Source organism: Rickettsia sp. MAE-05, assembly GCF_057319745.1.
In genome coordinates this window covers 57,672-115,342 of sequence record NZ_JBLTIO010000002.1, presented here as the reverse complement: position 1 = coordinate 115,342, position 57,671 = coordinate 57,672, and the positions used below count along the sequence as shown (strand labels likewise).

Sequence of the window (57,671 nt, the reverse complement as noted above, 5' to 3'; positions counted from 1 at the left end):
GCTATATAATATCAGTAATACCAAAAGTAATAATTAATATGCAAAGATACTTAGATCCTACAAATGATAGTTTATTTAAAAAAATCTTTCGTGATTTAGAAAGGTTAAAGGAATTTATCAATGCAGTTCTTGAATTACCTGAGGGGTTTAGAATTAAAGAAATAGAATTTATACCTGTAGAGCAAGTACCTATTATTGATAAAGGGAAAAAAAGCATATTTGATTTAAAGGTTAAAGATGAAGCCGGTAGCTGGTATATAATTGAGATGCAAAAAAGAAATGAAAGCGTTTACTTAAAAAGAGTGCAATATTATTCGGCTCATTCATACGCACAGCAACTGACTAAAGGAATAAAGCATAAAGATTTAGGTCGTGCCTCCGTATTGCAGTTTAGAGTAAATAGTCTATAATCCTCAAACAGTAATAAGAGAGAATTATAGTTAAGGAGTTATGGCAAAAATAGATGTTAAGTGTAGATATTGTAACAACACAGAAGAAGTAATAAAGTCAGGATATTCAATTTCAAAACAACAGAGATATCAATGCAAGCGGTGTAATCGATATTTTCAATTGGAGTATATTAATAATGCATCTAAGCCTGGAGTTAAGGAGCAAATAGTAGAAATGTCAATCAACGGCTCTGGAGTTAGAGATACAGTAAGAGTATTAAAAGTGGGTATCAATACAGTTATCCGTGTTTTAAAAAAATCTAGTATTAAAAACAATAAATCATTCTATCAGTACAACAGAAGTAATTATTGCTCCTGAGATAGATGAACAATGGTCTTATGTACAGAATAAATCCAGACAACGATGGCTTTGGTATGCCTTGGATAAGATTTCGTTAAAAGTAGTTGCTTATACGTTTGGTACAAGATGTGATAGCACATTAGAATCATTACTGAAAAAACTAGAGAATTTCAAGGTGACTTTTTACTATACAGATGGATGGGGGAGTTATGCTAGGTTATTAGACCCTAAAAAGCATATTATCAGTAAAAAATACACTCAACGGATAGAACGAAGTAACTTGAACCTTAGAACGAGATGCAAGAGGCTTGCACGTAAGACAATCTGCTTTTCCAAGTCATTGGATATTCATGATAAGGTTATTGGTACTCTTATTGAACGTATAGCTTTTTAATAGGCGTAACTGCAATATGGAGGCATGACCAAGATTTATTACCGGTAATAGTTATTTCGCTTATTAAGACTAAAATGTTTGACGACGAAGTACCTTGTATAAGTCTTCATAAAATGCTTGAAACTAAAACAAATAAGCAATATTTATTTGATTTTTCCTATGTATTTATAGAGCTTAAAAAGTTTGATAAAGATAAGTTTGATAATACTATAGATGAGTGGCTACATTTATTTAAGTGTGCAGAAAACGAAACTAGTCCACCTGCAAATATAAAGAGCGAGAAAGTATTAGATGCGTATAATGTAATAGAAATGCACAACCTCACGCCCGAAGAATACGACGCCTATATAAGAGCAAAATTAATGGAAGATGCCGAGGAAATAGCTTTAGAAGAAAAGTTTGAAAAAGGTAAAGCAGAGGGTAAAGCAGAATTAATACAAATGATGCTAAAACAAGGTAAAAATGTTCAGCAAATAATAGAGTTCACAGGATTATCTAAAGAAGAAATAGAACAGCTAAAAGCAGAAATAGAAAATTCTAAAGCTAGTTGATTAATTATTTACCGCTTAACTCTGTTAATTCTTTTTTTAGTTTTATTACTAAAGTTTGTAATTTTTCAAATTCTTCGCGAGTGACGTAATTACCTTTAATTATTTTATCCTCAATTATGCCACAGCTTTTATCCGCTATACTATTTAAGGCTTTTTGTGTGACAACGCTAGCTCCAACGGCCACTTTTAAAATATTATTTGTTTTCATATTACCTCTATAGATAAAGCATGTAAGCCGCTATTAAATTCATCGGCAAGTAAGTTATTAATAGTGCGATGATTGGCAATTAGGCTTTTTCCCTGTAATGTTTCTGCAGCAATTCTTATTTTTATATGGCTGTGAATTCCGTCATAATGACTAGCATGTTTATGGCTTTCATCTATTATTTCTTGAAAATGTGGTTTTAACACACTTAATTTTTCTTGTATCCTTTCTATGCGGCTCATATTTTTATTTCATTTACAGTAAAAATGTCCTAATATTCTTAAGTATATAATTTTATGATAAAAATGGCAATGTCGGAATTAATAACGGATTATAAAGATTTACAAGATGAGATAGATAAATTGGAAAAAGGCGTATGTTTTGCTTGTAGATTAGTTAATTATGATGAAATAGAATTTATAGAGCAGGATAAGCATTTTATAATTGAAGATTTAGATCAAATCATTGAAGATGTAAGCAAAGAACTCAATATTTTTTCAAAGTTTAAGAAAATAAAGAAAGATAGAATATTATTTATCCTAAATACTACTGATTCTGACTTAATCAAAAATTTTGCTAGAAAATTATATTTATTTTCACAGCTTTATATTAATGAACAGAAGCCGGCAATTTATATGAATTGTTATATTGCTAGTATTAAATTTCCAAAAGTAAGTAATAATGCTAAAGAAATTGAAAAAACATTAAATATGTTACTTTCACAAAATAATAATTATTATTACCGTGAATATAGCCCTGCAGAACATGATTTGGAAAATATAAGAAAATCTAATCTTCAGCTTAACTTATTACGACAAGCCTTAGCAAAAAAGACTATGCGATTTGCTTATCAGCCTATAATAGATCGCAATACCATGAAAGTTCATTATTATGAATGTCTGCTTCGTATACCTGACGAGAACGGCGTTTATATTTCCGTAGGTCCTATAATCCCTATTGCTGAAAATAAAGGATTAATTTTTATAATTGATCAAATTGTTTTAGAAATGACTGTTAACGAACTTGCCCGTAACCCAAACTTAATGTTAGCCGTTAATATTTCAAATATAGGAACAGGCGATGAAGCTTTATGGGAAATAGCAGAAAACTTATTAAAAGCTCATAATGTTCGGGATCGTTTAATTATTGAAATTACAGAAACTTCTTTCAATGAGAATTATGATAAAATAACTTTATTTATTAATAAGCTACGTAAGTACGGATGTAAATTTGCATTAGACGATTTTGGTTCGGGCTTTACTTCTTTTAAACAACTTCAAAGCTTACCAATTGATATTATCAAAATTGACGGTAAATATGTGCGTAGTATTACAAGTGATGTACAAAGTAGGTATTTTGTAGAAAGATTAATTAAAATTTCAGAAGATTTAGGTATTGAAACAGTAGCTGAATTTGTAGAAAACGGAGAAATAGCTAAATTTTTAATTGATTTAAAAGTCGGTGGGCTACAAGGGAATTTCTATTCCGAAGCAAAATTTGATAGGGCGGATGATGTTTAGAGATGTCATTGCGAGGAGAAACGTAGTTTCGACGTGGCAATCTTGTCAAGCATGCTGAGATTGCTTCGTCGAATTACTACGTAATTCTTCTCGCAATGACGTTTTATAACACTTGACAACCTACATAAAAACCTATATGCAGAACTCAACTTTAAATAATTAAACTTAGATGCTGTTACTTGAATTAAAAAAAACTAATCAAACTTTAGAAACTATACATTTTATAGGTATCGGCGGCGTTGGAATGAGCGGTATTGCCGAGATATTACATAATCTAGGTTATAAAGTACAAGGTTCCGATTTAGTAGAAAATTATAATACTAAAAGGCTTGAGTCGTACGGTATTAAGATATTTTTAGGACATGCCGAGCAGAACATTACCAATGTTTCGTATGTTGTTATTTCATCGGCAATTAATTCAAATAATCCTGAAATAAAAGAGGCATTAGAGCGTAAAATTCCTATCATTAGACGTGCGGAAATGCTCGCTGAGCTTATGAGGTTAAAATGTTCGGTAGCGGTTTCGGGATCGCACGGTAAAACTACTACTACCTCATTAGTTGCTTGTTTATTTGAGGCAGCCGGTTTATGTCCTACGGTTATTAACGGTGGGATCATAAATAATAAATCGACTAATGCATATCTTGGTTCAAGTAATTATTTAATTGCGGAGGCTGATGAATCCGATGCGACGTTTATTCATATTCCATCAACTATTGCGATAATAACTAATATTGATCCTGAACATTTAGATTATTATAAAGATTTTGAAACACTAATAGCTGCTTTTAGAAGTTTTATTACCAATCTGCCGTTTTACGGTTTTGCAGTTTGTTGTATAGATCATAAAATAGTTCGTAAGTTAGTAGATGATATTACTGAAAGGAAGATTGTTACTTATGGAATCGATTCGGAAGATGCTCATATTATAGCGTTTAATATTAATACTGATATTGACTCCTCTACTTTTGACGTAAAAATTAGCTTGCCGAATGTACTAGGTACAACGATTATTGAAAAAATTACTATTCCAACGCCCGGAAGACATAATATTTTAAATAGTCTTGCTGCAATTGCCGTTGGGATAGAATTAGATTTCGGTATTAAAGCTATTAAAAACGGTTTTAATAATTTTAAAGGAGTGAAGAGGAGATTTACTAAAGTAGCGGAATATAATAAGGCGGTGGTTATCGATGATTACGCTCATCATCCTGAGGAAATCAAAGCAACACTTGCGACGGCTAAAAATATAGCCGATAAGCAAAATGGTAAAGTTATAGCTGTTTTTCAGCCTCACAGATATTCAAGAATGCAGCATTTATTTGATGATTTTATGCTTTGCTTCGCTGATGCCGATATACTCTATATTACCGATATATATGCTGCAGGAGAAGAGCCTATAGAAGGGATTACAAGTCAAAATTTAGTTAATAAGATTACTAAAAATAAGCATCATGATCAAGCAAATTTTTTAGCTGAATTAGATGATGCGGTTGAAGTTATTATAGATAACGCATCTTCCGGTGATATGATAATTATGATGGGAGCAGGTAATATTTCAAGTTTTGCTAATGAATTAGATGGAAGATTATCATCCCGCACTTGATGTCATTCCATGGATACCAAGTCGTCATTGCGAGGAGCGAAGAGTGTTGTTGCATGGCTCAAGAAAAGTACTCGATGTCATTCCTGCGAAAGCAGGAATCCACCATAAAGCGAGATAGTTCGAGCTTTTAATTTTAAAAAATTGCTATATTTATATTTTTTTTGGATTCCTGCTTTCGCAGGAATGACATAAAACGAGCCATGCAACAAAGCCGGAGCGAAGCTTTGCTGCAATCTCATGAAGTAGTACAAAATTCTTGAGATTGCCGCGTCGCTTCGCTTCTCGCAATGACGACTTGGTATCCATGCAACAACGTCACAAAAGAAAAAAGATGACAGTAAAAATATGTTAATTTTACCGATAGTAAAAGGCGAGTATAAAAAAGATTATAATTTAAAACATCTGACATGGTTTAAAGTAGGCGGTAATGCCGAAATTTTCTTTAAACCTTTTGATAGCGAAGATTTAGCAAGTTTCTTAATACAAAATAAGCAAAAATTACCTATAACTACTTTTGGTGCAGGCTCAAATATTATTATAAGAGACGGGGGGATAGAAGGAGTTACAATAAAGCTTGGTCAGAATTTTAGTAATATTGAGTTTATAGATGATCATCTAATAGTAGGTAGTAGCTGCCTTAATTATAATTTAGCAAAATTCTGTCAAGCAAATGCTATTTCCGGTTTTGAGTTTTTAGTAGGTATTCCTGGTACTATCGGTGGCGGTGTTGTTATGAATGCCGGTGCTTATGGCTCTGAATTTAAAGATATTATAGTGAAGATTGAAGCGATTGACTTTGCAGGAAATTTTCGAGTATTCACAAATGAAGAAATCGGTTTTAAATATCGCAGTAATAATTTACCGAAAGATTTAATTATTCTCAAAGCCGTTTTTAAAGTAAATAAAGGTGATAGTGAAAATATATTATTACGGATGAATGAAATAAATAACGCAAGATCAGCTACGCAGCCTATTAAAGAGCGTACAGGCGGTAGTACTTTTGCAAATCCTGAGGGGCTTAAATCTTGGGAACTTATTGACAAAGCAGGACTTAGAGGCTATAGAATAGGCACCGCTTCGATGTCAGAACTTCATTGTAATTTTATGATAAATAATGGTGATGCTACCGCTAAGGATTTAGAAGATTTAGGTGATTTCGTCCAGAAGAAAGTATTTGAAGATAGCGGCGTTGAATTAAAGTGGGAAATAAAACGTTTGGGTAGGTATGTTTAAAAATCGTCATTGCGAGGAGATGCGTAGCATCGACGCGGCAATCTTGTCAAGTATGCTGAGATTGCTTCGTCGAAACTTGCAGTTTCTTCTCGCAATGACGTTACCCCTTAAAAAAAGTAAAAAACATGAATAAATATCAAACACATTGGGTGGAACATTCTGAAGTCAAAATATTAAGTACTACCGGTAAAAAACATATAGCGTTAGTAGCGGGCGGTATGTCTGCTGAGCGTGAAGTATCCTTAGTATCAAGCGAAGGAGTTAGTAAAGCCTTAATTGAATTAGGATATAAAGTTACCTTTATTGATATGGGAGCGGATATTGCGGTTAAATTACAGGAAATAAAACCTGATATTGTTTTTAACTGCCTACACGGTACATATGGTGAAGATGGTTGCTTACCTGGATTACTTAATATAATGCGGATTCCTTATACTCATAGCGGCGTGCTCGCTTCAGCTTTAGCATTCGATAAAATACATTCTAGGAGCTGGTTTTTAACGAATAATATTAATATGGCAGAAAGTATTGTTGTAAATAAAAGTGATAATATAAAGATTGACCCTATAAAGCGTCCATACGTGATCAAACCTCTTACGCAAGGTTCAAGTATTGGTGTTGAGGTGATATTTGAGGAAGATGATTTTAACTTTGCCAATTATAATTTCCCTTACGGTGATCAGGTGATAATAGAGCAATATATAAAAGGACGAGAGTTGCAAGTAGCGGTATTAAACGGCAAAGCTCTTGGGGCTTTAGAAATTAAATTACTAAAAAATCGTTTCTATGATTATGAAACTAAATATACCGAAGGATTTGCTGAGCATCTTTATCCTGCTCCGCTACCTACTAATTTATATGAAAAATTACTTGTAGAATCAGAAAAAATTTATAAAACAATGAATTGTAAAGGTCCTGCTAGAGCAGAATTTATTTTAGAAGAGCAGACAAACAAATTATATGCTTTGGAGATAAATACTCACCCAGGTATGACGCCTTTATCAATAGTGCCGGAAATTGCAGTTTATGCAGGGATAAATTTTACTAACTTAATTGAAGAAATTATAAAGACGGCAAGCTTTGAATCATGAGAAAAAAAACAAGCTCAAATAAAAAAAAACAAACAAAAAAAACTAATAATATCTCATTACGCCGAAAATTAGGACTAATTTACAAAAAAGCAATATTAGGGCTTAAGATTGCTTTAATTATCTTTGTATGTCTATTTGTTTTTACAAAATATTTTGCCGGCATAAAAACCTACTTAACAACAAATATATATCAAACAACAACAAAACTCGGGTTTAAACTTGAGAATGTTATCATCGAAGGACAGCAAAATGTCGATGAGCCTACAATATTAAAGGTTTTAAATGCGAATAAGGGTAGTCCTATTTTTGCTCTTAAATTAGACGAAATTAGAAATAATTTAAAGAAAAATAAATGGAACAAAGAAGTATATGTCAGTAGAAGATTACCAAATACGGTATATATAAAATTATTTGAAAGAGAACCTATTGCTATTTGGCAAATTAATAATCAGCTTTTCTTAGTCGATGAAGAAGGTTATGAAATTAGTAAAAATATTCAGCCCTTTCCTCATTTATTACATGTTGTAGGGGAAGGGGCAAATATCTACGCAGGTAAATTAGTACTAGAGCTACAGAAATATCCGGCATTAATGAATAAAACTTCAGCTGCCATAAGACTCGGAGATAGAAGGTGGGATTTAAATCTTAAAGGTAATATAAGTATTAAGTTACCTGAAAAAGAGTTTGAAGAAGCATTAAAATATGTCGATGCACTAAATAAAGCAAACAAGCTATTTAACCAAAATTATAAGGCTTTGGATTTAAGGGATAAGAATAAGTATTATATTGAGAAGTATTGAGAATCGTCATTGCGAGGAGAAACGTAGTTTCGATGCGGCAATCTTGTCAAGCATCCTGAGATTGCTTCGTCGAATTACTTTGTAATTCTTCTCGCAATGACGTTTTTGGAATAACAAACGTAAAAAAATGAAAGAGAAAATATCAAATTTTGTGACACTTGATTTCGGCAGTAGTAAGATTGCCGTAATTGCTGCCTATATTAGTAAAAAAGGTGAAATTAAAGTAGCTAGCCAAAATTTGCATCATTCTAAAGGTATTAAATCAGGAGTTATATCAGATTTAAAAAATGCTGAAACTAGCATTGTTTCGGCAATTTATGCGCTTGAAAAAGATTGCGGTAAAAATATAAAAAAAGTTATATTATCGTTATCAGGTGCCGACACTAAATCTTATTATATTAATTATACCATTAAAGTTAACGGGCAAACCGTAACGCAGCAGGATATTAAAAAGTTACTACAAAAAGCATTACTTGAGTTTAAAGTTAAAAACCAAGAAATTATTCATTATTTTCCTCTTGAATTTACCCTTGATAATAATTCAGTCGAGAATCCTATAGGTATGTATGGTAGAGAGCTTAGTTGTGAATTACATATTATTGCAGCTAGTTCAAATATGTTATCAAATATTGTACAATGCTTCGCTAAATGTCATGTTGAAGTCACAAATATTACTCTAGCAATTTATGCTTCTGCTATTAGCTGTCTTACGAATGATGAAAAAAATCTAGGCTCGCTTATTATAGATATGGGCGATAAAACTACCTCTTTCGGCATTTTTTTTGCCGGTAAATTAATATATACAGGGCATGTAAATATAGGTAGTTTTCATATTAGTTCGGATATTGCTAAAGTCTTTGGTATTGATCTTGTTACGGCAGAGAAATTAAAAATTTTATACGGTAATGCAATTATACCTTTATTTGAGAAAGATAGTATTATAAATATGGATGATTTTCAGGTTGATACTCATCATAATTTAAATACTTCTGTAACAATTTATAAATTAGCCGAGGTAATAAGAGCAAGAGTCGAAGAAATATTATCAATGGTAAAAGCCGAATATGATAAAGCAACAAAAGGGCAGGTTGAAGTTTTTAGAGTTGTAATTACCGGCGGTGGCTCTCAGCTTAGAGGACTTAAAGAGCTTTCAAATAAAATTTTTGAAAAACAGAGTAGAATCGGTAAACCGGAGATTATTGCCGGTTTTACAGAAGATTATAATCCGGCTATGTATTCAGCAACTATAGGAATGCTAAAAATTCATGCTCTAAAGCAGCAAAAAGAATTCGCTCATATTAGACTTGAGGAAAATAGCAGCTTCTTTAAAAAAGCTTTTGATTGGTTCAAAGAGAATGTTTGAATTTGATTATTATTTTTTTCTTGCTATTACTGTCGGAAAAATACCTTGAGAATCATATATAATTTCAAGAATTTGGAATCCTGCTTTTTCTAGCTGTTTACGTGTTTCGGCTTCTGTACGAAAAACTTGCCATGCAGCGTTAATAATATCGCTAAAAATAGCCTTTTGTTTTAAAGCATCCTCAATATTAACATTTTTCCATGTAGATTCTTTTGATAATGTTGGAGGAGGTGTTAAAAAGCTTGCAATTAGTATGCCGCTAGGTTTAAGCACTTTACTAAATTGTTTATATAGATCAGTAACTTTATCATCATCAAATTCATAAATATTAAGACCATTACTCGTAAGGATATCATATTCCTCGTGAATATCAAGATTCCAAGCATCTTGTTGTAAAAAGTTAACATGCGTAAGATGATGCTTTTTGGCGTTTTCTTGTGCTAGTTCTAAAGAAATAGCATCTAGATCAATCCCTGTCAGATGAATTTCTTTTATTTTGCTGTAATCTAATGTAAGTAAATCGTCCATAGTACCGCAAGGAACAGAAATAAATTTCATTCCATCTTCTAACTTATCCTGTAAAATTTTTTGAAATATTTTAAAGCGTTCTTGGGTAGCTTTAACAGAAGGAGCATGATACAAAATCCATCTTTCTAAAGGGTCGAGTTTTTCTTTTTTAAGACCATGAATTATTATATAAGATGTCCAATAACCATTGAGTCCTTTATTTGCTAACAAAAAACGACCTAACTCAAATTCACGTAATTGATTAAGTAAGGCAAGCTGTTCATCTAATGGCAAAGAAGTAGTATGCTTGTTTTCTAACTCTTTTTTGAGTTGCGAAGCATCAAAAGTAGATTTAGTTAATCCATGATGCGTTATTAATCTTGGCATAAATTATATAGGGTTTGATTCTATGTTTTAGGTTTATGCTTAGAACAAATTAGTACATTCCCTTTAACCTCGACAATAAAAAGTCGGTCGCCTGTGTTTGCATCGATTTCGTTTGGAGCAAGGTAAGCATTCATAATAGCACCGGACCATTTTACTTGTCCTATACTATCAGAAGAGATAGTAGAACTATAAACCTCTACCGTTTTGCCTATCATATCCGAGTAGTTTTCTGTCTTATCAGTTTTATTATAAACATATTTTTTAAGAGGATAATATAATATGCAAAACCAAATAAGCGATAATATACCAAAAAATGTTATTTGGTTTGTTAAGCTAACTAGAGGATAGTTATATACTACAAGAGTATTTGATAATGCTCCAAGCCCAAAGAATAAGAATCCAATGTTTGGAACTGCAAAGAATTCAACGACTACACAAATTATGCCGATTATTAACCATATTTCGGTGAGGTAATTATTTATCATGAACATAAGTTTTTAAAAATAATATTACGTCAGCTATGTCTTGCGGTTTTGAGATACCGGCAAAGGACATTTTAGTTCCTGGTGCATAGCTACTTGGTTTATGTAAGAAAGCAAATAAACTATCATCATCCCATACGCCGCCGAGTTTTGATAGAGCAGGGGAATATTTATAGTCTGCTATGCTTGCTTTTGGTCTGCCTGCTACATCCCAAAGATGCGGTCCTAGTTTATTTGGACCGTCTTTATCAAGAGAATGACACATTAAACATTTCTTGGCTATTTCACGACCGTTATCGGCGTTAGCAGTCTTCATTAATTCCGGTATATTTACCGGTGCTTGCTCTGATGCGGTAGTATTTTGATTTTCTGATGATTCTTGAACCGCAACGCTGTAGCCGCGATGCTGTAACTCTAGAGTGGGTTTATATAATATATTTGCAACAAATCCAACCATCATAGCAATTAAACTAGCAAATAAGATGGCTGCAACAATTTTATTTAATTCTTTTCCAGACATTTATTTTGTTTTTTTATTAGAATTTATACTATAATTTAAGTTGTAAGAGAAGTTAATTAAATAAATAAAAGAAAAATTTATAAAAATATTTGTTCTTTGAAGAGAAAAATAAATGTCTGATTCAAAAAAATCAAGGATTAGAAAAATATTTAATAAGTTAAAATCTTATTGGACTAGTTTTAGACAAAGTAAAATCGGTAAAATATTATTTAGCAATAGTTTAAGTTATGCAGTTTCCATAGCTTCTATAGCAATTGCAGTTTCCGGACTTTTTACTCCTATATCACCGATAATTATAGCTGTAGCTGTTGTTTCAGGAATTAGCGTAGGAATTCAAGCTATAAATGAGACTTTGAAAGTGCATGGTTTGCGTAAACTTCATAAAGAGAATAATTTATTAGTACATAACAGAAATGCTAAAAGTCAGCAAGATTATATATTATCATTAGAACCGAGTTTAAAAGATATTTTGGTCATGCCTCCATATTGCAGTTACGCCTATTAAAAAACTATACGTTCAATAAGAGTACCAATAACCTTATCATGAATATCCAATGACTTGGAAAAGCAGATTGTCTTACGTGCAAGCCTCTTGCATCTCGTTCTAAGGTTCAAGTTACTTCGTTCTATCCGTTGAGTGTATTTTTTACTGATAATATGCTTTTTAGGGTCTAATAACCTAGCATAACTCCCCCATCCATCTGTATAGTAAAAAGTCACCTTGAAATTCTCTAGTTTTTTCAGTAATGATTCTAATGTGCTATCACATCTTGTACCAAACGTATAAGCAACTACTTTTAACGAAATCTTATCCAAGGCATACCAAAGCCATCGTTGTCTGGATTTATTCTGTACATAAGACCATTGTTCATCTATCTCAGGAGCAATAATTACTTTTGTTGTACTGATAGAATGATTTATTGTTTTTAATACTAGATTTTTTTAAAACACGGATAACTGTATTGATACCCACTTTTAATACTCTTACTGTATCTCTAACTCCAGAGGGTCATGCCTCCATATTGCAGTTACGCCTATTAAAAAGCTATACGTTCAATAAGAGTACCAATAACCTTATCATGAATATCCAATGACTTGGAAAAGCAGATTGTCTTACGTGCAAGCCTCTTGCATCTCGTTCTAAGGTTCAAGTTACTTCGTTCTATCCGTTGAGTGTATTTTTTACTGATAATATGCTTTTTAGGGTCTAATAACCTAGCATAACTCCCCCATCCATCTGTATAGTAAAAAGTCACCTTGAAATTCTCTAGTTTTTTCAGTAATGATTCTAATGTGCTATCACATCTTGTACCAAACGTATAAGCAACTACTTTTAACGAAATCTTATCCAAGGCATACCAAAGCCATCGTTGTCTGGATTTATTCTGTACATAAGACCATTGTTCATCTATCTCAGGAGCAATAATTACTTTTGTTGTACTGATAGAATGATTTATTGTTTTTAATACTAGATTTTTTTAAAACACGGATAACTGTATTGATACCCACTTTTAATACTCTTACTGTATCTCTAACTCCAGAGCCGTTGATTGACATTTCTACTATTTGCTCCTTAACTCCAGGCTTAGATGCATTATTAATATACTCCAATTGAAAATATCGATTACACCGCTTGCATTGATATCTCTGTTGTTTTGAAATTGAATATCCTGACTTTATTACTTCTTCTGTGTTGTTACAATATCTACACTTAACATCTATTTTTGCCATAACTCCTTAACTATAATTCTCTCTTATTACTGTTTGAGGATTATAGACTATTTACTCTAAACTGCAATACGGAGGCACGACCTTATCGTTCATTAATTTCTCTTATTTTAAAGTTTAAAAATTCTTAGTAATTTTTATTCTGCAGTTAAACCAATTTCTTTTTCAAGAACTTTATTCCAATTTTTGGTATTTTAGTGTATAATACGGAAAACTATTGTAAACTTGTGAGAATTTTTAAAGATGACATCTATTCGTAATATAGCAATTATTGCCCACGTTGACCATGGGAAAACTACGCTTGTTGATAATATGCTTAAACAAAGCGGGACATTTAGAGCTAACCAAGCAGTAGCCGAACGTGCTATGGATTCTAACGATCTTGAACGTGAGCGTGGAATAACAATACTAGCCAAATGCACTGCTCTTATGTGGAACGATATCCGTATTAATATCGTTGATACACCTGGACATGCTGATTTTGGCGGTGAAGTAGAACGCATATTAAGTATGGTTGACGGTGTTGTGTTACTTGTCGACGCTTCTGAAGGACCAATGCCACAAACAAAATTCGTACTTTCTAAAGCTTTAAATCTCGGCTTAAAACCTATCGTTGTTATTAATAAAATCGATAGAGACGACCAAAGAATTAAAGAAGTTATCGATGAAGTATTCGAGCTATTTGTGGCGTTAGATGCCAATAACGATCAGCTTGATTTCCCTATAGTTTACGCATCAGGTAGAGCAGGTAGAGCCTCTTTAAACTTTGATGATAAAATTAATCCTTTAGATAATTTAGCAGATGATTTAGCTCCGCTTTTCGACCTAATAGTAAAACATGTACCAAAACCCGCGGCTGACGATAAAGCACCATTTTCTATGCTTGTTACTACTAGAGAATATAATTCTTTCTTCGGTAGGGTTTTAACGGGGCGTGTACAAAGCGGCACTGTTAAAGTCAACCAAAACGTAAAAGTATTAAATCGTGAGAATAAAGTACTTGAAACCGGACGTATCACTAAAATATTAGCATTTAGAGGTTTAGAGAGAATCGCTATAGATGAGGCTACAGCCGGCGATATTATTGCCGTAGCAGGCGTTGAAAACGCCAACGTTGCCGATACTATTTGTTCACCTGAAGTAACTGAAGCTGTACCGTCTCTACCTATTGACCCCCCAACTTTATCCATGACTTTTAGCGTTAATGACTCACCGCTTGCAGGAAGTGAAGGGACAAAAGTTACATCGAGCTTGATTGGAGCTAGGTTAATGCGTGAGCTTGAGAGTAACGTCGCACTAAAAGTTACCGAAGCTGCTGAAAAAAATGCTTTCCAAGTTGCAGGACGAGGAGAATTACAGCTTGGTATCTTAATTGAAACTATGCGTCGTGAAGGGTTTGAGTTATCTATTAGCAGACCTGAAGTATTATTCCAAACCGATGAGAAAGGTAATAAACAAGAACCGATGGAAGAAATTCAAGTTGACGTTGATGATGATTATGTCGGAGTGGTCGTAAAATCTTTAGCACTTAGAAAAGCCGAAATGACTGATATGAGACCATCAGGCGGAGGTAAAAGCCGTGTTACGTTTATCGGACCTTCTAGAGGGTTAATCGGCTATCACAGTCAGTTTTTAACCGAAACACGAGGCACGGGGATTATGAATCGTATTTTCCACGGATATGCCGATTATAAAGGAGCTATCGAGGGAAGACGTAACGGTGTGCTTATCTCTAACGGTGACGGGGCAGCTGTCGCATATGCTCTATGGAATCTAGAAGAGCGGGGAAAAATGTTTATAAACCCTAGTGATAAAGTATATAGAGGCATGATTATCGGCGAACATAATCGTGATAATGATTTAGAGGTCAACCCGCTAAAAGCGAAGCAACTAAGCAACGTTAGAGCATCGGGTAAAGATGAGGCTATAAGACTAACGCCGCCGATGCTTTTAACTCTAGAGCAGGCAATCAGCTATATACAGGATGACGAGCGAGTTGAAGTAACACCGAAATCTATTCGTCTGCGTAAGGCTCTACTTGACCCTAACGACCGTAAAAGAGCTGCGAAGTAGAAAGACATTACTAGTTAAAAATGCAACCTTGTTGCAGCGTTCCCACTGTCATTCCCGCGAAAGCGGGAATCTAGAAAAAATAGCCTTAATATTGATACAAACATTATATATTTGATAAAATAAACCTAAAAAAACTAGTTTTTTATAGGTTTTACTGGATCCCCGCTTTCGCGAGGAGGCATTGTTGCATAGACCGGTAAAACCTACTGTGTCACCCCGTTGCTTGCTAACTAGGTCCATAAAAACAATAAAAAATACTAATAATTTTAGTATTTTTAACTAGATCCTGTGGTCAAGCCACGGGATGACAGAGGTGAAATTGATGCACGCTGGCAATGCCTCGCGGGGATGACATAAATATCCCTAAACACTATAATAACAAACCTTTTTAACAGCTTCTATTACATCACTCTCGCTCGGCAGAGCTAATTTTTCTAAATTAACGGCATAAGGAAGCGGTACGTCTTTACCACTGACAATCTCTATCGGTGCATCTAAATAATCAAATGCTTCTTTCATAACTATAGAGGCTATACTTGCTCCAACGCCGGCAAAAAACCAACCTTCTTCTACTACAACTAAGCGATTAGTTTTCTTCACCGATTCTATTATTGTCTCAGTATCAAGAGGCTTGATAGTACGCAGGTCAATAACCTCACAATCAATATTATCGTTCTGCAAAATATTTGCAGCATCTAGGGCAAGTTTTACTTGAATCGAGAAAGTTACTATAGTGACACTACTACCTTCTCTTAAAATTTTTGCCTGACCAAAAGGTATAGGCTCAATTGTTTCCGGTACGTCAAAACTATGACCGTATAAAATTTCATTTTCTAAAAAAATAACGGGATTATCGTCCCTAATAGCCGTAAGCATAAGTCCTTTATGATCTTCGGCACTATAAGGGGCTACTACTTTTAACCCTGGGACATGAGAATAACAAGCTGTATAATTTTGGCTATGTTGTGCTGCTACTCTACTTGCCGCTCCGTTTGGTCCTCTAAATACTATCGGACATTTGACCTGCCCACCTGACATGTAATGCGTTTTTGCAGCTGAATTTACTATATGATCAAAGGCTTGCATAGCAAAGTTAAAGGTCATAAACTCCACAATCGGACGAAGTCCTGCAAAAGCTGCTCCGACTGCAAGCCCTGCAAACCCATATTCCGTTATCGGTGTATCAATTACTCTCTTAGGACCAAATTGCTCAAGTAATCCTTGAGTTACCTTGTAAGCTCCTTGATACTCCGCAACTTCTTCACCCATGACAAAAACTTTGTCGTCCCTTATCATCTCTTCTTGCATCGCATCACGCAATGCTTCACGTACCGTTATTTGCATTTTTCTTTTTTATTTTGATTAAATTAATCGTCATTGCGAGTAGCCGTAGGCTGCGCGGCAATCTCATGAAATAATAACAAATTCCTGAGATTGCCACGTCGCTTTGCTCCTCGCAATGACGTTTTTTTAAAGCCTTAACAATACACCTCAGTATACAACTCCCCCTCATCAGGCAGTGGTGAGTTTTCTGAAAATTCTACTGCTTCTTTCACAATTTCTTTTACCGACTGTTCTATTTCTTTTAAGTCTGCTTCAGTTGCATATTTATTATCGAGTATCGTTTTTCTTATTATCACTAGCGGATCACGTTCTTTATATTGCTCAACTTCTTCTTTACTACGATATTTTGCCGGATCGGACATCGAGTGCCCACGATAGCGATAAGTCTTTACCTCTAATATCAGCGGAAAGCTATTTTCTCTAACATACTCGGCTGCTTGTTTAGCTCCATTATACATTTCTTCAAAATCCATACCGTCTAGCTGAAATCCTTTAATCCCAAACGATTCTCCTTTCTTATATAAATCACGCATAAAGGTAGAGCGAGCCACGGAAGTACCCATCGAATATTCATTATTTTCGATAATGTAAACCACCGGCAAACCCCATAAAGCAGACATATTAAAGGCTTCATATACTTGACCTTGATTAACCGCACCGTCACCTAAAAAAGTAAAGCAAATATTATTCGTACCATTATATTTCTCAGCAAAAGCAAGCCCTGTGCCTATAGGTACTTGAGCTCCGACTATACCATGTCCACCGTAAAATTTGTTCGGTACGTCAAATAAATGCATCGAACCACCCTTACCTTTCGAGCAGCCTGTAGCTCGCCCCATAAGCTCGGCAAGAACATATTTAGGCTCTGTTCCCGCTAAAATAATATGAGCATGGTCACGATAGCTAGTAATAGTGCTATCGCCTTTTTGTTTAACCATATCTACCGCAGAAATTACTGCTTCTTGTCCTATATATAAATGACAAAAACCGCCTATTTCTCCCATACCGTATAACTGCCCACATTTCTCTTCAAAACGACGCAGTAGAAGCATATCTTTAAAGCTTTTTATATATTCTTCCTTTGTCGGCTTATATTTTTTTGGTTTAATATCCACTAATTACTCCTTATAATCTTAAACGTCATTGCGAGAAAGTGTTGCCCGTATGAATACCAAAGCCGTCATTGCGAGGAGCGAAGCGACGCGGCAATCTCAGGCATTTATCTTACTTCATGAGATTGCCGCGTCGATGCTACGCATCTCCTCGCAATGACGATTCAGTATCCACGCACTAACGTTCGCTCGCAATGACGCTTTTTAATGTCACAAAATACGGTACATGATCCGAAGGTGGCGGCCAATCTCGTGCTTCCGATAGCAAATTCATAGAAAATAATTCATCTTTTAAATTATCGCTAACCCAAATATGATCAAGCCTTCTACCTCTGTTAGATTTTTTCCAATCTATATTTCTATAGCTCCACCAAGTATAGAATTTTTCATCAAACGGAACAAAATGTCTACTACTGTCAATAAAACCTAACGAGTTTTGTAGCTCTACCAATAACGAGCGTTCAATATCGGTATGGCTGATAACATTTCGTAGCTGCTTACTAGACCATACATCATGTTCTAGCGGTGCAATGTTCAAGTCCCCAACAATGATAATTTTATCGTTTTTAGTACGGTTAGTAGTTAACCATTCCTGCATTAACCTTACATATTCCAGCTTATGCTTAAATTTTAAGTTTACCTCTATATCAGGTATATCACCACCGGCAGGAACATAAAAATTATGTATTTCTATATCATTAACTATAGCTGCTATATGCCTTTTATCACTATTATATAACTCCAATGAAAAAACATTATTCAAAGGAAATTTTGAAATAATAGCAACACCGTTATATGATTTCTGCCCTGAATATATTACATGTTCATAGCCTATATTTTTAATAACTTCAAGAGGAAATAGCAAATCATTTACTTTTGTTTCCTGAAGTAAAATAATATCCGGCTGATGTTCAAGTGCTAACTTTCTTAATAAATCAATACGTAGACGCAATGAATTAATATTCCAAGTAACTATCTTCATTTAATGTTTTTATTTAATCCTTTTTTATAGCTGCCTCTATTATTGCATCTCTGAAATAAATTATTCCAAGTTGATTTAAAGGATTTTTCATGTCAATTTTATCTTTTGCTTCTTCAGGAATTTTAATCATAGTATTACTGAGTATAGCAAAATAAAGATTATCAGGCAAAACATATCCTGCTTCACTTTGTATTCCAAGGGCTTTGCCGGTATAATGAACCATTAAATGTTTAGAATCAAGATCCGTAAGGAAAATACCGTAACCCATATAAGACTTACGCCCTTCTATATCTTTTGCTAAAAAATATTTAGTAGTCATAAGTTTATACGACTTCTTAGAAAGAATTTCCCCCTCATTTAATGCCCTATACCATTTAACTAGATCGTTTGGTGTTGATATTATACCGCCATCAGCACAAGGAACTGCTAAAAAATCAGCAGTTACAGGAGTAAATATAGGTTTATTACTATTATTAGGCGTTAAAAAATATCTTACCGGATAATTAGAACTAATAACATTTTTTTGTATTCTAGCGGCTTCACTATATGAAGCAAAGCTAGTAGATTTCATGTTAAGAGGTTTAAAAAATTCATCATAAAAAAAGTTAGCTAAATCTTTTTTAGCCACCTTTTCGATAATCATACCGAGTATAACAAAATTAGTATTACTATATTTAAATTTTTTCCCTATAGATATTTCTAAAGGTTTAGAAGAAACAAATTGTAATATTTTCTTGTGAATCTCTTTCTTAGGCGTATTTAAATCAAGTTTAACAAAACTAAAATATTCAGCAATACCACTACTATGCGTTAATAAATTATGGATAGATATTTTATACGCCCAATCCGGTACTTTTCCACCCCACATTTCCGGATCAAGATATTTATAGATTTTATCGTTAATATTTAATAATTCCTGTTCTTGTAATTTTAAAATTCCTGCTGCTGTAAAAGGCTTTGTAGCAGAAGCAATAGGCATCATTTCATTTGCTTTTAATTGCTCACCGTTTAAAGCAAAGATTCCTTTAGCACCGGTTAATAAAGGTTTATAATCATCGGCAAACATAAAAACAGCATTTAAAAATCTATTACTTATATATTCTTTTTCTGCTTCATTGATTCTTTGCTGTATATCTGCAAAACAATCAATACTATTAGTAATTAAAAAAAGCAGCAATAAAAAATATCTACGAATCATAACTTCAACACTCCACAAACTTATCAGTAAACGTCTTACATAACGCAGCTAATAAAGAGGAATTTGAAGGAGACACTTCACCTCGAACCGCAGCGTACACTTGGTACGTGAGGATTCGAGTACCGGATCGACGTACAAATTACCTTTAGAAGCAAGTTATGTAAGACGTTTAGTAAAATAAAACGGTAATTTTGCTTCTAAATTAATCTCTTTACCAAAAATCTTTTCAGATAAACATATATTATTAGCATGCAAGAACATATATTTACTATACGGCATTATTTCTTTATTACCATATTTATCATCCCCAACTATCGGGCAACCTAATAATTTAGCATGCAACCTTAATTGATGCATTCTACCTGTAACCGGTGTAAATTCAATTAAAAATAAGTTATTATCAAGTGATTTAAGTAATTTATAATAAGTAATGGCAAGTTTACCATTTTCACTATAAATATCAGTAATTTTAGGTGTACTTCCCTTACTCTTCTCTATATTACTTCTAACTTCTCCTACATTTTTAATTGGCTTTCCATAGGTTACGGCAAAATATGTTTTTACAACCAATTTTTCTTTAAAAGCATCATGAAGTTTTACACTACTTAAATAATTTTTGGCTATTAAGAGCAAACCGCTTGTTTCTTTATCTAACCTATGTACTAGCTTAAAATCAGCACCTTTATAATTCAAATATTTTAATGCAGAGTCAATAGATAAATTTATTTTACTGCCACCTTGAGTAGCAAGACCTGCAGGTTTATTTATAGCTATTAAATTATCATCTTCATATATCAGATAATCGGTAGTAATTTTCTTCGCTAGTTTAATTTCAGCATCGGTAAAAACTAATTTTTCGGGTTGCTTAACAGGTAAATTAAACTTATCGTTAATAAAAATTTTATCGCCGCCCTTTACTCTTAAACTCGCTTCTGCTTTCTGAGAATTAACGGTAATTTGTTTTTGACGTAATGCTTTCTCTATTACTCCTTGAGTCAATAACGGATATAGACGTTTTAAATATTTATCTAATCTAGAAGAAATAGGAGTATTGACATCGATGATCATTTAGAGCTTTTTATTGTGTTGTTGTATGTATTAGTTTTTTCGTCATTGCGAGGAAAAATTGAAAATTTTGACGAAGCAATCCAGTTATACAAATTCTGATTTACAGAATTTTTTAATCTTTTTCTGGATTGCCGCGTCGCTTCGCTCCTCGCAATGACGACTAGATATCTACGCGGGAATGACATAAAACAATCCACGTAGCAATACCGACTTAACCACAGTAATATTTTAACTAGTTTTTATTAAAAAATAGCACCAAATTATTATAGATAAAAGGATTATAGCAAAAAGCTGATGTATAGAGGCAATTATTATAGGTACGGAATATAAAAGAGTAATTATTCCGGTAGATATCTGCATCAATAATGCAATCATTAGAAAATACGCTATCTTATTTAATTTCGGATGTTCTATTTTTAACAAGCAAATTACTAAAACCACAACAAGCAAAAATACGCTATAGCCGCCTAAACGATGTATGAATTGTATAAAAACCGGATCATGTAAATTTGCAAGATTAAAGAAATTATCTTTTATCTCCATCGGGATAAAACTATCACCCATTAGCGGAAAACTATTATATATCAGCCCTGCATCAAGCCCTGCAACCATCGCCCCTAAAAAAATTTGCACATATATTACAGTAATAGCAATACCGAAAAATATTAATGGTAATTTTAAATCTGTTTGTGACGGTATTAACAAAATATCACAACGATTTTTTATTAATTGATAAAAAAGTATGTGATAAATAATTACGGCAATAATTAAATGAAAAGCAAGTCGAAAATGACTAACGGACGGGCTATTCAATAACCCACTTTTAACCATATACCACCCCATAAAGCCTTGTACGCAAAATAATAGCAAAGCAACTATATAAGGTAGTATGTCACGATTTTTTATAACATCTTTAAAATAAAAATATATTAAAGGTACAATATATATTAAAGCTGTAATTCTACCGAGTAACCGATGTATAAACTCTAACAGATAAATAAACTTAAACTGCGATAAAGTCATTCCATAATTAATGGAGTTATATTCAGGAAAAGCTTTATATTTAGCAAATTCCGCTTGCCAGCTTTCAAAACTAAAAGGCGGCAAAATACCGGTTACCGGACGCCACTCAACTATAGATAAACCAGAACCTGTAAGCCTTGTTATCCCCCCTATAACAATCATCGCTATGACCATTATACAACTTATAAACAACCATTTTGTAATTAAACTCTTCTGCACTTTTATTTTAAGTTTATGTTTTTATTTTGTTGCATTGTTAGCGGGCATTGCTGCGTGGATACCACCCCGTCATTGCGAGCAGCCGTAGGCTGCGTGGCAATCTCAGGATTTTGGCATGAGATTGCTTCGTCAATTACTTCGTAATTTCCTCGCAATGACGAACCACCGGCTAAATCAAGACTCTACATTCTTTTCCGTATCTTCGGCAATATTAGCAGGACGTTTCTTATTTGATTTTTTATTACGATACCTACGTTTTGTCTTTTTTGGAACAGCTTGTGCTTCTTCTAAGCCGACATTACTTTCTACAACTTTCACCTCTTCCACAACGCTTACGGTTTGCTCTACCGGTTCTTTTACCTCTAAACTCTTATCTTTTACTTCATTAGCAATATTATTACTATTATTAGCTGTTTTCCATTTATGTTTATTTTTGCGTAACTGTTCTTTTTTCGGCTCTTCTTCAGTATAATCGGCACTATGATTCTGAATTACCGGCTTAACAGGATTAACATTATTATTATTTTTCTTCAACAGCTTCACTTTTTCAATCGAATAACTATCTGATGTAGCATTAGGATCGGAATAAAAATTAAGCTTTATATTATATTTTTCTTCAATAAATTTTATCTCAGCACGTTTATTATTAAGTAGATAAATAACTGAAACGATATTGGTAAAAACATTTATTACATCAATTCTTTCTTCAAAAATTTCATTCTCTATAGTACGTAAAATTAACATAGCATTAGCGTCACTCGCTCTAATGACTCCTTTACCGTTGCAATGAGAACAAATTGCCGAATTAGTTTCTAAGAAAGAAGAACGTAATCTCTGCCTTGAGAATTCAAGTAGTCCAAACTGACTAATATTACCGGTTTGTATACGAGCACGGTCACGACTTAAAAACTCTTTAAAGGATCGTTCAATAATTTTACGATTCTTAGCTTCACTCATGTCTATAAAATCAACAACTATCAAACCTGATAGATCTCTAAGCTTTACTTGCTTTGCTACTTCTTTGGCTGCTTCTAAATTAGTTTTTAGTGCCGTTTCTTCGATATTTTTTTCAGAAGTTGATTTACCGGAATTTACATCAATTGAAATAAGAGCTTCTGTAGGATTAATAACGATATATCCCCCTGAAGGTAGTGTCACGACAGGCTGATATAATTTAACTAATTGCTCTTCTACTTGAAACTTAGTAAATATAGGAGTTTTATTTTTATGTTCTTTAAGTTTTGAAAGCTCTGAAGGTAATAAATCCTGCATAAATTTTGAAGCATCTTCATAAGCCTCTTGTCCTTGAATTACCACCTCTTTAACATTGTGATCGCACATATCACGTATGGTTTTACGTATTATACTATCTTCTTCATGAATAAAACACGGAGCCGGAAATTTAATAGTACTTTTACGAATTTTATTCCATAACCTTGCTAAATAATTATAGTCTTTCTTCAAATCTAAGGTGCTACTTCCTCTACCAGCGGTTCTAACAATGACGCTGTAAGCATTTTTGTCACCGCTTACTATTTTATTTAAAATATCTTTCAGTCTTTTTCTTTCTTCCCCGTTTGATATTTTACGTGATATGCCGTTTTGCGAACCTTTATTAGGCATTAAAACACAATATTTACCAGCCAAGGATATATAAGTAGTAAAAGCGGCACATTTATTTCCTCGTTCTTCCTTAGTAACCTGTACTAATAATATTTGGTTTTTTCTTATTACGTCCTGAACTTTATATTGTTTATATTGAGGAACGTTCTGCTCAATACCGCTTTGAATAATTTCAATATCGTCAGCCGCTTCTAAATTAAGTTCTGATTGGAATTTACTCTCTACTAAATCTTCTATAGTTTTTAGGTCAATTTCTTCACTATCAACCAAAGAATCATATATAGCAGCCGGTTTCTCTTTATCATCCTCAACCGTAATATTTGAAAGAGCTATTTCAGGAAAAGCATTAACCGGAAAATTTCTCTCTGAGACAGGCAAATTGTAATAGTTAGGATGGATTTCACTAAACGGTAAAAATCCACTTTTATCCATTCCGTATTCTATAAAAACAGCTTGTAGCGATGGTTCTATTCTTGTGACTTTTGCTAAATAAATATTACCTTTATTTTGTTGTCTTACAGTTGTTTGAAATTCAATATCTTCTATATTGTTGCTTTGTCCTAATAAAACTACTCTTGTTTCGCTTGGAAAATTAGCATCAATTATAATCTTTTTATTCATTTATCTTGCTCACTAACTTGAAGAACAAATAATTAATATAATGCTTGTATCTTAAGAAAAATCATTGTTTATCTTGTATTAATTTATTTAAATAGATAATTTATCTATGATTAAAGAGCAAAAATGAAATTCTAGATAAACTTCAAATAACACCTCTTTAAAATACTAAAAAATATATTATTATTTTTCTTACATTAAAATATTTTCATATTATTTAATTCATTAATTTTTTTAAAATTAAACAATAATTATATACAAATTATAAATAAGACTACCATACTTGATTAAAAGCTGATAATCTAATAACTATCCATATATACTTAAATAATGGAATTACAAATCTCTTTAATTTTTAAGATAATAATCTTAATCATTATAATTATGAGTTATATACCATGTATTTATGTTTAGCAAACACTTAATTTATGACTTTAAAAAACGATTACAAAACTATTTTTTCTCGCTTTTGGGAATATTTATTTTTTCCTGTATTAATGCTATAAATTTTTATAATTTTAAAATCTTTTTACTGATAAATAAAAATCTAGGCGGAGAACAAATAAATCATATAAATCAAACTAAATTTATAGGTTCGATAATCGCAGGCTTTGCCTTAACACAATTAATTAATAGATTAAGTAATAAAAAAATTATTTTAATTAGCTTATCTTTATTAATTATTTGTACAATAAACCTCATTTTATTAAATAATTATACTCTAATTAAAATTAATTTTATTTTAATTAATTTTGGAACATTTTCATATTTCACTTCTATAACATTAGACATTATTGAGAGTAGCAAAAAAAAGAAATATTTTTTTTAGCTTGTATAATGTTGTTATGGGCGGGTGGAAACTTAATGGTAGATTTATTGAATCCATTTATAAAACCGACAAATAATACTATAGTAATTTGTGCATTGTTATATTGTATCAATATACTAACCGAATTTCTGCATTATAATCCCACATCTCATAAATTAAATCTAAATTCAAAATTCTCATCCTTAATAAAAAATATCGAATTACAATTACTAACAGGCTTTGTAGTTGCTTATGTCACCTTGGATATATTATGGTATTATGAAGCTTTTGCATTAAAGAAAGAATTAGCATTAATTAATCTAAGACTCATACTAAAATATATTTTCCTAGCAATATGTTTTTCTATAATTCCTATATGCTACATATTAAGCAAAGTAAATAAATATTTGGCTAATTTATCACTAACTATAATTCTGCTCGTCTGTTTTATTTTACTACCGCTTCATGGAACTAGTAAAAATCTTAATATATTATATATAATACTAATCGGTAGTTGTTTAGGATCCATTTATATTTGCAATATTTTAATACTAATTGATAAATTTAAAGATTACGAACTTAGAACAGCTTTATTTTCGTATTTTTCAATGTGCAGCATCGGTATATATGCCGGAGCTTTATCATCTCATGTACCTTACGGCACCATTAACGGCAGTGATTTCTTATTTTCCGTTTTTGCCGTAGTCGGTAGTTTTGTAGCTTATCATTTTTGGTATTTTATTAAGTATAAATTATACAAATTCTAAATTTAGCTGTACTACATAGACGAAGATCAATTTCAAAAAGAGCAAGGAGTCCACAAGGCGAGGATCCAGCGTATACTTAATACGTGAGAACCGAAGCTCTTGTAGGACGACGTAGCCAATTTTTGAAATTCATCGAGTATATGTGTAATATTTTGTAACATAATATAGCTTGTATAATTCGGCATTAAATATTTATATTTAAATATATTTTTTATAGCCTCGCATGCAGCAAAGTACATTATTAAAACCGGTTAGTTGTTACGGAATCGGCGTTCACTCAGGGAAACGTACTCAGTTAACTATAGAACCTGCTAAAGAAAATACCGGTATTATATTCATTAGAACCGATATATCTTCTGAAAATAATTATATTGAAGCTAGCTATTTCAATGTTTCCGATACCTTATTATCTACCACTATAAGTAATGATCATAAAGTTCAAATTTCAACAATTGAACATTTAATGGCAGCACTTTGGGGATGCAGCATTGATAATGCAATTATTAAAATTGATGGTCCTGAAGTACCAATTATGGACGGCAGTAGTAAACCTTTTGTGTTTATGATTGAATGTGCAGGAAAAAAATTACAAAATGCTCCCAAAAAATATCTAAAAATTTTAAAAGATATAAAAGTAGTTCACAAAGATTGCGAATTATACTGCACTCCTTACGACCACATGACGGTGGATTTAACTATAGATTTTGCTAGCAAAGCTATAGGAAGACAAAATCTAACCTTTTCCAAACAAGAATCTTTCAATCAAAATATTGCAGACGCCCGAACTTTTGGCTTTACAAAAGAGCTCGATTATTTACAAAGTAAAGGACTTGCTCAAGGTGCCTCATTTGAGAATGCTATAGGAATAGATGAGCAGGATAAAATCTTAAACCCAAACGGCTTACGTTATGAAGATGAATTTGTTCGCCATAAATTATTAGATTTATTCGGTGATTTATATACCAGCGGCACTAGCGTTGTAAGTTCAATTAAAGGATATAAAACCAGCCACACTCTTAATAATGAATTATTGCATAGAATATTTAGCGATACTACCTCTTACAAATTTGTAACTAGCAGTGAGTTATAATAATCATTTCATATTGTTAAATTTCGCTTTCTTTTTTGCATCCTTTTTAAATTTTCACTTTTTGCCCTTTTTATTTCAGCATTATTAACTTTATCTTTATCCATAGCTTTAGTTAACGGACTATATCCTTCGGCTTTACGGTCGTGCCTCCGTATTGCAGTTTAGAGTAAATAGTCTATAATCCTCAAACAGTAATAAGAGAGAATTATAGTTAAGGAGTTATGGCAAAAATAGATGTTAAGTGTAGATATTGTAACAACACAGAAGAAGTAATAAAGTCAGGATATTCAATTTCAAAACAACAGAGATATCAATGCAAGCGGTGTAATCGATATTTTCAATTGGAGTATATTAATAATGCATCTAAGCCTGGAGTTAAGGCTTTTCCAAGTCATTGGATATTCATGATAAGGTTATTGGTACTCTTATTGAACGTATAGCTTTTTAATAGGCGTAACTGCAATATGGAGGCATGACCCATGAAATCTATGTTGAGTTAAATCGTCTTGATACTGAACATCTTCTTAGTGAAGAAGATGTAAGGCAAGAGATAATAAAAACTATTCCGCTTGACCCTTATTATTCAGATGGTGAGGAGTATACACCATCGGGAGAGGGGAATGTGCCGACGCTCGGTAACAGTTAAGTTTTTAATGATAGACAAATCACTTGATGTTATTTATTCTTGGATTAATAGAGGACGTCATTGCGAGCGACTAATAAGGAGCGTGGCAATCTCAGGCAAAATTCCTGAGATTGCCACGTCGCTTCGCTCCTCGCAATGACGGGGTGGCATCCACGTAACAATATCTTCTCGCAGGTAGCCGACACCGTTTAATCTAAAAGGACCAAAGATGATATACCGAATATTATGTTTATGTATATTCATAAATTTCTCAGTAATAGCAAAAGCACAAAATATGCCGATTAAAGAAGATAATTTCAAAGTTAGAGTAGCTGTGGCTGATGTACAATCTATATTAGAAGGTTCGATTGCTATAAAAGATTTGCGTAATAAAATCGAAAAGCTTAACCATAGAATCCAAGAGGATATTGCTGCAAAAGAAGCAGAATTTAAACCGCTGGAAGAGAAATTATTAAATGAGCGTTCTAATTTAAGTGAAACCGAATTTGAGCATAAAGTAAACGAATTTAATGCAAAAGTTAGCCACGTTAGAAAAGAAATTCAGATTAAGAAAACGAAGCTTGAACAAGCACACGCTGAGGCTATGAGTAGAGTCCATGAAACAACTATCACAATAATTAGTGAACTTGCCGAGAAATATAACCTTAATTTGGTAATTCCAAGTGCTCAAGTCTTATATGCCAAAAATAATTTGAATATAACTTCCGAAGTGACTTTTATGTTGAATGAGAGATTAAAAGAAGTAACGATTAACTATTGATAGTGTTATACCCAAATCGTCATTGCGAGGAAAAACTGCAAGTTTTGAAGCAATCTCAGGAATATTATTTCATGAGATTGCCACGCTCCTTTTAGTCGCTCGCAATGACGGATAAATCGATCCATGAAAAAACAACACTATGTACTTAACAAGAGAGTATTTAATATGGCAGAATTTACACCGATTACAATTGCATACGGGGACGGTATAGGTCCTGAAATAATGGAGGCAGTGCTTTATATATTACGTAAAGCTGAGGCTCGTATTCGCTTAGAAACCATTGAAGTAGGTGAAAAGCTTTACAAGAAGCATTATACTTCAGGCATAAGTGAAGAAAGTTGGGAATTAATACAACGTACTGGTATTATACTTAAAGCTCCGATTACTACCCCGCAAGGCGGAGGGTATAAAAGTTTAAACGTCACGATTCGTAAAACATTACAGCTTTTTGCTAATATTCGTCCATCCGTTTCGTTTTACCCCTTTACTAAAACACTGCACCCAAATCTAAATTTAACTATTATACGTGAAAATGAAGAAGATTTATACGCGGGTATAGAATACCGTCAAACGCATAATATGTATGAATCAATGAAGTTGATAAGTCATACGGGATGCGAGAAAATTATTAGATATGCTTTTGAATATGCGGTAAAAAATAATCGTAAAAAAGTCACGTGCTTAAGCAAAGATAATATTATGAAATTTTCCGATGGGGTTTTTCATAAAATATTTAATGAGATTGCAAAAGAATATCCACAAATTAATAATGAGCATTATATTATTGATATTGGGACTGCAAGGCTTGCTACCAAACCGGAAATATTTGACGTTATCGTAACTTCTAATTTATACGGTGATATTATATCCGACGTAGCTGCTGAAATTTCAGGATCTGTGGGGCTTGCCGGTTCTGCAAATATCGGGCAGCATTATGCGATGTTTGAAGCGGTACATGGAAGTGCTCCCGATATTGCCGGCAAAGATATCGCAAATCCGTCAGGGCTTTTAAATGCTGCTATAATGATGCTTGTACATATAGGGCAGGGTGATATTGCTAGCTTAGTCGAGAATGCTTGGAAGAAAACTATAGAGGATGGAGTTCATACAGCCGACATATATAATGAGCAGAGTTCTAGTAAAAAAGTCGGTACAAAAGAATTTGCTGAAGAAGTAACGAAAAGATTAGGACAGATACCGACAAAGCTACCTAAAGCAGATTATCCGTTGATTGCCGAGAAACAAGAAAGTAATATAGACTATAAAATTGATACTAACGAAGTTAAGAAATTGGTCGGTACGGATATATTTGTGAATATGAATGTATCTTCCGCTCATGACATAGCAGATAAAATTAATAAGCTTGATCTTGGTAATGTTGAGTTAAAAACAATCTCGTCAAAAGGGCTAAAATTATGGCCTCGTGATACAAGGTTTGAAACTATTTCCGATCATTGGTGTTGTCGTTTTATGAATAAAGAAAGTACGGAAATAAAGCATTCAGATATAACAAGGTTGCTTGAAGCTTTAAGTAAAGCAAATATCGATTTTATCAAAGTAGAGAATTTATTTGAGTTTGATGGGGTTGCAGGTTATAGCTTGGCTCAGGGTGAGTAAAGTGTCATTGCGAGGAAAAACTGTAAGTTTTGTACGTCCGCAATCTCAGGAATCAGCATTATTTCATGAGATTGCCACGTCGCTTCGCTCCTCGCAATGACGACTGGGAGTCTACGCAATAAGGCCCGCTCGCAATGACGAAAAAAGGATAAACACAATGACATTATACTATATAGGAATATTATTAGTAATTATTGGATTATTTGCTATATTTTCAGGGATAATCGGTTTTTTTAGATTTCCTGATTTTTATACTAAATTACATGCAGCAAGTGTTATTGAGAGTTTTGGAGTGCCTATTTGCTTAACAGGTTTTGCGTGCATTGAAGCAGATATTGTTAACTCCGGTAAATTAATTTTGGCGGCTTTATTGATTTTCCTACTAAATCCAGTAGCAACCCATGTACTCGGTAAAGCATCGTTATTTATGAAAATTCGAGCTACCGTCATTGCGAGGAAAATTACGAAGTAATTTGACGAAGCAATCTCAGGCTGCTTAATAAGATTGTCACGTAGAAACTACGTTTCTCCTCGCAATGACATTAAATTTTAACAACCATATGGCAGTAAAAACAGCTTTAAATTTTGATCTCGGCAATTACCTACTTAACTTAATTGCTTTTTTATTGATTTTAATCTCAATAAAAATAATTTTTGCTAAAGATTTACTAAATGCAGTTATTGCTGCGTCAATATTTAGCTTATTAATAGGTGTATCTTATCTTATTATGGATGCTCCTGATGTCGCAATGACCGAGGCAGCACTTGGAGCTTGCTTATCAACATGCGTATATTTAAATTTGTTACGTAAATTACCTCCTGATTTAAAGAATATTGAGAGAACTAATATTATTCCCGCAAGTTTAATATGTTTATTGTTTGTAGTAACTCTTGCTTATATGGGGTTAGAATTACCGAATTACGGTGATGATAATGCTCCTATTCATATTCATTCAAGTAAATATTATCTCGAAAATACCTCTAGAGATATAGGTGTACCTTCTTTTGTTGCGGCTATTCTTGCAAGCTACCGTGCTTATGATACTTTAGGTGAAACTAGCGTAATTTTAATTGCAGGAATTGCTGTGTTATCGGTGTTTTCAAAGAAACTTGAGAAAGTGGAAGTGGATTCCCGCTTTTGCGGGAATGACATAAATAATATGAATGACAATGTACTTAAAGCGTACCCGATAATAAAATATATCACTAGTTTTATAATACCTTATATAATTTTATATAGTATATATATTCAGCTTAACGGTGAGTCTTCGCCAGGTGGTGGGTTTCAAGCAGGTGTTATATTTGCATCTAGCCTTATTGCTTATGATTTAGTTTACGGTAATCGAAAATTAAGCAGATATTTTCCTCCTAACGTGCTAATTTCTATTGCTGTTTTAGGTGTAGCAATATATGCAATTGTAGGAACAATATCGTTATTTTTTAATGATAATTATTTAAATTATTATGCACTAACAAATTTTATCGATGATAAGTTACTTGCTCAGCATATCGCTATAGTTATTGTTGAAATTGGTATAGGGTTGACGGTTTCTGCAATAATGTACTTAATTTATAAAGTATTTAATAATCATGAATAACTTACTTTTATTAATTAAGCGTGAATTTATAGTGCAGAATCGTATTAATAATATAATTAAATATATAGTTATATTTTTTTTATTTTGCATAATTAGTACTGTTTTAATTAACAACGAGAAAGATATTAACAAATTCGGTTTAATTTTTTCGGTAATTTGTTTATTAATTTCATTAATCGGTTTTTCTGCGGTTATATTTAAATCTGATTTGGATGACGGTACTTTAGAATTATTGTTATCGGCGGTCAGTTATGAAAAAATTATATTAGCTAAATTTTTTGCTATATTTATCAGTAGTACGGTAGGGCTGGTTTTCGTTTTACCCATTATTTATGTTTTTTTTGATCAAACTTTGCTTGAGATAATATTTTTCTTTATTAGCGTATGGATGATGTTAGTTTTATCAAGTAGTTTAGTAGTTTTATCCGGTAGCGTGCAATGTTATTTTAAGAAGAATGCTAATTTTGTCGGTACGTTTATTATGCCGTTATTAATTCCGAGTATTATAATGACAGGTTTAATATTACAAGATAATAACTTACAATTAATTTTTATTATGATAGGAATTAATTTAGTATTTTTACCGATTTCATTCTTCTTGAGTTCCTATTTAATTAAAAATATTTATAATATTACGTGATTTTGCTTTATTTTTACTAATGTAGTGATATAAAATAAAGATGAATATTATTAATAAATTTTTTTGAGAAAAATATATGTGGCAGGCTTTACGAAGGTTAATTGCAGCAAATCCTATGGGATTTTTTCTGTGGTCTATTATCACTAAATGGTATTTAATTATAGCAGTTGCTTCCTTGATTACTTTATATTATACAGTATGGGGCTTAAAAAAAATTGGGTTTATAGATTACTTTACTGAAACTACAGTCGAGATATTAGATACAACTAAAGCAGTTGCTCAAAATTGTACTACAAAACTCGGTCCTAATTGGAATCATTTAGTTAGTTTTTGGAATTGCTTAAGTAATCCCGGAGAATATAAGCATGAAGAAGGAACAGGAGCAAAAGTGTTAGAAGATGAAATAAATAAGCTTACGCCAAAACAAGCAGATAGTGCTGCAGACGCTGAACCTCCTATAATAAACCCTTATGAAGAACTAGAAAATCCAAATAATCTTAATAATACCCAAAGCGGTAGTAATAATAATCGTTAATTTATGTCACTTTAATATTATATGTCGGATACTGAAGATAATAAAAACAAACAAACAACACGTCGTGATTTTATGGTTCTAACGGCTAGTAGTGTTGCAGCAGTTGGGGCTGTGTGTACGCTTTGGCCTCTCGTTGATTCCTTAAACCCTTCCGCAGACGTGCTTGCTTTATCATCAATTGAGGTTGATCTATCAAATATTGCGGTAGGGCAAACAGTTACGGTTAAATGGCAAGGTAAACCGGTTTTTATCACAAACCGTACTCCTGATAAAATAGCTGAAGCAAGAGCGGTAAAGATGTCGGAGCTTATTGATCCTGAGACTGATGAAGCACGTGTGAAAGCAGGGCATGATAATTGGCTTGTAACAATCGGGATTTGCACGCATTTAGGTTGTGTGCCGCTTGCTAATCAAGGTGAGTATGATGGATGGTTCTGTCCGTGCCATGGCTCACAATATGATTCTTCAGGTAGGGTTAGAAGAGGTCCTGCTCCTTTAAATTTAGCAGTGCCGCCTTATAGTTTTATTAGCGACAAAAAAATTAGAATCGGGTAGTTATTTATGAATGAAGATATTACCCCTAAAAAGCCCAATGCTATTATAGAATGGATAGATTATCGCCTACCTATTTTCTCTTTCCTAAAGCATTTTAGCCATTATCAAACTCCAAAAAATCTTAGCTATTTATGGAATTTAGGCTCTATTGCCGGTATTGCGTTGGTAATTCAGATAATCACCGGCGTTATACTTGCGATGCACTATACACCTCATGTAGATCATGCTTTCGATAGCGTCGAGAGGATTATGCGTAATGTAAATTACGGCTGGTTACTGCGTTATACTCATGCGGTAGGTGCATCGATGTTTTTTGCTGCCGTATACTTACACATAGCAAGAGGTTTGTATTACGGCTCTTATAAAGCACCGAGAGAACTGCTTTGGCATATCGGTATTATCATTTTTCTAACTATGATGGCTACTGCCTTTATGGGTTATGTGCTTCCTTGGGGGCAGATGAGCTACTGGGGTGCTACGGTAATTACTAACTTATTTTCAGCTATTCCATTAATAGGGGAGTCTATAGTCACATGGTTATGGGGCGGTTTTTCCGTTGATAATCCGACATTAAACAGATTCTTTTCACTGCATTATTTATTACCGTTTATTATTGTTGCTTTAGTGATGTTGCATTTGGTAGCCTTACATCAGCATGGTTCAAATAATCCAAAAGGTATAGATGTTAAAAGCCCTAAAGATACTATTCCGTTCCACCCTTATTATACCGTAAAGGATTTTGTCGGTTTTGGGGTTTATTTCATAATATTTGCCTATTTTATTTTTTACGAACCTAATTATTTAGGGCATCCCGATAATTACGTTCCGGCAAATCCTTTAGTTACGCCTGCTCATATCGTACCTGAATGGTATTTTCTACCGTTTTATGCAATCCTTAGAGCCGTACCGTCTAAGCTTGGTGGGGTGCTATTAATGTTTGGAAGTATATTTGTGTTATTCTTACTACCTTGGCTTGATACTTCAAAAGTCAGAAGTAGCAATTATAGACCGATATACCGAATTGCTTTTTGGATATTTATGGCAGATTGTTTATTACTCGGTTATTTAGGCGGACAGCCGGCGGAAGAGCCGTATATTACAATTAGCCGCTTTGCTGCTTGTTATTACTTTTTTCATTTCTTAGTAGCTCTGCCGCTGATCGGTAAATATGAAAAGCCGTTACCGCTACCGGAGGAGTTGTAATACTGTCATGCTAATCGTCATTGCGAGGAAATTGCATAGCTTTTATGTCATTCCCGCAATGGTGCATGGGTGTCAGCTTAAGGATCGATGTCATTCCCGCGTAGGCGGGAATCCAGCATAAAGCGAGATAAATCGAGCTTTAAAAAAATCTTTTAAAAAAGTTTTAAAGTACTGGATTCCCGCCTATGCGGGAATGACATAGAACCACGCAACAAGACCTTGTAATACTTAAAAAAACATAGCATAAAAAATAACAAACAATATATGCAATCAACAAATTGGGAAATTCCTGAAAAAGTAACGGCTTTACATGCTTGGCGAAGATGGGCAGCAAGAATAATAGACTATAATATAAATACAGTAATAATAGTGTTTTTAATAGTCTATACAAAAGGTAAAATTCTACAATCTATTTTTATACCAGCTTTTATGAGTAGAATTTTAGGATCTGGAAACCATTCTTTTACTTTTTTTATAATAAATATAATAATTTTTGGCATAATATTTCATTTTTATTCAATATTTATTAATGCTTTTTTGCTTTATTTAACAGGTAGTACAATAGGTAAATTATTATTAGGAGTAAAAATATTAAATAATAATAACAAACGTCCAAATTTTTTCAAATTACTTTGGCGTGAAATAATTATTTTATTAAAGGGATTAGGATTAGGAATACCATTAATAGGAGAATTAGCAAATTTTTTTCTTATAAATATTTTATTTTTAATAACACTACAAGTTGGGATAAAAAATTAAATCTAAAAATATTATATCGTAATCAACATAGTTTTTTTACAAATACTATTTTATCAATAACAATATTATTTACATTAATATATTCTTACCTGGACGATTGGATTAAAATTTTTAAACACTATGAAAACTAAACTACTTATCTCTATCATCATATTAATAACTTCTAGCGTATGCTTAGCAGGTGAAGAAGCATTACATCCAAAAAAGATGAAATGGTCGTTTGACGGCGTATTTGGTACAGTTAATCGTGAAGCAGCACAAAGAGGCTTTCAGGTTTATAAAGAAGTTTGTAGCGTTTGCCACGGTTTAAATAATTTATATTACCGTAACTTGAAAGATATTGGCTTTTCGGATGATGAGATAAAAGAGATTGCCAAGGGCTATACGATAAAAGATGGGCCAAATGATGACGGTGAGATGTTTGACCGTCCCGCTCTTCCATCGGATCGTTTTGTACCTCCTTACCCTAATGAGCAAGCAGCAAGGGCAGCTAATAACGGAGCCCATCCTCCTGATTTATCGTTGATAATAAAAGCACGTCATGACGGAGCTAATTATATATATTCGTTGCTTACCGGTTATACCGAACCGCCGGCAGATTTTAAGTTAATGCAAGGGACTCATTATAATCCGTATTTCCCAGGTGAGCAAATAGCAATGCCGCCGCCTCTTACAGATGGGCAGGTAACCTATATGGACGGTACTAACGCAAGCGTAGAGCAGATGTCGCATGATGTTGCGGTATTCCTACAATGGGCAGCTGAGCCGGAAATGGAACATCGTAAATCTATGGGTCTTAAAGTTATGATGTTTTTGATAGTGTTTACTATCTTTTTCTATATTGCAAAAAACCGCATTTGGTCTAATTTAAAGTAGTTCAAAAATCGTCATTGCGAGAAGACCTTGTTGCGTGGATCAATTTCACCTCTGTCATCCCGTGGCTTGACCACGGTATCCAGTTAAAAATACTAAAATTATTAGTATTTTTTATTGTTTTTATGGACCCCGTGTTCAAGCCACGGGGTGACACAGTGGGTTTTACCCGTCCACGCAGGAATGACATTGAGTAGGTTTTACAGGTCCATGCAACAACGCCTTCAGTCGCTCGCAATGACGATTACCATACCTCTCTCTTAGTATAATGACTTATCTTTGCTATACTTATCCTAAATTATATAGATAGGTATTTATGATTACTTTATTTGCAGCGATAACAGGCTTTATTAGCTCTATCATTCCTGAGATTTTAAAAATATACAAAGATATTAACGACAAAAAACACGAGATAAATATTTTAGATCGTCAAATTGCTAATAACAAACTCAATCAATCCAAGACTTTTACAGAGCTTACCATATCACAAGAAATGGCAGAGCAATATTCTCTTTATTCTACTTATAAATCAGGTGTCAGCTGGGTTGATGCTTTAAACGGTTCTGTAAGGCCGGTACTTGCTTATAGTTTCTTTGCAATGCATGGAGGTGTTAAATATGTTCAATATAAATCGTTAAAAAGCTCTGCTCTGCTAGTGGAGTATCTAGATATATTATGGAGTATTGAAGACCAAACTATTTTTGCAGGGATTATTAGCTTTTATTTTGGGCAGCGTACTTTTAGCAAATTATGGAAATGTAAGACTTGAATTTTAAATAGATAATTTTATATATTTAAATATATAAGCAACAAATATAAAGGTAATTTTATGTTAAAGAGTGCAAAATTATATATTCCTTCTATAGCAGCTATTATTTTATCTAGTAATATTGCAATGGCTAATAATAATTATGACACCGGTCATGCGACGCCTTTGCGTCAAGTAGCGGATTTAATAGATAATCAAATTACAAATATTGATAATTTATTTAAAAATAGATTGCCGCTTTATGAGTCTAATAGCATAAAAAGTAATTTTATTACTAAAGATAAGCAGTATATTATTATAATGGAAGTACCTGGGTTTGATAAAAGTCAAATTAAGATTAAAGTAAACGGCAATAAATTATTTATTACAGGGAATATAGAAGAAAAAAATAAAGCTGATGATTCAGATAATTATATGAATAAAAATTTTAATTACGTAATATCATTATATGAAGATGTGGACCAGGTAAATATCTCTTCAAGCCTTAAGAATGGAATACTTACTATTATTCTACCTCGCATTGAGATTAAAGAGCAAGACGCAAGAGAGATAGTAATTGATTAATCAAGCATTGCTAAATATTAGCATTTAATTTTTCTGAAACAAAACCTTTCTCTATATAGCCCGGTAATTTTATTAGCTCCTGTTTTAGTTCATTATCTACTCCTGAGGCTTCAAATCTTCGATCGACTAAGAAAATCATAGGTTTAGTGTTATGAGTGAAGAAAAAGTCAAAATTCGGTTTGTTATCAAAATATCTATTAACACGAGGAAAATGATAAGCATGAGTAACAATTGCAATTTCGGCGTTACTTAAGTCGATATTACCGTGTTCATGTTCTTTATATAAAGTTTTAAATTGTCCGCCTGTATTAACCTGTCCTTCAGGTAATGTAAAAATATAAAAATTTTCTTTTGGATAATCGGTAATAATATTTTTATCAAGGGCTTCTTTTAGTAAGCTATTATCATAAGCTCCGCCATTAAACAAAATTATCGGTCCGTATTTTTGTAATTCTTCAGATGTTAGGCTAGATATTTGCTTATCAAGTTTTTTAGCTGTCACTTCTCTTGCAATCTCTATGCCAAGTCTCATCCTATTATAACCGTCTTCTTTATCTGCAGCTCCTATATTTTGAGCATCAGAATTAATCGGTATTTTTGTATAAGAATGTCGGTCATGCCTCCATATTGCAGTTACGCCTATTAAAAAGCTATACGTTCAATAAGAGTACCAATAACCTTATCATGAATATCCAATGACTTGGAAAAGCAGATTGTCTTACGTGCAAGCCTCTTGCATCTCGTTCTAAGGTTCAAGTTACTTCGTTCTATCCGTTGAGTGTATTTTTTACTGATAATATGCTTTTTAGGGTCTAATAACCTAGCATAACTCCCCCATCCATCTGTATAGTAAAAAGTCACCTTGAAATTCTCTAGTTTTTTCAGTAATGATTCTAATGTGCTATCACATCTTGTACCAAACGTATAAGCAACTACTTTTAACGAAATCTTATCCAAGGCATACCAAAGCCATCGTTGTCTGGATTTATTCTGTACATAAGACCATTGTTCATCTATCTCAGGAGCAATAATTACTTTTGTTGTACTGATAGAATGATTTATTGTTTTTAATACTAGATTTTTTTAAAACACGGATAACTGTATTGATACCCACTTTTAATACTCTTACTGTATCTCTAACTCCAGAGCCGTTGATTGACATTTCTACTATTTGCTCCTTAACTCCAGGCTTAGATGCATTATTAATATACTCCAATTGAAAATATCGATTACACCGCTTGCATTGATATCTCTGTTGTTTTGAAATTGAATATCCTGACTTTATTACTTCTTCTGTGTTGTTACAATATCTACACTTAACATCTATTTTTGCCATAACTCCTTAACTATAATTCTCTCTTATTACTGTTTGAGGATTATAGACTATTTACTCTAAACTGCAATACGGAGGCACGACCAATTTGCACAGCAACCTGCTGCGTAAATTTTACCTCCTACCACCCGCATTCATAGCAAGGCTTGCGGAAACAAATTCTTCAAGGTCACCGTCAAGTACTCCTTTAGTATCGGAAGTTTCGTAATCGGTGCGTAAATCTTTTACCATCTGATAAGGCTGTAAAACATATGACCTAATTTGATGTCCCCAGCTATTATCGGTTTTGGCGGCATTCTGCTCGTTAACACTGTCTGTGCGTTTCTGCATTTCAAGCTCATAGAGTTTTGCTTGAAGCATCTTCATAGCTTGAGCCTTATTTTTATGCTGTGATCTATCGCTTTGGCATTGTGTCACCGTATTTGTCGGTATATGAGTGATACGTACGGCAGAATCAGTAGTATTAACGTGCTGCCCGCCTGCACCTGACGCTCTAAAAGTATCGATTCTTAAATCCTTATCTTCGATAGTAATTGCTATATTATCGTCAATTTCGGGGTATACCCAGCTACTTGCAAAGCTAGTCATTCTTTTTCCTGCAGCATTAAACGGGGAAATACGCACTAATCTGTGAACACCCGCTTCGGTCTTAAACCAGCCGTAAGCTCGCTTGCCTATTATCCTAATCGTGCATGATTTAATGCCTGCTTCTTCGCCGTTAATCATATTGATTATTTCGGTTTTAAAGCCGAGCCTCTCGGCAAAACGCAAATACATACGCATCATAATAGATGCCCAGTCATGGCTTTCAGTTCCTCCGGCTCCGGCATTAATCTCTAAAAAGCAATTATTACCGTCTGCTTCACCTGAAAATAAGCATTCGGTTTCAAATTTGGCAGCAATGATGCTTAAATTTTTAAAGTCCTGTTCAACTTGTGAAAGTGTTTCTAAATCGTTTTCGGATTCAGCCATTTCTTCAAGTTCTAAAGCGTCTTTTAAATTAGATTTGAGTTTATTAAAGGCATTTAGTTTTTCTTCCAAATTGCTTTTTTCTCGCAGTAATGCTTGTGCTTTAGCTTGGTCGTTCCATAAGCTCGGATCGGCTGTTAACTCTTCTAACTCTTTCAGTCTTTCAGTTGATGCTTCAACGTCAAAGTGACCTCCAAAGTAGTTCTAAAGACTGCTCAATTTTTTTTACATAATTTTCTATTTCAGCTCTCATTATTTTTTCCTGTTATAAATTTTGGTTTTATTGTATATTATCGTGATTGTAGCCGTCATTGCAAGTGAGTAATGCCTGCGTCGTTCGTCATTGCGAGGAGCGAAGCGACGCGGCAATCTCATGAAATAATACTCCTGAGATTGCTTCGTCAATTACTAACGTAATTTCCTCGCAATGACGGGGATGACAAAACGCAAATTATATCACAATAATTATGAATAATCAAAAATATATAAGGAACTTCTCAATAATTGCCCATATTGATCATGGTAAATCTACATTAGCTGATAGGTTAATTGAGCATTGCGGCGGGCTTCAGGCTAGGGAAATGAGCCAGCAAGTGCTAGATTCGATGGATATTGAAAAAGAGCGAGGTATAACTATTAAGGCACAAACCGTGCGGCTTGTATATAAAGCTAAAGACGGTAATACTTACTATCTGAATTTGATGGATACTCCGGGGCATGTTGATTTTGCTTATGAAGTTAGTAGGTCACTTGCTGCTTGTGAAGGGTCGTTATTAGTAGTTGATAGTACGCAAGGAGTAGAAGCCCAAACGCTTGCCAATGTTTACCAAGCAATCGAGAATGATCATGAAATTGTACCGGTGCTTAATAAGATTGATCTGCCGGCGTCAGAACCTGATCAGGTGAAGCAGCAGATAGAAGATATAATCGGGATCGATGCAAGTGAGGCTGTGCTAATCTCTGCCAAAAGCGGTATAGGTATTGATTTAGTTTTAGAGGCAATAGTAAATAAATTACCTCCACCAAAAGAAAGTAGTACTGATATTTTGAAAGCTTTGCTTGTTGATAGTTGGTATGACCCATATCTCGGGGTGGTTATTTTAGTACGTATTATTGATGGAACTTTGCGTAAGAATATGCGTATTAAAATGATGGCGACAAACTCGGTTTATACCGTCGAGAATGTCGGATATTTTACTCCAAAAAAACATATTTCGGATGTTTTACATGCAGGCGAAATCGGTTTCTTTACTGCTTCTATAAAGCAAGTAGCGGATTGTAAAGTCGGAGATACTATAACTGATGAGAAGAAACCTTGCGAGCAAGCACTGCCTGGCTTTAAGCCGAACCTACCCGTAGTGTTTTGCGGGCTTTACCCAACAGATAGTGCAGAATTCGAGCATCTAAAGGATTCGCTCGCTAAATTACGCCTTAATGATGCCAGCTTTGAGTATGAAATGGAAAGCTCGTCAGCCCTTGGAGTAGGCTTTAGGTGTGGTTTTTTAGGGCTATTACATTTAGAGATAATCCAAGAACGTTTAAGTAGGGAATTCGATTTAGATTTAATCACTACTGCTCCAAGTGTGGTGTATAAAATTCATATGCGGGACGGTGAGAGCTTAGAGATTCATAACCCTGCGGATTTACCTGATTTACAAAAAATCGAATCGATGGAAGAGCCGTGGATTAAGGCAACTATAATGGTACCTGATGAGTTTTTAGGTGCGGTATTATCACTTTGTACGGAAAAAAGAGGTGTGCAACTCGATCATAGCTATATAGCAAACAGAGCTAAAATAGTTTATAAATTGCCCCTTAATGAGATAGTTTACGATTTCTACGATCGTTTAAAAAGCTGTTCTAAAGGTTATGCAAGTTTTGAATGGCAAATGGATGTTTATGAACCTTCTGAACTTGTTAAGCTTGGGATTTTGGTTAACGCAGAGGCGGTTGATGCACTGTCCACAATCGTACATCGCTCACGTGCCGAGCAGAGGGGTAGGGCGTTATGCGTGCGGTTAAAGGATTTAATTCCAAGGCAGCAGATTGATATAGCAATTCAAGCAAGTATCGGTAGCCGTATTATTGCTCGTGAGACTATTAAAGCCCTACGTAAAGATGTTTTATCTAAATGCTACGGTGGTGATATAAGCCGTAAACGTAAGCTTCTTGAGAAGCAAAAAGCAGGTAAAAAGAGAATGAGACAGTACGGTAATATCGAAATCCCGCAATCTGCTTTTATCGCAGCGTTGAAAATTGGGGATGAGTAAACTTTTTTTATTTTATATAAAGAAAACGCTAGACGTTATAATAAAGATTTGTTATAAGAAGTTATCTAAAAATTTTTAGATAACTTCTATATTCCTCGGTAGCTCAGTGGTAGAGCAAACGGCTGTTAACCGTTCGGTCGCTGGTTCGAGTCCGGCCCGGGGAGCCATTCCGTACAGTTGGCTACTTTTTCAAGTTCATTGAACGGGAAAGCCAAGGAGTAATCAAGGTTTCAGCCCTTCAGTTGCAAGTTCTGAAATATTGAGAAATACAATACTTATACAGACTTCTTGACATACCCTTAAATTTCCTATCCTTATATTACTTCTCCTCTATATTTGTAACAGTACCTTCACAAATCACAAATTAATTTTTAACTTTATAAAACCTTGATGACTTTGATATTGCTTCTGTAAGTGGCAGTTATATTCTAGTAGAACACTTACATTATCTTTTTCCGTCAAGACGCTTGCACCAATATTATAACCTATTTTAGGTTGTTTTGGTAAAGCAACTGTTTCATTGATTTCTTTATCTTTCCATTTTACCTTAGTATGAAGTTTTTTACTTGTATTGTGAAAGTAATTTTCTACAGATGCTTGTAATGCCGGAGTAATACTTATGTTCTTATATATTTTTTGCGGGGTTAAAATTACTTTTCCACCTAAAACACTGCTCCATAAATTATGTTTTTTGGCTGCTACGCTTAAACTCTGTATACCGGTATTGACCATCCTTAGAATAACCGTACTTTATACCAATATTTGGAGTAAGTGAAATACTACTATTCAAGAGATAATTATAACTTAACAAGCCTTCAAAATTGTAATTATTATTTTTATATTTACCGTTGGCAATAGTACCCAAGCGGTTAATTTTACTATTTATTATATTATGGGTCATGCCTCCATATTGCAGTTACGCCTATTAAAAAGCTATACGTTCAATAAGAGTACCAATAACCTTATCATGAATATCCAATGACTTGGAAAAGCAGATTGTCTTACGTGCAAGCCTCTTGCATCTCGTTCTAAGGTTCAAGTTACTTCGTTCTATCCGTTGAGTGTATTTTTTACTGATAATATGCTTTTTAGGGTCTAATAACCTAGCATAACTCCCCCATCCATCCTACTTTTAACGAAATCTTATCCAAGGCATACCAAAGCCATCGTTGTCTGGATTTATTCTGTACATAAGACCATTGTTCATCTATCTCAGGAGCAATAATTACTTTTGTTGTACTGATAGAATGATTTATTGTTTTTAATACTAGATTTTTTAAAACACGGATAACTGTATTGATACCCACTTTTAATACTCTTACTGTATCTCTAACTCCAGAGCCGTTGATTGACATTTCTACTATTTGCTCCTTAACTCCAGGCTTAGATGCATTATTAATATACTCCAATTGAAAATATCGATTACACCGCTTGCATTGATATCTCTGTTGTTTTGAAATTGAATATCCTGACTTTATTACTTCTTCTGTGTTGTTATAATATCTACACTTAACATCTATTTTTGCCATAACTCCTTAACTATAATTCTCTCTTATTACTGTTTGAGGATTATAGACTATTTACTCTAAACTGCAATACGGAGGCACGACCGAAAAATTAGTGCAGAGGAAAGCTTGAATCTATTAATTAATGAAAAACGACATGATACGGTATTAATAAAGTTCTTTGACAGAATGCATAATTTACAAACTTTAGGTGCTAAATCACCTGAAAAAATGAGGAAAGTTATAGAGGAAAGTTTAATTAGTTTTGTAAAAATTGCTATGTATATAGAGGCACATGAAATAAAACAGCAATTAATTAAACTGTGCTACAAAAATCTAGGTATGGATTTTAATAAACCTCAAATAGCTTTTCAGGATAATTTCCAGCTTCTTTCTCCAATTTTTTAAAGTAGTTTACACCATACCAAAATCCTAAGGTAACAGGTACCAAAATTACCATCACTCCCCAATGGTCTAAATATTTTATTAACAAAATACTTCCAAAGGTTGTTATTGTAAATACAGCAGCTCTAGATAAAGCAAAAGAAAAACTAGCATATGTAAATCTTCTTAAAACTGGTAAATATTTGCAAAAGATAGGGAAAGCAGGACTCATAAAACATCCAAATAGCATTATAAATCCTTGAATAAAAAATACTTGAAGCGGTGAAGTAAGATTATATAGTAAATAAGGACATATAAGAATAAAAATACCAAATATTATAAGTTTAATTTTTATAATCTTTAAAGGATATATTTTACAGCTAAGATAAACTAGCATAAAAGCTCCAAATAATTCTACTGCTGCTACAAATAAATTCTGATGAATAATTTCTGCAGGGCTATAATTAAAAGTATTTTTTAATATATTAGCACAATAAATATATGATACATAAAATGCTACAGGACCTGCACAATCTAATAAAAAAAACGCTATAATAGTTTTAATATTACTTTTATCTTCTTAGGATCAATATTAGCTTGTTCTAAAGTTTTTCTTAAATACCGTTTAGTATCCACAAACTCCGGTGTCTCTCTAAGTGAAGTTCTTCCGATGACTCCTACTATAGCGATTCCAGCACCTATTAAAAAAGCTATACGCCAACTAAAACCAAATGAAGTAACTAAAGAAGCTAAGCATAATGCTCCAAAACCACCTAATATACAAAAACTATCTAAAGTTGCTACGGCTGGATATTGTACAGGTGGTTTAATAAATTCAGTTAAATATACATCGGCTCCTATTACTTCCCCCATTGAGGACATGCCTTGTGCCATACGGCACGCTATCATAACCTATGTAGCTACAATTCCTATTTCATCATAAGTTGAAAGATTTGCCATAATAAAACAAGCTATAGCCATAAGCAAAGTAGTTATTATTATAGTTGATTTTCTTCCTATATTATCACCAAGCCAACCAAAGATTAATGCTCCTATAGGTCTAAATACATATGTTGAACATCATGCAGCTGCTTCATAGATTAGAGCAGTCTGAGGATCAGCTTTAGGAAAAAATAGCTCGTTGAGAAGCACGGCCATATGTACATATAAATATAAATCAAAATATTCAAGAAAAGTTCCGATAGACAAAATACCTAATGCTTGTTTTTGTTCTCTATTTAAACTTGTTTGTGCTTTCTCATAGCCGAGCATAAATTCTTTATAAAAAATTAAATTGTAAAGAAATCTATACTGTTCAAAATAAAAGTCAATAGGAAATTTCGCTTTACACGATAAATAAGAAAGTGAAGTGCAACTTATTATTAATTTATATTATCAATTTTATAAATATAATTGAACTAGTTTAAAGTGGTATGTCCGTGTACCTGAGCATTCATCACAAGCCCAAAGCCTATTAGCATGGATGCGATCATTGTTCCGCCGTAAGAAATAAATGGCAGTGGTACGCCTACTACGGGAAGCAAGCCCATAACCATAGCTATATTAATAAATACGTGACTAAATAAAATCGAAGTAATACCTATTACCATTAATTTACTAAAAATCTCTCGGCAATTTGCGGCAATTAATAAAGAAATAGTTATAAGTGCAAAATATAATATTAGTAAAAACATTCCTCCTATAAAGCCGAATTCTTCAGCGAAAGTAGCAAAGATAAAGTCTGTTTGATGTTCGGGAAGAAAATCTAAATGACTTTGGCTACCTTGATTTAAACCTCGTCCAAATAAGCTACCTGAACCTATAGCGATTTTAGATTGAATAATATTATAGCTAGCACCGAGCGGATCGTGTTCAGGGTCTAAAAACACCATTACCCGTTTTTTTTGATAATCATACATCATATTCCAAGCAATAGGCAGGCTAATAAGAGCAGCAAGACCTAGTATTATAAAATATTTTATTCTAAAACCTGCTGCAAAAAATATAATTGTGGAAACAATTAAGACAATCATTCCCGTACCTAAATCCGGTTCTCTAATTATTAGAAAAGCCGGTATTAAAACTCCAATAATCGGTATGATAACTTTGTGAAATTTTGTAAGATCATCGATTGTGAGTGAATGAAAATATCTAGCAAGCATTAATACAACGGCGATTTTTATCGGTTCGGAAGGCTGAAGCTTAACTATACCGATATCAATCCATCTTTTACCGCCCATGGCAGTTGAACCGAAAAGCTCCACGGCTGCTAGTAAAGCAAGTACACAAAAATAGAAAATATATGATAATCTGAAGATTATACGCAAATCTATCAATGCAACAACAATAGCTAACGGCAAGAATATACAAAAATTTATAATTTGTTTGTAAGCCCAGGGTTGCAAATTGCTATTCGCTGCAGAATAAAGCACAACAAAACCAATGCAGCAAATTAAGCTAATTAGTAAAATTAAAGTAATCGGTAATTTTTGTAATTGTTCTAGATAATTTTTGTGCATGGTTTTTTGCAATCAGTAAATAATATGGTGATAGACGAAGTTTAATTTGGAAAAGAGCAAGGCGTTTTATATTTTTTGACCGCAGCGTACATACTAGTACGTGAGGATCAAAAAATATGAAACAACGATGCCAATTTTTTAAATTAAACGAGTATATCAAATACCTTAAAAATAAATGCTAATTCGTCAGCTATCTCCTTCAAATAATCAAAGCGACCGGCAGAACCCTTATGTCCCGTATCCATATTCGTTTTTAATAATAAGGGATTATTGTCTGTTTTTAGTTCTCGTAATTTTGCTACCCATTTAGCAGGTTCCCAGTAACCTACACGTGGGTCGGATATACCGCAAGTAATGAATAGAGCAGGATAGTTTTGTGCTTTTACGTTATCATAAGGAGAATATGATTTAATATATTCAAAATATTCTTTCTCTTTCGGATTACCCCATTCATTATATTCTAAAAGAGTTAGAGGTAAGCTTTCATCAAGCATGGTATTAAGTACGTCTACAAATGGTACATGAGCAACGGCTAATTTATAGAGTTCAGGTTTTTCGTTGAGGACATAACCTATTAACATACCGCCGGCACTACCGCCCATTATTACTATATTGTTGTTACTTGTATATTGCTCATTAATTAAAGCTTTACTACAAGCTATGAAGTCTTCAAAGGTTCTTTTTTTGGTTAAAAATTTTGCTGCTTCATACCAGCCATGACCTAGATCATCGCCACCTCTAATATGAGCAACTGCGTAAATAAAACCACGATCAGCAAGTGTCACTGCCGTATTTCTAAAATTGACAGGCATGCTAATCCCGTAAGCTCCGTATCCCATTAGATATAAAGGATTTGAGCCGTCTTTTTTAAATAAAGATTTTTTGTAGAATAAAGTAATAGGTACTTTTACGTCGCCATTATCTGCAAATATTCTCTCTACTTTATACTCTTCAGGATTAAAGCCTGATGGTATTTCTTGGGTCTTTAATATCGTTAATTTATCACTATCAAAATCGTAGTTATAAGTGGTATTTGGTCTTGCTAGAGAAGAGTAATTTACTCTGATATCGTCTTCCTCAAAGTTTGTAGAAAAGCTACTTGCTTGGAAACTTTCGTCAGGAAAATGAATTATTTTTTCTTGTAAATCTTTAAATTGCTTTATTTTAATTAGCGGTAAACCTTGGTCACGATAATTTAAGATTAAATAATTATTTGTAACCTCAAAGCTTTTTAAATATTTGTCTTGTTCTTCCTTAATATAAATATCATCCCAATTAGCATTTTCAAAATTATTTACCGGTAGCTTTACAATATGGAAATTTTTAGCTTTATAATTAGTTTTAATATAAAAATAATCATCATTATGTTCTACATCATAGAATATTTTATTTTCTGCAGCTCGTACTAATTTAGGCGTAAAATTATCATCCTGCATAGAAATTATGTAAATTTCATTTTCATTATGATCTCCTGAGTTTATAAAAATATATTCATTACTTGCTGATTTTTCGCAACTGATAAAATGAAGAGGGTTTTTTACCTCGAATATAAGTTTGTCTTGAGAAATATCTTCACCTAAGCGATGAAACATTACCTTATCCCAGCGTTGATTTTCATTGATAGTAATATAGAAAAAGCCGCTTAGTTGTTCATGCCAAATTATGGATGGTGCCACGTCTTTTACTTCATCAGGTAAGTATTTTTGTTCTTTAAGATTATATATTTTGATATTGTATTGCTCATTACCCGTAAAATTAACGCTGTAAGCCATTAAATTTTGATCAGGTGATATTGCGACTTTGGCAACATCGGTAAAACCGCCGTTTGGAGTAAGAAAGTTAACATCTAATATTATCTCTTCATGTGCTTCCATACTATTATGCTTCCGGCAATATATCGGATAATTTTTATTCCCCTCTACTCTATGATAATAGTAGTAGTCTTTTTTCTTAACATAAACTGACTCATCGTCTAATTTGATTCGTCCTTTTAATTCTTCAAAAATCTTTTCCTTATCCTTGTGCAGATCGGCAAAGAAATTTTCGGTATATTTATTCTCAGCCTTTAAGTAGTCTAAAATTTTAGAGTCTTCTACATTTGGCCATTTAGGATCACGCAGCCATTGATAATCATCGTTTATTGTTTGTCCGTGGGCTTCAAAGCTGTAATTTTGTTTGTCTGCAATTGGTGGTTTCATGTTATCGACCTTCGTATATGTCATTCTCAGCTAAAAGCAGGAATCTAGGGATTAAGAATGTAAATAATTTTTTATTGTTCTGGATACCGTGGTCAAGCTACTAGATGACAGAGTGTTAAAATCAAACTAATTAATAGAAATAATATAATAAATATAGCAGTTTGCTGATTATGCCAAGCAGATATTTTACCTAAAATATTATCCCAAATAACCTTAAAATTAAGATATTCTTCTGTATCTTCGGTACTGTCTGTCCTTTCTTTATATTTACCGATACTGAAATATATAAATTTTTCAATATATTGGTATAGGTCAAGGTTTATGTATTCTGTCGAAATGCGTGGTATTTTTCTAAATATTAAAGCCAATAATATTGAGGTTGCAAGGATAGCTAGTTTAAAATTAGCAGTATGTGATATTTGAACAGGGTAGAATAAACATACGCATAAAGTTATGATGCACGAGGAGAGGTAGGTTAAGTTCCTTAACGTCATTGCGAGGAAAAACGTAGTTTTGTACGCACGCAATCTCAGGATATTTGACGAGATTGCCACGCTCCTTTTAGTCGCTCGCAATGACGAGAGTAAACTCTCCATCAACAACCCAAATAATACGGTACAAGTTGCTATCTTGGAAAATATAATAATATTATTTGAATCTAAAAGATTGGCAATTCCGTCTTTGATATAAGAAGAATTAATAGGCAGTATAGATGTATATATTAATATGCTAACTACAAACCCGCCTAATAAAATAAAATTAATTTGAGTATTCTGAAGATCTTGGTAATTTTTAATACTGTATTCATCTTCTATATAAGTAAAATATAAAGCAAATAACCCATTATATAGTATATGTATGAATATAAAGCTTGTAATAAGATAAGCTATGTTTGGAGCATTTATACTAATAGCCGTTAATATAAAGCCAAGCTGTGATACGGTAAGATAACATATTAATCGTTTAAGGTTTTTCTCAATTAGAGAAAATACTAACCCGTAAATAATCATTGATATTCCAAAAAACTTAAGTATCTCAAGACCGCTAAATAATTTTAAAATGATAATTAAAGTAACTTTAGTAGTAAAACTTATTAAATATACAATACCGCTACTTGAAGCTGTAGGATAGCAATTAACCACCCAACCGTTTACAAAAATAGCTGAGGCATTAATCAAACAACCTGCAAGTATGAATATTGCCGGTAACTCAAAATTATATACTGATTCCGTTAAAGAAATAAAAGCTGTATTACCTGTTGCTTGGATTAGAAGAGTCATGCCGATCAAAATTAACCCGCTACTGAATAAATGAGTGAGGAAATATTGACGTAGCGGCTGTATCTTTAATTGGTCGCAAAAAACAATTATGCAGGCAAAAATTGTCATGAATTCAAGCGAGATTATCATAGAAATAAAATCAGCTGCAAATACGCATATAATAGAGGATAAACAGTATAAACTACCTATTAGCGTCTCAAATTTTCTATTTTGGGAAATTGTATAAAGACTTAAGATAGCAGTAACAATTAGAAATGCGAGAGCTATTAGCTGATTTTGCAGGTTAAAATCAAACATAACCTCGAAATTAGTAAGCGGAAATGTAAATTTGCTATTTTGAATAAACATTTTAATCTTTAGAAGAAACTGTTAAAACTTCTAGTCCTTGAATCCTTTTAAAGTCTTTTACATTTAGAGTTAATAGAGAATAACCATGCGTTATTGCCGTTGCTGCAATTAGCATGTCATGGGTTCCTATAGTTATACGTTGTTTATATAAATCATTAATAATACGTGCATATGTATATACTTCTTCAATACCGAAAGGTAATATAGTAAACAGACTTTTTACATATTCTATAAAAGCTAAACATTTTATACGTTTATTCTCATTATTGACTCTATCTACTCCTATTAATAGTTCAGTTAACACAATAGGGCTAATATAAGCCTGACCATAATGTGACCATTGCTTAGTACTTACCTTTCCTCTTTCTAAAGCTATGATTATAGAAGTGTCAATAATTAATCCCATCTTTCAACCAATTTTTTAATGTCTTGTCTAGTACTGCGTCTTATTTCTTCGATGTCTTTCATGAATTGATCAGCATCTTCAGGATCAAGATGTGGACCATTTTTAAAGGCTTCTTCTAAGTCTCTTACTGCTATAGAAGGCTTGGTTTCTGCAGGCGTAATCCTTGCTACGATATGGTTACCTTTTTGCACGTCAAAGCTTTCGCCTTTATAGTAAACTCTATTCATAATATCTGAAAAAGATCGTACAAATTCTGTTGCTCTAATAATTTGTGCCATATTTATCCTCAAAAATAATTGCATATTGTATGATTATATGTAAATACATAAATTATGTAAATACATATTTATGTAATATAAGCTAAAAATTCTCTGATTAAGATTTGGATAAAGTAAAATAATGTTATAGCTAAGGCACAAATGATTATACTGATTTCCATAGAGTAGGGGAGTGGTTTTGTTACACTAGATTCTACCAAAGAAGGTTTATAAATAGAGCTTAATATTTTGAGAAGGTAAAGGCTTGAGAATATACTACTAGCTATTACGACAATCATAACGATAATTTGATTCTGTTCGCTTGCAGCAAGCAATATTGAGAATTTGCTGATAAATCCGCTAAAGATGGGTATACCGATTAATGATAATGAAGAGATAGATATAATAAAAGAAATTAAAGGAAACTCTTTAGATGTTCCATGCAAATCCTGTACTTGGTCAGCTTTCTTTAAACTGTAAATACTTCCCATACTGTAAAATAAGCAGATTTTTGTAAAAGAATGCGAAACCAAATGTAAGGTGGCAGCTCCAAGTGCTTTAGGTGTTAGCATGAAAGCACTAAGTAATGCAAGGCTTAGTTGATTCATAGTGGAATAGGCGAGTATTTTTTTGATATTATCCGTGCCTAGTGCTTTGAATGAGCTGTAAAATATGCTTACTATCGGTATGAAAATTAACCAGTTAAACTCGGCAAATATCATTTGTAAATACGATAAACCGAATATATATAATAGGATTTTGTAAATACAAAATAATCCTGTTTTAACTACTATTACAGCATGCAGTAAGCTACTAACGGGGTAATGTGCAACCATTGCGGCAGGAAGCCATGAATGCACCGGAAAAATTGCAGTTTTAGCAATTCCAAAAATAAACATTAATAATAAGATAATGGATTGGCTTTGAGAAAAATAATTTTCTACTAGGCTGCCGCTTGCAAAATCTCCGTTACCGGTTTTAGCATAAATAATTATCAGTGCTGGTAAAAATAATATTGTGGCAGAAATCATCAGAATTTTTAGATATTTATATAACCCACTAAGTACTATATTATTTTTGGTATGTCCTATTAAAAAAGCTGTAGAAATAGTTAGAAGCTCATAACAAATGAACATAGTGAATAAATTGCTAGATAAGGCAATTAAAACGCCAATTAGAATAGTTAAGTTAAAGAAAAATAAGAATCTAGAAGAGTGTTCTATATTATTAATAGCAAGATATTTAGGGGTGTAAAGTAAAGTACAAATCCATAAAAATCCTATTAAGCTCAAGAATATAAGTCCTAAAGGTTCAAGGTGGAATCCTATAGAGTAATTACCGAATATATTAAATTCAAAGCCTGCTCTAATACCTTTTAAAAACAACCAATCTATAATTAAAATATTACCGAAGAAAAAAATAGCGATAGTAATAAGCAAAAAATTACGTATAAAACTATCTTTTTTAGTGGCATACGGACTAGTTAAGTTTAATGCACCAACTAGCAAAGTTGATAGAATCAAAAGACTCGGAGTAGTAAATTGTGTAATCATGATAAGCTATTATACTTTTTTTGATAGTATCCTGTATGGCTTTTTATGTCATTCCTGCGAAAGCAGGAATCCAGTACTTAAAAGCTTTTTTGAAAATTTTATCTTAAAAAAAACTATATAATAAAAAATCTTAAAAATTAAGATTTTTTAGCCTGGATCCCCGCCTTCGCGGGGATGACATTAAAGGTTACTGGATTCCCGTTTTTGCGGGAATGACAATAGTACCATTTTATAATGATAAAATAGTGATCCTACGGAGCTTAGTAAGATTATAACAAAATCTAATAATAGTTTTTGTCTAAATAATAATTCGAGAATATTTATTTTGATAAAAAATAATGGGCTGATAGGTAAGCCGCAGCTGCAAATAATAATAATTATGGTTAAAATTTTGTTAGAATTCTTTTTATAGCTTTCATTATAAGCATCTATCAAGAAAAGAGCTATTTTATTTATACTGTCCGCAAGTAATAAGCTCGGTAAAATTATTATACCGCCCTTCGTAACATATAATAGGAATACATAACCTATTTGAGTAAAACATGAATAAATTATAATATTCTTGAAGTCTTTTGCTCGGTAAGCAAAGTACGGAGCTATAATAAGAGTAGCTAAAGCTATAGGTCTTATAAAATTTGCAATAGTGGATTTAATTGTCTCATAGCCTATAATAATATAAGTAAATTTGTATATTATATATATTCCTATTATAGTAGAAATCCCTGCTAAATATACTAAAATAACCGAAGCCGTGTTATTATAAGCTCTCATCATCCAAAAGTGCATAGGGAAAAAAGCTGTTTTTAAAATAGCCCCTATTAAGAAAAAGCAGGTAGCCATAGTGATTATACGAGAGTTATGATGTTCTTGTAGATAAGTTGCAACATCATACATATTTAAGCTACCTGTAATACTTAGCAAAAATCCTATGGCTATAAGAATAAGAGTCGCTCCAATACTCCCCATGATTAAATAATCAAAAGCTCCGATTAAAGATTTTGGATTATTACCTGAGGCTATCAATACATAGCTACTAAGTGCCGAAATTTCTATAAACACATATAAATTAAAGAAATCATTAGTACTAATCATTCCTAAATAGCCCGTATGAGCAAATAATAATATACCGTAAAATAAAGATTTTCTATTGTTGTTGATATATTTTAAGATTGTTCGATTAGTAATCTTATGACAAAAAACTAAAAAGAATAATAAAACCAAGTTAAGATAAATAATAATAGCTTGGTTTAGTGAATTTAGCCGATATTCTATTCCTATTTCTGAAGTCCATCCTCCCATGGTGTAAGATAGCTCCGTATTTTGTATAATGCTATATCCATAAACACTGACCAAAAGGCTAGATAAAATGCAAATCGTAGTAATTACTCGTGCAATGGCGGTAAAGCGAAAAGATATTATTGAGAGTAAAGCCCCGAATAAAGGAAGTAATATTTGTATGATAGGGAAATGGTTAACTAGAATCATGGAAGTTTATTCTCCATCGTCATTGCGAGCAGCCGTAGGCTGCGTGGCAATCCCGTCAAATGTCCTGAGATTGCTTCGTCAATTACTTCGTAATTTTCTTGCAATGACGATTTGGTATAGAATAACATAATTGAAAAAATCATTTATCAAAATTAATTTCATTTTCTGATATTGTACCAAAATGTTTATAAATTTGATATATTAAACTTAAAGCTACGCTAAGAGTAGCAAACCCAACTACTATAGCAGTGAGCATTAATACATGAGGCAAAGGGCTAGTGTAAGTAGTTAGCCCATCTTGTAAAATAGGTACACCGCCTGTTTTAATTTTTCCGATACTTAAATAAAATACTAATACCGAACTTTGAAATATTCCAAGCCCGATAATTTTATGAATATAATTACGGCTTGTAAGCATTATAAATAAGCCGCTAGTTAGTAAAATCAAAGTAAGAAAGTATATTAAATGTGACATTACATTGTCATACCGTGGCCCCGCCACGGTATCCAAAAAAAATTTAAAAAAGACTGAATCCCGTGGTCAAGCCACGGGATGACAGAGGTAAACCTGAACCACGCACGCAACAATACCTCCTCGCAATGACATTGGTAGACATTAATACGCTTTGAAAGACTGATTAAATACGCATGTGACTTTTTTACCCTTACGTATAGCGAGCTTAGGAAAAACCTGTTCAAGGATCACCATATTAGGATTATCTTGAGCAAGGCGATAATTTACTAAAGATTCTCGAAGTGAATCATCTACAGCAAAAATACCGGAAATTTCAGCGTTTTTATCTCTAAATTGTAGATAAGTAAACTCGCCGTCGTCAAAAATTTTAATAGGTGCTATTTCTTCGCTGCCGCTAATATAATAATTAAAGTTATATTTTTCAGGATGAGTAAGATCGGGACTGGCTAGGGAAGCAGAAAAAGTTTGCATATGACCGCTCATATTGTCATTTTCGTCATCCGGGTAAAGAAACTTTACGTTAAAGACCATTTCAGGATCACGCATATCAAGAGTTTCGGCGGCATATAGTTCAAAGAAATAAGTCCGTTTATTAGTAATTAAAGTCATATTAGTAGTAGCATCCGGTTCCATCGGTTTAATAAAAATCCTATGACCAGCAGGTACTATTTGCCATGAAGTAGTATCTCCCATAGAAATACTGACTATTTCCTCGTCTCTTGCTAGTTCTATACTTGCTTGATAGCCGTAATACCCTGTGAATTTGAAAACATCGTCAGGGTTATAAGTCATAACTCTTAGACGCGGGTCTCGACCTAGAGGTCGTGATATAGTAAGAGCAAATACATCTAATGTAAGTATTATAAAAGTACAAAATATTATTAGTTGCTTCATATTATTTCTGATTTTTATTCCTTAATAACTTTAGCTTGTAACTAGTAACGGTAAAATTGAAGGGCATATCAGGTGATGTACTTGTACTGATAGAATCCATTATAAATCCGATTCTTGCTTCCCATACCATATTTTCTAAAATTTCACCCGTACTATTTTGTGCCAATGATTCAAAAGTAACAACTGCCTCGTTATCGTTTATATTGTTAATTGATAATATATTAATTGAGCGTCTATATAGTTTTTGATATCTTATGACCGGTGATAATGAGTTATCAATATTCATAAAATTAGCAAATTGCATATAAACAATACTCGTAGAAGCATTTTTGATAAAGGTAAATTGTTCTTTTAATATATCGTAATTGTATTCTTCTCGTTGTTTTACATAATTCTGAAGCATAATATTTGCAACAGAGATATAAGGATTGGCGAGTGCTGAATGTTTAGTATTAGTAACGGTAGCTTGTTTTTCGGCATCATCTTTTATTAAATAACTTACCTTTTCGTTTATTGGTAGCAATATGTTGATATTTATACAAATTAAGGTTAATAATAAGGTAAAAATCGTGCATATTAAAAGCAGAAGACTTCTATGACTTAACGGTAAGATATACTTAAAATTATACCATTTTCTTGCATCAATAAAATATTCGCCGGATTTTATATATTCTTGTATTGCGTTGGTTAATGGGTCCATAATTACTAGATTAATATCTAATTTTATTCTGTTTTAACTCTATCATAATTATTATAATATGATTATAATTTGTTAATTTAATGTTATTTAAGCTATAAAATAAGTTTATATTGTTGCTACAATACCAAATATTGTTTAACTTTAAAATTAAAATAAATTATAAATTAAAATTATACAATAACAATTATTGATGGTAGTTATTATGTTGTACTCGTCCCACTTGAAAAATTGGCGACAATGTCTTTACAAGTCCGCAGTAGCCACGTATTAAGTATACGCTCTGCTCTCAAGTTGAACTTCGTATAACTACTCTTTATTTACTTCAGAGTATAATAGTTTACAATCTTTTTAATATTTTTTTATATTTATAAATAGATTTTTTCAAAAAATGCTTGTGAACTATTGTATAGTAAGGTAATTTTAAAATAGTAACAAGATAATTTAATAATGTATAATTAGAATGTTAAAATCATTAAAGTTTCTATTAGTATTAATTATGCTTGCTCAATTACTGTCATGTACCCCTTCAGCTCCTTATGAAATTAAAAGCCCATGCGTTTCTGCTGATATAGATGATGGATCGAGTTTAAGCGTAAATCCTTGTATAAGAAGACCAGTTAATTCAGTAAATATAGCATAAAAGTAATAGTTTTACACAATAACAATGTAATAATAAAAATACCTTTGATATGAATAATATATTTGGCTTCTTTAAATCAAGTAACAACTCGAAAAGCGGTTCAGGAGATACACAAAATCAAGAAAGTATTAAATCAGCTAATCCTTTAAAAATTACTCAGAATTGGTATGAAGAGCGATCTGATAAGTTAATTGTTCAACGTAACTTACTTATCATATTAATAATACTACTAACCATTTTTATGGTTATATCAACTTTAGTAATAGCATTTGTAGTAAAATCTAAACAGTTTGATCCTTTTGTTATTCAGCTTAATAGTAATACCGGACGTGCCTCGGTGGTAGAACCTATTTCATCACCGGTATTAACGGCGGATGAGTCTCTTACAAGGTATTTTATAAAGAAATACATAACGGCACGGGAAACATATAATCCAGTTGATTTTGCAACGATAGCTCGTACGACAATAAGATTATTTTCAACAAGCGGTGTTTATTATAATTATCTTGGCTATATAAGAAATAAAGATTTTGATCCTACGATAAAATATAAAGAAGATAATACTACATTTTTAGTAATAAAATCATGGTCAAAAATCGCAGCAGATAAATATATAGTTAGATTTTCCGTAAATGAAACATCAGGAAGCCAATTAGTTTATAATAAAATAGCGGTAGTAAGTTATGCTTATGTGCCTATGCAATTAACAGATTCAGAACTTGACATAAATCCGGTAGGGTTTCAAGTTAACGGATATAGGGTAGACGATGACAATAGTTAGATTTTATTTTTTAGTTTTTATATTATTAAGTGGTTTTACAGTACAACGAGAATGTCCACTTGTAGATGATCCATGTAATAATAGTAGTAATAA

At 32.9% G+C, this 57,671-nt stretch carries 60 protein-coding genes, 1 tRNA gene and 8 pseudogenes (1 of these 69 only partly in view); 34 read left to right on the top strand and 35 right to left on the bottom strand.

What is annotated here, in order from left to right; all coding sequences use genetic code 11:
* The first annotated feature begins 38 nt into the window (after positions 1-38).
* The 3 genes and pseudogenes from ACNFN7_RS04190 (at position 39) to ACNFN7_RS04180 (ending at position 1,695) form a co-directional block, all read left to right on the top strand.
* Complete coding sequence (locus ACNFN7_RS04190; RefSeq protein ID WP_485440975.1) at positions 39-410, top strand: Rpn family recombination-promoting nuclease/putative transposase; 372 nt, start codon at positions 39-41, stop codon at positions 408-410.
* A gap of 40 nt (positions 411-450) precedes the next feature.
* Positions 451-1,144, top strand: a pseudogene (locus tag ACNFN7_RS04185) (IS1 family transposase).
* The gene (locus ACNFN7_RS04180; protein WP_485441235.1) at positions 1,144-1,695 is read left to right on the top strand and encodes a PD-(D/E)XK nuclease family transposase; all 552 of its coding nucleotides are present in this window, start codon (positions 1,144-1,146) and stop codon (positions 1,693-1,695) included. Before ACNFN7_RS04185 ends, ACNFN7_RS04180 begins: the two are co-directional and overlap by 1 nt.
* 4 nt (positions 1,696-1,699) lie before the next feature.
* On the opposite strand, the gene ACNFN7_RS04175 is transcribed toward ACNFN7_RS04180, so the two are convergent.
* Positions 1,700-1,903 carry a hypothetical protein gene (locus ACNFN7_RS04175; protein WP_011271356.1) on the bottom strand — a complete coding sequence of 68 codons (204 nt, stop codon included), beginning with the start codon at positions 1,901-1,903 and terminating at the stop codon, positions 1,700-1,702.
* Positions 1,900-2,142, bottom strand: a complete 243-nt coding sequence (locus ACNFN7_RS04170) for a BolA family protein (protein WP_011271355.1) — start codon at positions 2,140-2,142, stop codon at positions 1,900-1,902. Before ACNFN7_RS04170 ends, ACNFN7_RS04175 begins: the two co-directional genes overlap by 4 nt.
* Before the next feature lie 54 nt (positions 2,143-2,196).
* Between ACNFN7_RS04170 and ACNFN7_RS04165 the strand changes: the two genes are divergently transcribed.
* The 6 genes from ACNFN7_RS04165 to ftsA all read left to right on the top strand — a co-directional run bounded on the left by ACNFN7_RS04165 (position 2,197) and on the right by ftsA (position 9,513).
* Positions 2,197-3,420: an EAL domain-containing protein gene (locus ACNFN7_RS04165; RefSeq protein ID WP_485440974.1), complete on the top strand. Its 1,224-nt coding sequence runs from the start codon at positions 2,197-2,199 to the stop codon at positions 3,418-3,420.
* A gap of 169 nt (positions 3,421-3,589) precedes the next feature.
* Positions 3,590-5,026 carry a UDP-N-acetylmuramate--L-alanine ligase gene (gene murC, locus ACNFN7_RS04160; RefSeq protein ID WP_485440973.1) on the top strand — a complete coding sequence of 479 codons (1,437 nt, stop codon included), beginning with the start codon at positions 3,590-3,592 and terminating at the stop codon, positions 5,024-5,026.
* A gap of 345 nt (positions 5,027-5,371) precedes the next feature.
* A complete protein-coding gene (gene murB, locus ACNFN7_RS04155; RefSeq protein ID WP_485440972.1) occupies positions 5,372-6,259 on the top strand; it encodes a UDP-N-acetylmuramate dehydrogenase in 888 nt (295 codons plus the stop codon).
* 125 nt (positions 6,260-6,384) lie between these two features.
* A complete protein-coding gene (locus tag ACNFN7_RS04150; RefSeq protein ID WP_485440971.1) occupies positions 6,385-7,350 on the top strand; it encodes a D-alanine--D-alanine ligase in 966 nt (321 codons plus the stop codon).
* Positions 7,347-8,150, top strand: coding sequence for a cell division protein FtsQ/DivIB (locus ACNFN7_RS04145; RefSeq protein ID WP_485440970.1), 804 nt, complete (start codon positions 7,347-7,349; stop codon positions 8,148-8,150). Before ACNFN7_RS04150 ends, ACNFN7_RS04145 begins: the two co-directional genes overlap by 4 nt.
* 127 nt (positions 8,151-8,277) lie before the next feature.
* Positions 8,278-9,513, top strand: coding sequence for a cell division protein FtsA (gene ftsA / locus ACNFN7_RS04140; RefSeq protein WP_485440969.1), 1,236 nt, complete (start codon positions 8,278-8,280; stop codon positions 9,511-9,513).
* Between the two features lie 9 nt (positions 9,514-9,522).
* Here the strand turns inward: ftsA and ACNFN7_RS04135 are convergent, their stop codons facing one another.
* Genes ACNFN7_RS04135 through ACNFN7_RS04125 form a run of 3 tightly spaced genes read right to left on the bottom strand, consistent with a single transcriptional unit; the run spans position 9,523 to position 11,409 of the window.
* On the bottom strand, positions 9,523-10,407 hold the full coding sequence (locus tag ACNFN7_RS04135; protein WP_485440968.1) for a methyltransferase domain-containing protein: 885 nt from the start codon (positions 10,405-10,407) through the stop codon (positions 9,523-9,525).
* A 20-nt stretch (positions 10,408-10,427) separates the two neighbouring features.
* Positions 10,428-10,898 carry an NfeD family protein gene (locus tag ACNFN7_RS04130; RefSeq protein WP_485440967.1) on the bottom strand — a complete coding sequence of 157 codons (471 nt, stop codon included), beginning with the start codon at positions 10,896-10,898 and terminating at the stop codon, positions 10,428-10,430.
* Positions 10,882-11,409, bottom strand: a complete 528-nt coding sequence (locus ACNFN7_RS04125; protein WP_485440966.1) for a c-type cytochrome — start codon at positions 11,407-11,409, stop codon at positions 10,882-10,884. The genes ACNFN7_RS04130 and ACNFN7_RS04125 overlap by 17 nt, the downstream gene beginning before the upstream one ends.
* A gap of 112 nt (positions 11,410-11,521) precedes the next feature.
* Here ACNFN7_RS04125 and ACNFN7_RS04120 point away from each other — a divergent pair.
* Positions 11,522-11,881: pseudogene (locus ACNFN7_RS04120) on the top strand (hypothetical protein); the annotation flags it as partial.
* Between the two features lie 29 nt (positions 11,882-11,910).
* On the opposite strand, the gene ACNFN7_RS04115 reads toward ACNFN7_RS04120, so the two are convergent.
* The 3 genes and pseudogenes from ACNFN7_RS04115 to ACNFN7_RS04105 form a co-directional block, all read right to left on the bottom strand.
* Complete coding sequence (locus tag ACNFN7_RS04115; protein WP_485441234.1) at positions 11,911-12,285, bottom strand: IS1 family transposase; 375 nt, start codon at positions 12,283-12,285, stop codon at positions 11,911-11,913.
* 1 nt (position 12,286) lies between these two features.
* A pseudogene (locus tag ACNFN7_RS04110) lies at positions 12,287-12,406 on the bottom strand (IS1-like element transposase); the annotation flags it as partial.
* Positions 12,407-12,446: 40 nt separating this feature from the next.
* Positions 12,447-13,140, bottom strand: a protein-coding gene (locus ACNFN7_RS04105) for an IS1 family transposase (protein ID WP_485440526.1) whose coding sequence is annotated in 2 segments (ribosomal slippage) — positions 12,447-12,855 and positions 12,854-13,140 — 696 coding nt in all. Because the reading frame shifts where the segments join, the coding sequence is not laid out codon by codon here.
* A 240-nt stretch (positions 13,141-13,380) separates the two neighbouring features.
* On the opposite strand from ACNFN7_RS04105, the gene typA reads away from it, so the two are divergent.
* Positions 13,381-15,210, top strand: coding sequence for a translational GTPase TypA (typA, locus tag ACNFN7_RS04100; RefSeq protein WP_485440965.1), 1,830 nt, complete (start codon positions 13,381-13,383; stop codon positions 15,208-15,210).
* 363 nt (positions 15,211-15,573) lie between these two features.
* Here the strand turns inward: typA and ACNFN7_RS04095 are convergent, their stop codons facing one another.
* From ACNFN7_RS04095 to ACNFN7_RS04080, 4 genes are all read right to left on the bottom strand, one after another.
* Entirely contained in the window at positions 15,574-16,554 is a 981-nt protein-coding gene (locus ACNFN7_RS04095) for a pyruvate dehydrogenase complex E1 component subunit beta (protein WP_485440964.1), read from the bottom strand.
* 134 nt (positions 16,555-16,688) lie between these two features.
* Positions 16,689-17,669 carry a pyruvate dehydrogenase (acetyl-transferring) E1 component subunit alpha gene (gene pdhA / locus ACNFN7_RS04090; RefSeq protein ID WP_485440963.1) on the bottom strand — a complete coding sequence of 327 codons (981 nt, stop codon included), beginning with the start codon at positions 17,667-17,669 and terminating at the stop codon, positions 16,689-16,691.
* 175 nt (positions 17,670-17,844) lie between these two features.
* Complete coding sequence (gene xth / locus ACNFN7_RS04085) at positions 17,845-18,648, bottom strand: exodeoxyribonuclease III (protein WP_485440962.1); 804 nt, start codon at positions 18,646-18,648, stop codon at positions 17,845-17,847.
* A gap of 13 nt (positions 18,649-18,661) precedes the next feature.
* Positions 18,662-19,846 (bottom strand): serine hydrolase domain-containing protein, encoded by a 1,185-nt coding sequence (locus tag ACNFN7_RS04080; protein ID WP_485440961.1) that lies wholly within the window; start codon positions 19,844-19,846, stop codon positions 18,662-18,664.
* A gap of 23 nt (positions 19,847-19,869) precedes the next feature.
* Between ACNFN7_RS04080 and ACNFN7_RS04075 the strand changes: the two are divergent.
* Positions 19,870-20,021: pseudogene (locus tag ACNFN7_RS04075) on the top strand (palindromic element RPE1 domain-containing protein); the annotation flags it as partial.
* On the opposite strand, the gene ACNFN7_RS04070 reads toward ACNFN7_RS04075, so the two are convergent.
* The 4 genes from ACNFN7_RS04070 to ACNFN7_RS04055 form a co-directional block, all read right to left on the bottom strand.
* Positions 20,003-20,914 (bottom strand): RluA family pseudouridine synthase, encoded by a 912-nt coding sequence (locus ACNFN7_RS04070; protein WP_485440960.1) that lies wholly within the window; start codon positions 20,912-20,914, stop codon positions 20,003-20,005. The pseudogene ACNFN7_RS04075 and the gene ACNFN7_RS04070 sit on opposite strands and share 19 nt — an antisense overlap.
* Positions 20,915-21,142: 228 nt before the next feature.
* Positions 21,143-22,156 carry a COX15/CtaA family protein gene (locus ACNFN7_RS04065; protein WP_485440959.1) on the bottom strand — a complete coding sequence of 338 codons (1,014 nt, stop codon included), beginning with the start codon at positions 22,154-22,156 and terminating at the stop codon, positions 21,143-21,145.
* A 2-nt stretch (positions 22,157-22,158) separates the two neighbouring features.
* Positions 22,159-22,311, bottom strand: coding sequence for a hypothetical protein (locus ACNFN7_RS04060; RefSeq protein WP_485440958.1), 153 nt, complete (start codon positions 22,309-22,311; stop codon positions 22,159-22,161).
* A gap of 19 nt (positions 22,312-22,330) precedes the next feature.
* Positions 22,331-24,400: an Rne/Rng family ribonuclease gene (locus ACNFN7_RS04055; RefSeq protein WP_485440957.1), complete on the bottom strand. Its 2,070-nt coding sequence runs from the start codon at positions 24,398-24,400 to the stop codon at positions 22,331-22,333.
* A 425-nt stretch (positions 24,401-24,825) separates the two neighbouring features.
* On the opposite strand from ACNFN7_RS04055, the pseudogene ACNFN7_RS04050 reads away from it, so the two are divergent.
* From ACNFN7_RS04050 to ACNFN7_RS03975, 16 genes and pseudogenes are all read left to right on the top strand, one after another.
* A pseudogene (locus ACNFN7_RS04050) lies at positions 24,826-25,972 on the top strand (MFS transporter).
* A 223-nt stretch (positions 25,973-26,195) separates the two neighbouring features.
* Positions 26,196-27,062 (top strand): UDP-3-O-acyl-N-acetylglucosamine deacetylase, encoded by an 867-nt coding sequence (lpxC, locus tag ACNFN7_RS04045; RefSeq protein ID WP_485440956.1) that lies wholly within the window; start codon positions 26,196-26,198, stop codon positions 27,060-27,062.
* 221 nt (positions 27,063-27,283) lie between these two features.
* On the top strand, positions 27,284-27,502 hold the full coding sequence (locus tag ACNFN7_RS04040) for an IS1 family transposase (RefSeq protein WP_485440955.1): 219 nt from the start codon (positions 27,284-27,286) through the stop codon (positions 27,500-27,502).
* 32 nt (positions 27,503-27,534) lie between these two features.
* Positions 27,535-27,708 carry a hypothetical protein gene (locus ACNFN7_RS04035; RefSeq protein ID WP_485440954.1) on the top strand — a complete coding sequence of 58 codons (174 nt, stop codon included), beginning with the start codon at positions 27,535-27,537 and terminating at the stop codon, positions 27,706-27,708.
* A 208-nt stretch (positions 27,709-27,916) separates the two neighbouring features.
* A complete protein-coding gene (locus ACNFN7_RS04030; RefSeq protein WP_218460728.1) occupies positions 27,917-28,468 on the top strand; it encodes an OmpH family outer membrane protein in 552 nt (183 codons plus the stop codon).
* A 165-nt stretch (positions 28,469-28,633) separates the two neighbouring features.
* Entirely contained in the window at positions 28,634-30,085 is a 1,452-nt protein-coding gene (locus tag ACNFN7_RS04025) for an NADP-dependent isocitrate dehydrogenase (protein ID WP_485441233.1), read from the top strand.
* Between the two features lie 157 nt (positions 30,086-30,242).
* Entirely contained in the window at positions 30,243-30,557 is a 315-nt protein-coding gene (locus ACNFN7_RS04020; RefSeq protein ID WP_485440953.1) for a Na+/H+ antiporter subunit G, read from the top strand.
* A gap of 64 nt (positions 30,558-30,621) precedes the next feature.
* Complete coding sequence (locus ACNFN7_RS04015) at positions 30,622-31,683, top strand: DUF4040 domain-containing protein (protein ID WP_485440952.1); 1,062 nt, start codon at positions 30,622-30,624, stop codon at positions 31,681-31,683.
* Positions 31,676-32,323 (top strand): heme exporter protein CcmB, encoded by a 648-nt coding sequence (locus tag ACNFN7_RS04010; protein WP_485440951.1) that lies wholly within the window; start codon positions 31,676-31,678, stop codon positions 32,321-32,323. Before ACNFN7_RS04015 ends, ACNFN7_RS04010 begins: the two co-directional genes overlap by 8 nt.
* 76 nt (positions 32,324-32,399) lie before the next feature.
* Positions 32,400-32,858 (top strand): DUF2670 domain-containing protein, encoded by a 459-nt coding sequence (locus tag ACNFN7_RS04005; RefSeq protein WP_485440950.1) that lies wholly within the window; start codon positions 32,400-32,402, stop codon positions 32,856-32,858.
* A gap of 21 nt (positions 32,859-32,879) precedes the next feature.
* Positions 32,880-33,413, top strand: a complete 534-nt coding sequence (petA, locus tag ACNFN7_RS04000) for a ubiquinol-cytochrome c reductase iron-sulfur subunit (protein WP_410527676.1) — start codon at positions 32,880-32,882, stop codon at positions 33,411-33,413.
* A gap of 6 nt (positions 33,414-33,419) precedes the next feature.
* Complete coding sequence (locus ACNFN7_RS03995; RefSeq protein ID WP_485440949.1) at positions 33,420-34,616, top strand: cytochrome b; 1,197 nt, start codon at positions 33,420-33,422, stop codon at positions 34,614-34,616.
* A gap of 264 nt (positions 34,617-34,880) precedes the next feature.
* Entirely contained in the window at positions 34,881-35,375 is a 495-nt protein-coding gene (locus ACNFN7_RS03990; RefSeq protein WP_485440948.1) for an RDD family protein, read from the top strand.
* Positions 35,376-35,495: 120 nt separating this feature from the next.
* Positions 35,496-36,251, top strand: a complete 756-nt coding sequence (locus tag ACNFN7_RS03985) for a cytochrome c1 (RefSeq protein ID WP_485440947.1) — start codon at positions 35,496-35,498, stop codon at positions 36,249-36,251.
* Between the two features lie 313 nt (positions 36,252-36,564).
* Positions 36,565-37,017: a hypothetical protein gene (locus ACNFN7_RS03980; RefSeq protein ID WP_485441257.1), complete on the top strand. Its 453-nt coding sequence runs from the start codon at positions 36,565-36,567 to the stop codon at positions 37,015-37,017.
* Between the two features lie 60 nt (positions 37,018-37,077).
* Positions 37,078-37,581, top strand: coding sequence for an Hsp20/alpha crystallin family protein (locus tag ACNFN7_RS03975; RefSeq protein ID WP_485440946.1), 504 nt, complete (start codon positions 37,078-37,080; stop codon positions 37,579-37,581).
* Between the two features lie 10 nt (positions 37,582-37,591).
* On the opposite strand, the gene ACNFN7_RS03970 is transcribed toward ACNFN7_RS03975, so the two are convergent.
* The 4 genes and pseudogenes from ACNFN7_RS03970 to prfB all read right to left on the bottom strand — a co-directional run bounded on the left by ACNFN7_RS03970 (position 37,592) and on the right by prfB (position 40,136).
* Positions 37,592-37,720 (bottom strand): hypothetical protein, encoded by a 129-nt coding sequence (locus ACNFN7_RS03970; RefSeq protein WP_485440945.1) that lies wholly within the window; start codon positions 37,718-37,720, stop codon positions 37,592-37,594.
* A gap of 110 nt (positions 37,721-37,830) precedes the next feature.
* Positions 37,831-38,014 (bottom strand): annotated as a pseudogene (locus ACNFN7_RS03965) (hypothetical protein).
* A 209-nt stretch (positions 38,015-38,223) separates the two neighbouring features.
* Positions 38,224-38,917, bottom strand: a protein-coding gene (locus tag ACNFN7_RS03960; protein ID WP_485440526.1) for an IS1 family transposase whose coding sequence is annotated in 2 segments (ribosomal slippage) — positions 38,224-38,632 and positions 38,631-38,917 — 696 coding nt in all. Because the reading frame shifts where the segments join, the coding sequence is not laid out codon by codon here.
* 111 nt (positions 38,918-39,028) lie between these two features.
* Positions 39,029-40,136 (bottom strand): peptide chain release factor 2 gene (gene prfB / locus ACNFN7_RS03955; RefSeq protein ID WP_485440944.1). Its coding sequence is split into 2 segments (ribosomal slippage): positions 39,029-40,066 and positions 40,068-40,136, totalling 1,107 coding nucleotides; the frame shifts between segments, so codons are not numbered across the junction.
* 214 nt (positions 40,137-40,350) lie between these two features.
* Here prfB and lepA point away from each other — a divergent pair.
* Both lepA and ACNFN7_RS03945 read left to right on the top strand, forming a co-directional pair.
* A complete protein-coding gene (gene lepA, locus ACNFN7_RS03950; protein ID WP_485440943.1) occupies positions 40,351-42,153 on the top strand; it encodes a translation elongation factor 4 in 1,803 nt (600 codons plus the stop codon).
* A gap of 92 nt (positions 42,154-42,245) precedes the next feature.
* Positions 42,246-42,320: transfer RNA gene (locus ACNFN7_RS03945), tRNA-Asn, on the top strand.
* Positions 42,321-42,510: 190 nt separating this feature from the next.
* Here the strand turns inward: ACNFN7_RS03945 and ACNFN7_RS03940 are convergent.
* The 12 genes and pseudogenes from ACNFN7_RS03940 to ACNFN7_RS03885 form a co-directional block, all read right to left on the bottom strand.
* On the bottom strand, positions 42,511-42,885 hold the full coding sequence (locus tag ACNFN7_RS03940) for an autotransporter outer membrane beta-barrel domain-containing protein (protein ID WP_485440942.1): 375 nt from the start codon (positions 42,883-42,885) through the stop codon (positions 42,511-42,513).
* Positions 42,886-43,078: 193 nt separating this feature from the next.
* A pseudogene (locus tag ACNFN7_RS03935) lies at positions 43,079-43,682 on the bottom strand (IS1 family transposase).
* 325 nt (positions 43,683-44,007) lie between these two features.
* The gene (locus ACNFN7_RS03930; protein ID WP_485440941.1) at positions 44,008-44,439 is read right to left on the bottom strand and encodes a proline/betaine transporter; all 432 of its coding nucleotides are present in this window, start codon (positions 44,437-44,439) and stop codon (positions 44,008-44,010) included.
* Positions 44,440-44,591: 152 nt separating this feature from the next.
* A pseudogene (locus tag ACNFN7_RS03925) lies at positions 44,592-45,062 on the bottom strand (MFS transporter).
* A gap of 60 nt (positions 45,063-45,122) precedes the next feature.
* Positions 45,123-45,314 (bottom strand): hypothetical protein, encoded by a 192-nt coding sequence (locus ACNFN7_RS03920; protein WP_485440940.1) that lies wholly within the window; start codon positions 45,312-45,314, stop codon positions 45,123-45,125.
* Between the two features lie 146 nt (positions 45,315-45,460).
* Positions 45,461-46,561, bottom strand: coding sequence for a rod shape-determining protein RodA (rodA, locus tag ACNFN7_RS03915; RefSeq protein WP_485440939.1), 1,101 nt, complete (start codon positions 46,559-46,561; stop codon positions 45,461-45,463).
* A gap of 143 nt (positions 46,562-46,704) precedes the next feature.
* Positions 46,705-48,759, bottom strand: coding sequence for a S9 family peptidase (locus ACNFN7_RS03910; RefSeq protein WP_485440938.1), 2,055 nt, complete (start codon positions 48,757-48,759; stop codon positions 46,705-46,707).
* 92 nt (positions 48,760-48,851) lie between these two features.
* Positions 48,852-50,336, bottom strand: a complete 1,485-nt coding sequence (locus ACNFN7_RS03905; protein WP_485441232.1) for a proton-conducting transporter transmembrane domain-containing protein — start codon at positions 50,334-50,336, stop codon at positions 48,852-48,854.
* A gap of 52 nt (positions 50,337-50,388) precedes the next feature.
* A complete protein-coding gene (gene vapC / locus ACNFN7_RS03900; RefSeq protein ID WP_011270789.1) occupies positions 50,389-50,793 on the bottom strand; it encodes a ribonuclease VapC in 405 nt (134 codons plus the stop codon).
* Positions 50,784-51,095: a type II toxin-antitoxin system antitoxin VapB gene (vapB, locus tag ACNFN7_RS03895; RefSeq protein ID WP_011270790.1), complete on the bottom strand. Its 312-nt coding sequence runs from the start codon at positions 51,093-51,095 to the stop codon at positions 50,784-50,786. Before vapB ends, vapC begins: the two co-directional genes overlap by 10 nt.
* Positions 51,096-51,139: 44 nt before the next feature.
* Positions 51,140-52,603: a proton-conducting transporter transmembrane domain-containing protein gene (locus ACNFN7_RS03890; RefSeq protein WP_485440937.1), complete on the bottom strand. Its 1,464-nt coding sequence runs from the start codon at positions 52,601-52,603 to the stop codon at positions 51,140-51,142.
* 180 nt (positions 52,604-52,783) lie between these two features.
* Complete coding sequence (locus tag ACNFN7_RS03885; RefSeq protein ID WP_485440936.1) at positions 52,784-54,088, bottom strand: proton-conducting transporter transmembrane domain-containing protein; 1,305 nt, start codon at positions 54,086-54,088, stop codon at positions 52,784-52,786.
* Between ACNFN7_RS03885 and ACNFN7_RS03880 the strand changes: the two genes are divergently transcribed.
* Complete coding sequence (locus ACNFN7_RS03880) at positions 53,970-54,218, top strand: hypothetical protein (RefSeq protein ID WP_485441256.1); 249 nt, start codon at positions 53,970-53,972, stop codon at positions 54,216-54,218. The two genes, ACNFN7_RS03885 and ACNFN7_RS03880, sit on opposite strands and share 119 nt — an antisense overlap.
* A 9-nt stretch (positions 54,219-54,227) precedes the next feature.
* On the opposite strand, the gene ACNFN7_RS03875 is transcribed toward ACNFN7_RS03880, so the two are convergent.
* The 3 genes from ACNFN7_RS03875 to ACNFN7_RS03865 form a co-directional block, all read right to left on the bottom strand.
* On the bottom strand, positions 54,228-54,563 hold the full coding sequence (locus ACNFN7_RS03875; protein WP_039594911.1) for a Na+/H+ antiporter subunit C: 336 nt from the start codon (positions 54,561-54,563) through the stop codon (positions 54,228-54,230).
* 141 nt (positions 54,564-54,704) lie between these two features.
* Entirely contained in the window at positions 54,705-55,457 is a 753-nt protein-coding gene (gene virB9 / locus ACNFN7_RS03870; RefSeq protein WP_008580257.1) for a P-type conjugative transfer protein VirB9, read from the bottom strand.
* 1 nt (position 55,458) lies between these two features.
* Positions 55,459-56,157, bottom strand: coding sequence for a VirB8 family type IV secretion system protein (locus tag ACNFN7_RS03865; RefSeq protein WP_485440935.1), 699 nt, complete (start codon positions 56,155-56,157; stop codon positions 55,459-55,461).
* 460 nt (positions 56,158-56,617) lie between these two features.
* Here ACNFN7_RS03865 and ACNFN7_RS03860 point away from each other — a divergent pair, with 460 nt between their 5' ends.
* The 3 genes in view from ACNFN7_RS03860 to ACNFN7_RS03850 are tightly spaced (at most 49 nt apart) and all read left to right on the top strand, a layout consistent with a single transcriptional unit that may run on beyond the window.
* Positions 56,618-56,797 (top strand): DUF2706 domain-containing protein, encoded by a 180-nt coding sequence (locus tag ACNFN7_RS03860; protein ID WP_011270796.1) that lies wholly within the window; start codon positions 56,618-56,620, stop codon positions 56,795-56,797.
* A 49-nt stretch (positions 56,798-56,846) separates the two neighbouring features.
* Complete coding sequence (locus ACNFN7_RS03855) at positions 56,847-57,578, top strand: VirB8 family type IV secretion system protein (protein ID WP_485440934.1); 732 nt, start codon at positions 56,847-56,849, stop codon at positions 57,576-57,578.
* A protein-coding gene (locus ACNFN7_RS03850) for a TrbG/VirB9 family P-type conjugative transfer protein (RefSeq protein ID WP_218460835.1) crosses the window boundary here: on the top strand, positions 57,565-57,671 show its beginning. The gene runs 370 nt beyond the window's last position; only the first 107 of its 477 coding nucleotides appear in the window; its start codon is at positions 57,565-57,567; the stop codon falls past the right edge of the window. The genes ACNFN7_RS03855 and ACNFN7_RS03850 overlap by 14 nt, the downstream gene beginning before the upstream one ends.

Excerpts from the sequence above, each read along its gene's own strand:
- ACNFN7_RS04190 (WP_485440975.1), top strand. The coding sequence starts at position 39 with ATGCAAAGATACTTAGATCCTACAAATGATAGTTTATTTAAAAAAATC.
- ACNFN7_RS04175 (WP_011271356.1), bottom strand. The coding sequence starts at position 1,903 with ATGAAAACAAATAATATTTTAAAAGTGGCCGTTGGAGCTAGCGTTGTC.
- ACNFN7_RS04170 (WP_011271355.1), bottom strand. The coding sequence starts at position 2,142 with ATGAGCCGCATAGAAAGGATACAAGAAAAATTAAGTGTGTTAAAACCA.
- ACNFN7_RS04165 (WP_485440974.1), top strand. The coding sequence starts at position 2,197 with ATGATAAAAATGGCAATGTCGGAATTAATAACGGATTATAAAGATTTA.
- murC (WP_485440973.1), top strand. The coding sequence starts at position 3,590 with ATGCTGTTACTTGAATTAAAAAAAACTAATCAAACTTTAGAAACTATA.
- murB (WP_485440972.1), top strand. The coding sequence starts at position 5,372 with ATGTTAATTTTACCGATAGTAAAAGGCGAGTATAAAAAAGATTATAAT.
- ACNFN7_RS04150 (WP_485440971.1), top strand. The coding sequence starts at position 6,385 with ATGAATAAATATCAAACACATTGGGTGGAACATTCTGAAGTCAAAATA.
- ACNFN7_RS04145 (WP_485440970.1), top strand. The coding sequence starts at position 7,347 with ATGAGAAAAAAAACAAGCTCAAATAAAAAAAAACAAACAAAAAAAACT.
- ftsA (WP_485440969.1), top strand. The coding sequence starts at position 8,278 with ATGAAAGAGAAAATATCAAATTTTGTGACACTTGATTTCGGCAGTAGT.
- ACNFN7_RS04135 (WP_485440968.1), bottom strand. The coding sequence starts at position 10,407 with ATGCCAAGATTAATAACGCATCATGGATTAACTAAATCTACTTTTGAT.
- ACNFN7_RS04130 (WP_485440967.1), bottom strand. The coding sequence starts at position 10,898 with ATGTTCATGATAAATAATTACCTCACCGAAATATGGTTAATAATCGGC.
- ACNFN7_RS04125 (WP_485440966.1), bottom strand. The coding sequence starts at position 11,409 with ATGTCTGGAAAAGAATTAAATAAAATTGTTGCAGCCATCTTATTTGCT.
- typA (WP_485440965.1), top strand. The coding sequence starts at position 13,381 with ATGACATCTATTCGTAATATAGCAATTATTGCCCACGTTGACCATGGG.
- ACNFN7_RS04095 (WP_485440964.1), bottom strand. The coding sequence starts at position 16,554 with ATGCAAATAACGGTACGTGAAGCATTGCGTGATGCGATGCAAGAAGAG.
- xth (WP_485440962.1), bottom strand. The coding sequence starts at position 18,648 with ATGAAGATAGTTACTTGGAATATTAATTCATTGCGTCTACGTATTGAT.
- ACNFN7_RS04080 (WP_485440961.1), bottom strand. The coding sequence starts at position 19,846 with ATGATTCGTAGATATTTTTTATTGCTGCTTTTTTTAATTACTAATAGT.
- ACNFN7_RS04070 (WP_485440960.1), bottom strand. The coding sequence starts at position 20,914 with ATGATCATCGATGTCAATACTCCTATTTCTTCTAGATTAGATAAATAT.
- ACNFN7_RS04055 (WP_485440957.1), bottom strand. The coding sequence starts at position 24,400 with ATGAATAAAAAGATTATAATTGATGCTAATTTTCCAAGCGAAACAAGA.
- lpxC (WP_485440956.1), top strand. The coding sequence starts at position 26,196 with ATGCAGCAAAGTACATTATTAAAACCGGTTAGTTGTTACGGAATCGGC.
- ACNFN7_RS04040 (WP_485440955.1), top strand. The coding sequence starts at position 27,284 with ATGGCAAAAATAGATGTTAAGTGTAGATATTGTAACAACACAGAAGAA.
- ACNFN7_RS04035 (WP_485440954.1), top strand. The coding sequence starts at position 27,535 with ATGACCCATGAAATCTATGTTGAGTTAAATCGTCTTGATACTGAACAT.
- ACNFN7_RS04030 (WP_218460728.1), top strand. The coding sequence starts at position 27,917 with ATGATATACCGAATATTATGTTTATGTATATTCATAAATTTCTCAGTA.
- ACNFN7_RS04025 (WP_485441233.1), top strand. The coding sequence starts at position 28,634 with ATGGCAGAATTTACACCGATTACAATTGCATACGGGGACGGTATAGGT.
- ACNFN7_RS04020 (WP_485440953.1), top strand. The coding sequence starts at position 30,243 with ATGACATTATACTATATAGGAATATTATTAGTAATTATTGGATTATTT.
- ACNFN7_RS04015 (WP_485440952.1), top strand. The coding sequence starts at position 30,622 with ATGACATTAAATTTTAACAACCATATGGCAGTAAAAACAGCTTTAAAT.
- ACNFN7_RS04010 (WP_485440951.1), top strand. The coding sequence starts at position 31,676 with ATGAATAACTTACTTTTATTAATTAAGCGTGAATTTATAGTGCAGAAT.
- ACNFN7_RS04005 (WP_485440950.1), top strand. The coding sequence starts at position 32,400 with ATGTGGCAGGCTTTACGAAGGTTAATTGCAGCAAATCCTATGGGATTT.
- petA (WP_410527676.1), top strand. The coding sequence starts at position 32,880 with ATGTCGGATACTGAAGATAATAAAAACAAACAAACAACACGTCGTGAT.
- ACNFN7_RS03995 (WP_485440949.1), top strand. The coding sequence starts at position 33,420 with ATGAATGAAGATATTACCCCTAAAAAGCCCAATGCTATTATAGAATGG.
- ACNFN7_RS03990 (WP_485440948.1), top strand. The coding sequence starts at position 34,881 with ATGCAATCAACAAATTGGGAAATTCCTGAAAAAGTAACGGCTTTACAT.
- ACNFN7_RS03985 (WP_485440947.1), top strand. The coding sequence starts at position 35,496 with ATGAAAACTAAACTACTTATCTCTATCATCATATTAATAACTTCTAGC.
- ACNFN7_RS03980 (WP_485441257.1), top strand. The coding sequence starts at position 36,565 with ATGATTACTTTATTTGCAGCGATAACAGGCTTTATTAGCTCTATCATT.
- ACNFN7_RS03975 (WP_485440946.1), top strand. The coding sequence starts at position 37,078 with ATGTTAAAGAGTGCAAAATTATATATTCCTTCTATAGCAGCTATTATT.
- ACNFN7_RS03970 (WP_485440945.1), bottom strand. The coding sequence starts at position 37,720 with ATGATTTTCTTAGTCGATCGAAGATTTGAAGCCTCAGGAGTAGATAAT.
- lepA (WP_485440943.1), top strand. The coding sequence starts at position 40,351 with ATGAATAATCAAAAATATATAAGGAACTTCTCAATAATTGCCCATATT.
- ACNFN7_RS03940 (WP_485440942.1), bottom strand. The coding sequence starts at position 42,885 with ATGGTCAATACCGGTATACAGAGTTTAAGCGTAGCAGCCAAAAAACAT.
- ACNFN7_RS03930 (WP_485440941.1), bottom strand. The coding sequence starts at position 44,439 with ATGCTAGTTTATCTTAGCTGTAAAATATATCCTTTAAAGATTATAAAA.
- ACNFN7_RS03920 (WP_485440940.1), bottom strand. The coding sequence starts at position 45,314 with ATGCTCGGCTATGAGAAAGCACAAACAAGTTTAAATAGAGAACAAAAA.
- rodA (WP_485440939.1), bottom strand. The coding sequence starts at position 46,561 with ATGCACAAAAATTATCTAGAACAATTACAAAAATTACCGATTACTTTA.
- ACNFN7_RS03910 (WP_485440938.1), bottom strand. The coding sequence starts at position 48,759 with ATGAAACCACCAATTGCAGACAAACAAAATTACAGCTTTGAAGCCCAC.
- ACNFN7_RS03905 (WP_485441232.1), bottom strand. The coding sequence starts at position 50,336 with ATGTTTGATTTTAACCTGCAAAATCAGCTAATAGCTCTCGCATTTCTA.
- vapC (WP_011270789.1), bottom strand. The coding sequence starts at position 50,793 with ATGGGATTAATTATTGACACTTCTATAATCATAGCTTTAGAAAGAGGA.
- vapB (WP_011270790.1), bottom strand. The coding sequence starts at position 51,095 with ATGCAATTATTTTTGAGGATAAATATGGCACAAATTATTAGAGCAACA.
- ACNFN7_RS03890 (WP_485440937.1), bottom strand. The coding sequence starts at position 52,603 with ATGATTACACAATTTACTACTCCGAGTCTTTTGATTCTATCAACTTTG.
- ACNFN7_RS03880 (WP_485441256.1), top strand. The coding sequence starts at position 53,970 with ATGCAAATCGTAGTAATTACTCGTGCAATGGCGGTAAAGCGAAAAGAT.
- ACNFN7_RS03885 (WP_485440936.1), bottom strand. The coding sequence starts at position 54,088 with ATGATTCTAGTTAACCATTTCCCTATCATACAAATATTACTTCCTTTA.
- ACNFN7_RS03875 (WP_039594911.1), bottom strand. The coding sequence starts at position 54,563 with ATGTCACATTTAATATACTTTCTTACTTTGATTTTACTAACTAGCGGC.
- virB9 (WP_008580257.1), bottom strand. The coding sequence starts at position 55,457 with ATGAAGCAACTAATAATATTTTGTACTTTTATAATACTTACATTAGAT.
- ACNFN7_RS03865 (WP_485440935.1), bottom strand. The coding sequence starts at position 56,157 with ATGGACCCATTAACCAACGCAATACAAGAATATATAAAATCCGGCGAA.
- ACNFN7_RS03860 (WP_011270796.1), top strand. The coding sequence starts at position 56,618 with ATGTTAAAATCATTAAAGTTTCTATTAGTATTAATTATGCTTGCTCAA.
- ACNFN7_RS03855 (WP_485440934.1), top strand. The coding sequence starts at position 56,847 with ATGAATAATATATTTGGCTTCTTTAAATCAAGTAACAACTCGAAAAGC.